Origin of the sequence: Pedobacter sp. Leaf176 (genome assembly GCF_001424305.1) — a bacterium.
In the GTDB taxonomy this organism is placed as follows: Bacteria; Bacteroidota; Bacteroidia; order Sphingobacteriales; family Sphingobacteriaceae; genus Pedobacter.
The window spans coordinates 519042-576712 of sequence record NZ_LMPD01000006.1 but is presented as its reverse complement, the minus strand read 5'-3'; the positions used below and the strand labels follow the sequence as shown (position 1 = coordinate 576712).

Below are 57671 nucleotides of genomic sequence, written 5' to 3'. Positions count from 1 at the left end.
ATTTTGAGGGAACGGAGAGGTGCCTGAGAGGCCGAAAGGAACAGTTTGCTAAACTGTCGTACTGGTAACGGTACCGCGGGTTCGAATCCCGCCCTCTCCGCAAAATAAATTGGCAAATTTAAATGGAAATATCATTTTAAATCCGTTACTTTGCCGACCTTGTAAAAGGAAAAAAGATACCAGTTCGGGGTGTAGCGTAGCCCGGTATCGCGCCTGCTTTGGGAGCAGGAGGTCGTAGGTTCGAATCCTGCCACCCCGACAAATTTGCAGGTTTAAGCAAATTATTTAAATAAAGATCGATGCCAGTTCGGGGTGTAGCGTAGCCCGGTATCGCGCCTGCTTTGGGAGCAGGAGGTCGTAGGTTCGAATCCTGCCACCCCGACTTAAGCCTGTTTCTTCACCGAAACGGGCTTTTTTTTTACATGACTTAATAGTTCTAACTAATTTTGAGCTATCTTAAAACTGATTTAAGAATAATAGATAAAGGCTAGATTTTAATATTGTAATTGAATCACTACATTTGCATTTTTAATTTCTGGCTTTTATGTAATTTACAAACAGAAATAAACTATTTTGGCCAGGCTAGTTAAAGTGTGTGTCAAATTTTTAAAAATGAATTAAGTAAAAGATATTAAGGTGCTTATCGTTAATTTGCCTGAGTACGATTAATGACATCTTGTTTCATAATAAAATAATTGTTAAAACTTTTTCTTGACTTATTTAAAAGGAACAAGTTTAATTGTATATTTATGCGTTTTATATTGTCACCTATTAAAAAAATACTATAAATAACCCTAATTATTAATGAAAACTCTACTGAAAATCACTTTAGCAGCCTTAATGTTTTTAAGTGTAAAAGCTTACTCTCAAGAAACCATTATTCCGGAAATTAAATATGCTGATTTAGAAAAGTATATTGAATTGGCAAAACAAAATTTTCCTCGTTCAAAATCTTATCAACTTCGTTCTGACGGTTTGAAAATTGCAATTACGACCGCTAGCTTATCTTATTTAGATATTTTTAACGCTTCATACTTCTACAGACCAGGCGATAGGGCTGTATTGGATCCGGTGAATCCTTATAATGTTAATGGCGTTCAATTTGGTGTAGGTGTCAATTTAGGTAATTTGCTTACTAAGCCTTTTCTTGTTAAAAAAGCTAAAATCGATTATGAAGTTGCGAAATTAGAGCAAAAGGACTTTGAATTGTTATTAATAAACGATGTAAAAATTAGATATTATGACTACATCCAACAATTAAGTTTGTTAAAAATCAGTTCCCAGATGGCTCAGGATAATAAAGGTGTAGCCGAAAGTTTGAGATTGAGATTTGAAAAAGGAGAGATTACCTTAGATGCGTACAATCAATCTCGTATAAATCAATTCGCTTCTTTCCAACAAAAAATACAAGCAGAATCTTTGTATTTGAAATCGAGAGATTTGTTAGAGCAGATTATTGGTATGAAGTTAAGTGAAGTTAAATAAGAGAAATTAAAATTGATTAAATGGATATAAAATCACTTTTAAAACTGATTAATAAATATAAATGGGTGCTAATTCTAGTACCCATTGTTGCTGTAATAATTACTTACTTCTTGGTTCAAAATTTACCCAAGCAGTATAGTTCTGAAGTTCAAATATCAACAGGGCTTTTAGATCCTTCTAAAAAAGTTATCTCAAACGAAAACGTTGACTTTTTTCAGGTGAGTCAGCAGTTTAATCAAATTATGGAGAAATTCAAGACGAAAAAAATCATGAATATTCTTGCTTATAATTTGATGATTCACGATTTAGAAAATCCTAAAAAGTCTTTTAGAAAGTATAGTGAAAAACTTGATTCATTAAATGCCCAAGACAGAGGTGAATTAATTCAAATATTTAAAGAAAAACTTGCTACAAAATCAATATTAACATTATCTGATAATAATGGCAAGTACAAACTTTACAATTTGGTAGGGTCGATGGGGTATGGCGAAGAAACATTAAGAAAACAAATCGAAGTTAATCATGCAGATAATAGTGATTTAATAACTATAGAATATGTTTCTGAAAATCCAGAGCTTTCAGCTTATTTGGTTAATACGTTAGCTGCTGATTTTATTACCAATTATAGTAGTGAAATAAGTTTTAACCAAAATAATTCAATTGTTCTTTTAGATTCTTTGCTTAAACGAAAGGAAGCTACCATGAACGAGAAAAACAATTCTCTTGCTGCTTTCAAGAAAAACAAAGGATTTTTAAATCTTGATGAGCAATCCGGATCGGTTTATGGACAAATCACGCAATATGAAGCTCAGCGTGCCGAAGCTCTAAGAGTGATACAGTCTAATCAGGGAGCACTGTCTGTTATTAGAAATAAATTGAATGGAGGCGATTCCTATACTGCAGGAAGCACGCAAACAGATAACCGTGAACTTGTAAGACTAAAGCGGGAATTACAGGCAGCGAATGCAAGATACGTTGATAATGGATTTAAGGTGTCTGACCAGTTAAAGATTGATTCTATAAATAAAATTATCATTACAAAAAGCAATCAGAATGCCGATGAAAATGTTGTAGATCCACGTGCATCTAAACAAACGCTAATCGCACAGAAAACAAATCTTGAGATTTCATTAGAAGAGCAGAAAAGAAGCCTGAACATAATTAATCAGCAGTTGGGCATTTTAAGAGCTAAGTACAGCAGTATGGTTCCTTATGACGCCGATATTCAAAACTATCAAAGGGAAGCGGATTTAGCTACTAAAGAGTATATGACTGCTTTAGATCAGGTAAATACAAACAGAGCAGGGCAAAGTTTGGGTTTAAGATTACAAATTGAACAAATGGGTTTGCCTGGTAATCCTGAACCCTCAAAAAAGATTTTTTACTTGTTAGGTGCCGGAGCGGGAAGTTGTATTGCCAGTTTTGGGTTCGTATTATTAGTGTTCTTTCTCGATAATAAGATTATCAACGCTCAGCAGTTAGCCAACGCGACAAAATCGAAAACCATTGGCGTGTTGAACAAGATTACAAGCAACGAAAGAAACATCAGGGATATCTGGAACGATAAAAATGGAAATCAAAACTTTGAACTTTACCGGGATATGCTCAGGTCATTACGTTTCGAAATCAATAGCCAGATGGATGCAGATGGAAGTAAGATTTTGGGTGTTACTAGTTTGGTAGCTGGAGAAGGGAAGACGTTTTTATGCTATAGCTTAGCCTATGCCTTTGCAATGACTGGTAAGAAGGTGCTGTTGATTGCTGATGAACTTCCTGTGGTTAAATCCGATAGTAAGGCACTTGCTACTACTCAAAATTTCCAAACTTTTTTGGTCAAGAAAGAGATTCACACTGAAGATCTGATAACCATAATGAACAAAAGCAATGCGCGGGAATCACTTTTAGAAATTCAGAGTATAAAAAGTCTTCAGGCTGGCTTTGACATATTAAAAGATGAATTTGATACTATTATTGTTGATGTAAATGCGCTTCAGGATATAAACATCGCGAAAGAGTGGCTTCTTTTTACTGAGAAAAATATTTCAGTCTTCGAAGCTGGAAACACCATTAAAGATTCTAATAAAGAATTTGTAGATTATATTAAAAAACTACCTGGATTTTTAGGATGGGTACTAAATAAAACTCAGATACAGAGCTAATTAAAATAATATAACTGCGTTAAGTATTTATGGTTGCTAAAGTTGTTGTTTATATATTATTAATTTATTGCTTCGTTTACTGGCTTATTTCTAGGGAATTAGGAATAATGTTTCCTATTGGTATCCTCATTGAAGTAATCATGTTGATTGCTTTTATATGTGCAATCTTTTCGGTTCCTAAAGAAAATTGGAAAAACTTAAATAATGACTTGTTTTATCTTTTCTTATTTTGGTTTTTTTTAAGTGTGCTCGAGGTTGCTAATCCAGCTGGTGCGAGTACAATAGGATGGCTTAAAGAAATTAGGTCTGCCGCAGAGTATCCATTACTGATTGTCACGCTGTATTTTTTAGTTTTTAAAACCAACAAAGATTTAGATTATTTCTTAATAATTGTCATTGCGTTATCAACTCTTGCGGCTTTAGACGGCATAAAGCAATTGCATTTAGGCTTGTCAAAGGGGGATAGGATATTTTTAGACAATGGAGGTGCGGTAACACATGTATTATGGGGTAGGTTAAGGGTATTCTCATTTTATTCTGAAGCGGCACAATTTGGTGCTTCGCAGGCCCATATTGGTTTACTTACTTTAATATTGGCTTTAGGACCAGTTAAAAGGAATGTAAGAATTATATTATTGACATGTTCGGCCCTGATGTTATATGGAATGTTAATTTCTGGTACGAGAGGTGCAATGTTTGCTTTAGTACCCGGAGCCTTTGTTGCCATTTTACTTAGTAAAAAATTCAAAGTATTAATTTTAGGTGGTGCGTTAGCTATATTATTTCTATGCTTCCTTAAGTTCACTAATATTGGTAATGGAAATTATAACATCTACAGGTTTAGAAGTTCTCTAAATCCAGATGATCCTTCCCTAAATGTAAGGTTAGCCTCCCAAAGGGTTTTAAAAGAGTATATGAGCGGTATTCCATTTGGGGGTGGCTTAGGTGTTGTTGGTTCAAATGGAATGGCTTATAACGCCGATAAATTTTTATCGAAGGTACAGCCAGATAGCTATTGGGTAAAGGTTTGGGCCATGTATGGCATTGTTGGTTTTACCATTTGGATTTGCATGATGGTGTACATACTGGGACGATGTTGTGGCATTGTTTGGGATATAGAAGATGAAGGATTAAAAGTTAAGGCCATTGCATTAACATCTGGTTTTGCAGGAATTCTTTTTTGTAGTTACGGTAATGAGGTAATTAACACCATGCCCACAACCATTATAGTATATGCTTCAATAGTGTTTGTATACATGATGCCCAAGTTGGATAGAGAATTAAAAGAAAAAAAATTAATTAAAATAGCCTGATATGCCTTGGGAAATATTTAGTGTACCTGCTATAATTTTCTTTATAATCGGTTTTTTCAGAGGAAGAAAAAAATCAGATACAGAAGATTTTAACGAATAATATAATGGCCTCAATCATTTCCAAAATAAAATCGAATCCCAAATTAAAAAGCTTAGCGTTGAGTATGCTAATGCCTGCCAATGATAATAAGCCTCGTTTATGGGTAAGATTGTTTTTAAATCCTTTTAAACATAAAAGAGGTAAAGGGGCAATTGTCAGGTACAATACCAGGTTGGATGTTTTTCCATTTAATAATTTTCATCTTGGTAATAAGTCGGTTATTGAAGATTTCGCAACAGTAAATAATGGCGTTGGCGATGTAATCATAGGTGATAAAACAATTGTTGGTATGGGCAATGTAATCATTGGACCAGTTACAATTGGCAACCACGTTATGATGGCTCAAAATATTGTAATATCTGGTTTAAACCATGGTTACGAAGATGTAGACATTCCGCCCTCGCTTCAAAAAGTTTCTTGCAAACCCATTTTAATTGCTGATAATGTATGGATTGGAGCAAATAGTGTAATTACCGCAGGGGTGGCACTCGGAAAACATTGTATAATTGGTGCAGGAAGTGTCGTAACCAAAAATATTCCTGAATTCTCTGTTGCAGTTGGCAATCCTGCTAAAGTGATCAAGCAATATAATAAACAAACTTCCTCATGGGAAAAGATATCTTTATAACTAGAGCGAATGGAAACTACAACGAAAGTTGAATATTTTGATGACATAACCTTAATGATTACACACTACAACCGTAGTAAATCTTTAGAGCGTTTGCTTTTGGAGTTGAAGAAAGCGAATTGTATGTTTAAGGAAATTATCATTTCAGACGACAGCAGTTCGACGGAACACATCAGTTATATTAATAGTTTAAGCAATCAATACGATTTTAAGTTAATTACCACACCTGTTAACAAAGGCTTAGGAAATAATTTAAACAAAGGTTTGGATGCCGTCAGAACACCATTCACTTTATATATACAGGAAGATTTTATTCCATTAGAAAACTTCGCACAAAATTTAAAAAATGGTCACTCTCTGTTGATGGAGCGGGAAGATTTTGATGTGGTTCGTTTTTATGCTTACGAAAAATATCCTTATCTAAAGAGTTACAAACATGGCTTCTCTGAAATGCTTTTTAAATGGTGGTATCCTGGATTAAATAAATTTGCTTTATATAGCGACCACCCACACTTAAAAAGAAGCTCTTATTTTAAAAAATTCGGTCGATATATTGAGGGTACATCCGGTGATAAAACAGAATTTGGCATGATGATGTCGTTTATCAAACATGGCGGTAAGGCGTTCTTTTTTGATGAGCACAAATCTGTGTTAGAACAGGTTAATTCTTCTTCTGAGCCAAGTACTATGCACAGAAATATGTGGCGCAATAGTGACAATTTTTTTGTTAGGCATTTAAGAACTGCTTACAGATATGTCAACTGCTATTCAGGTCTTTATTTAAGAAAATTTTAATCAACCAAAATTGGAAGGACAAGATTTTGTAATTGTTGGTCAGCAACCATGGGATACTGAAATTGGAAGTAATTGCAAAAATATTGCAATTGAAATTAGTAAAACAAATAGAGTTCTATACATCAATTCTCCTTTAGATAGAATAACACTTTACAGGGATAAAAAAAATCCTAAAACTAAGCTTAGATTAGATGTTATTAAAGGTAAAGCTAATGGCTTGATTGAAGTTCAAGATAACTTATGGAATTTGTACCCAGATTGTATGGTAGAATCTATAAATTGGATTCCAGTTACAGCCATATTCAATCTGGTAAATCATTTTAACAACAAAAAGCTATCCCAATCAATATTAAAGGCAATTAAGAAATTGGGTTTTAAAAATTTCATCCTTTTTAATGATAATGAAATGTTTAAAGGTTATTTCTTGAATGATTTTCTAAAACCGAAGGCCAGCGTTTATTATTCAAGAGATTACATGATTGGGGTTGACTATTGGAAAAAGCATGGAGAAATTCTAGAACCTAAGTTAATTGCCAAAAATACCCTTTGCGTGGCAAATTCTACTTTCCTAGCTGATTACTGTAGAAAATATAACCCAAATTCTTTTTACATAGGGCAAGGCTGTGACTTAGAAATATTTTTTAGGAAAAAAATTCAGCTCGAAATTTTAGGTCTGGAAAGCATTAAACGGCCAATTATAGGTTATGTTGGTGCACTTCAAAGCATCCGTTTAGACAAAGATATTATTGCTCATATAGCCCTCACAAAACCAGAATGGACTATTGTTCTGGTAGGGCAGGAGGATGATATTTTTAAAGCTAGTGAGCTACATGATTTTAACAACATAATATTTACTGGAAATAAGCCAATTAACATTTTACCTGACTTTATAAATGCGTTTGATGTTTGTATAAATCCTCAACTTGTTAATATGGTTACAATCGGCAATTATCCACGAAAAATTGATGAGTATTTAGCAATTGGGAAACCTGTTGTAGCAACCGCTACTAAAGCTATGGAAACCTTTTCTGATTTCGTTTACCTTGCCGAAAATAAGCAGCAATATGTCACAATGATTGAGCAGGCGCTAGATGAGAATAGCGACCAACTGGAAGATAACAGAAGAAATTTTGCGCTAAAACATACATGGGAAAATAGTGTGAAAGACTTATACATCGCTATTGAGCATACTTTATCAGACAATACCTAATATGGAAGCTTTGATTACAATTTTTATTATTTTTCAGGTAATCGTTGGCTTTAATTTACTGCTTCCGGTGTTATTATATATTTTTCATTTTTTTAGAAATGAAAGTAAGACCATAATAGTATCGAATAAAGGTGAATATGATTATGGTATAATCGTCACGGCTTATCAACAAACTACCTTATTGCCAGGTGTTGTTAAATCAATCTTGAACCTGAACTATGATAATTATATGGTTTATGTGGTTGCCGATGATTGCGATATCACCGGTCTTGACTTCAATAGTGATAAAGTTATATTGCTAAGACCAGAAGAAAAACTAGCCAGTAACACTAAATCTCACTTTTTTGCTGTAAACAGATTTATCAGACCTCATAAACTTTTAACCATAATTGATAGTGATAATTTAGTCGATCCAGAGTATCTTAATGAGCTGAATAAATTTTTTGATTTAGACTATCTTGCTGTTCAGGGCGTACGGAAAGCCAAAAATTTAAATACCGATTATGCCTGTCTTGACGAGGCTGGTGATATTTATTATCGGTTTATTGATAGGAAGCTTTTGTTTGACAATGGTTCATCAGCTTCGTTAGCTGGCTCTGGTATGGCTTTTACAACTTCTTTTTATAAAGAATGTTTAGAAAAGTTATCAATTGAAGGTGCTGGTTTTGATAAGGTTTTACAAATGGAGATTTTAAATCGTGGTAAACGAATAGCCTTCGCAGAAAAGGCAATCGTTTATGATGAAAAAACATCGAAATCTCAACAATTAGTAAATCAACGTGCCAGGTGGATAAATACCTGGTTTAAATACGCAGGCAAAGGTGTAAAACTCATCTTTACAGGTTTGTTCCGATTCAATAGAAATCAATTCCTTTGTGGGCTTATTTTTTCGAGACCCCCTTTATTTATTATTGCAGGGCTATCAGTATGTTGCATTTTCATAGATTTATTCTTCCTAAGTAATATGTTAATTTTTTGGCTCATAGCCATTTCAAGTTTCTTCGCAATTTTCTTTGTTGCTTTAAACTATTTTAATGCACCCAAAGCCGTTTATAATGCCCTGGTGAAAGTGCCGGTTTTTATGTTTTTGCAAGTACTTTCATTATTTAAGGCTAGAAAAGCGAATGAAATATCTACCGCAACAGTTCATTACAATGAAGGAATTGTAGAGGAATTAGAGCAAAAAAAATCTAGTGCCAAATGATGACAACTGCAAGAAAAAAAATCTTACATGCTATTAGGCAAGGCCAGGTTGGTGGTGGTGAAACCCATGTATTGGATTTGGTGAATAGCTTGGATAAAGTTAAATACGAATCTGTAATTTTATCTTTTACAGAAGGGCCAATGGTTGAAAAACTAAAACTTGCCGGATTTAAAACTTATGTTGTAAGCACTGAAAAGCCATTCAATGTTAGTGTTTGGAAAGAAGTAAAACAGATTATATCAACGGAGCAGATCGATTTAATTCATGCACATGGTACCAGAGCCAATTCAAACACTTTTTACAGTGCTAAGATGCTTAAAATTCCATTAATTTATACGGTTCATGGTTGGTCATTCCATCCTGACCAGAGTAAAATTGTGAAGTTTATCAGAAGCATGAGTGAAAGGTTTCTCGTTGCTGTGGCCAATAAAACGATTTGTGTTTCAAAAAGTAATCTCATAGAAGGAAAAAATAAATTTCCAATGTCAAATGCAACCGTAATTGCCAATGGAATAAACCGTTTCAAGTTTAATCCGGATAAGGAATTTAAAAATATACGGTCGGAATTTGGCATCGATCAGCATTCAATTTTGGTTGGATACATTGCTAGGATTACAAATCAAAAATCTCCTTTAAAGTTTATTAAAGCAATAGCGGTTCTTCCTAAAAAAGAGAACGTTCGTTTTTTAATTGTTGGAGACGGAGATTTAAAGATTCAGATGCTTGCATTGTCGAAAGATTTAGGTCTTGATAAATACATTACTTTTGTAGATTTTAGGAGTGATATACCTGATATTTTAAGCGCAATTGACGTTTTCTGTTTACCATCGCTATGGGAAGGTTTGCCGATTGCATTATTAGAGGCAATGTCTATGCGAAAAGCAATATTGGCATCAAAAATTGATGGCATCACAGATTTGATAGAAGATGGTGTAAATGGTTTGCTCGTTCCTCCTGCTGATGTAGAAAGTTTGGCAACTGCGCTTCAAAGTCTAATTCTGGATAAACAATTAATTCAGAATCTAGGGGCTGAAGCAGAAAAAACAGTTCAGGAAAAATTTAATATTTCTACTATGACTAAAAGTATTGAAGCGGTTTATCAGGAATTTATTTAATAGATTAATTTTTTTTTATATGTTTAAAGTTGAAATATTTTATAAATCTATCGTAAGTAGATTTATAAATTCCACCATCAACAATTATTCTCCTGTCACCGGTCCATACAATACTTTCGCTATTTGTAACCCAATGTAGTTTACCAAAGCCAGCTTTTCGTAATTTCATTGCTAGCCAACCATCCTCGTTCGTTCCCGGAGGATGAACAAATCCCTCAACATTTAAGCATTGTTCTCTGCGACACGCTGAATTAAACCCATAAACATTTAGTGCTTCTTCTTTAAACAGCCTGTTTATATGCCTGTTAAAATCAGATAAATACTCATAAAAAAAGTATAAAACTCTTGACGTTTCTTCGGGAATGAAAGAAAATCTTCCATAGGTTAATGCAATTTTATTACTTTCGTTAAGCGGGTCTACCATGCTGTCAATCCACGATTCAGGATAAATCGTATCTGCATCGGCGTTAATAATATATGTTCCTCTTGCTGCAGCTAAACCAGCATTTCTCGCATTAGTAATACCCTGTTTCATCTCGTTGACACAGATAACTCCACAGGCATTAATCAGTTCTTCAGTTTTATCTTTCGAATTGTTGTTTACAACTATAACTTCAATAGTATATTTTGTTTTCGTATTGGATAAGGAAAATAAAGTTTTTAAGATGTTTTCTTCTTCATTATATGCTGGTATAACAATTGAAATGTCAGGTGTATCACTGTAAAGTTTTTTGAAATTTTCATTTATTAACTTTATTTCAGACCTTAAAAAACTTGAACTCTTGTTGTACTTTTGGATACTAACCGGGATGAAAATAGGCCTCATTAAGTTATAGATTGTGGATAATTGATAAATATATATCAAAAACTTTAAATGTTGAATAAAAAAAAATAATACCGCTAATTATCAAAGAATTGTTCGATTAATATTTACCTTTACTTTTTATAACTATCCCCGCTCATTTTGAACAGACGAACATCTATAAGAGGTATTTTAGCTTTAAGCGCCTTAGGTATTTCTTCATTTTCTGCTTACAAATGGTTCGACTTACATAAAAAGATCAGTTTAAGTCAGTTTACTGATTTTAAAGTGCTTATAGCTGAACTTGCAGAAACGATTATTCCGGAAACGGATACGCCAGGGGCTAAGAGTTCCGGTGTTCAAAATTACATCATAAACGTACTGCATAATTGCACAGCTAAAGTAGAGCAAAATAAATTTTTAAATGGTCTTGAAAGTGTTCAGGGATACGCATATGATCTATTTAATAAATCGTTTGAGCGTTGCACCTTATTGCAGCGTACTGAAATATTAAAACATTTCGAAGAGAGTGATACATACCGATATCAGATCTTAAACAAAATAAATAATAAACTAGTGGGTCGTCCTTTTTTTACCTTGTTAAAACAACTTACAGTTGAGGGATATTGCAGTTCAGAACTTGGTGCATCTCAGGGCTTATCTTATGATTACATACCTGGAAATTTTATTGCTTGTACACCTTTGAAACCGAATCAAAAATCGTGGGCAACGAAATAATTATGGATACAACTGCTAATACAGAACAAGTTTACGATGCCATTGTAATTGGTTCTGGTATAAGTGGTGGTTGGGCTGCAATGGAATTGTGTAAGAAAGGGTTAAAAACATTATTGCTGGAAAGAGGAAGAGACGTGAGGCACATTATTGATTATCCTACAGCCAACTTAAAACCCTGGGAATTTAAAAATGGATTACACAACACGCTTCAGGATATACAAGAAGATCCAATTCATAGTAATGTTTACAGTCCGGCAGATAAACATTTCTTTGTAAGCGACAAAGTTCATCCATATATACAAGAAAAGCCATTTAATTGGTTAAGAGGCTATCAGGTTGGTGGTAAATCCTTAACTTGGGGAAGACAGTGTTACCGTTTTAGTGATCTAGATTTCGAGGCAAATAAGAAAGATGGGGTTGGCGTAGATTGGCCGATTAGATACAGAGATTTAGAAAAGTGGTATGATTATGTTGAGCAGTTCATTGGGGTAAGTGGACAAGCAGAAAATTTGCCGCATCTACCCGATGGACAATTTCTACCACCAATGGAACTAAATTGTGTAGAAAGTCACTTAAAAACATCGATAAAAAATAAAGAAAATAAAGTATTAACTATAGCAAGAGTTGCAAACCTTTCTCGTGGTTGGGATGACCGGGGACCCTGTCAAAATAGAAATTTATGCAACAGGGGATGCCCTTTTGGAGGTTATTTCAGTAGCAACAGTTCAACTATTCCCGCTGCAGAAAAAACAGGCAATTTGAAATTGCGGCCGTTTTCTATTGTTGCCGAAATTTTATATGACGAAGAAACACAAAAGGCTTCTGGCGTTAAAGTAATAGATGCAAATACGAATGAAACTCTTATTTACAAATCCAAAATTATATTTGTTAATGCTTCAACGATTGCTACAACTTCTATATTGCTAAATTCAAAGTCGAAAAGGTTTCCTTCTGGATTAGGTAATGACAGCGGCCAACTTGGACACAATTTAATGGATCATCATTCATCTGCAGGTGCTTATGGTGTTTTTAAAGGATTCGAAGATAAATATTATAAAGGTAGAAGACCATGTGGTTTTCTAATCCCAAGGTACCGAAACTTAAAAGAAAGTGAAGGTTTAGATTTTAAAAGAGGTTATAATATTCAAGGTGATGGAGAACGTAAAGAATGGGAAGATAGGCAAGGTGAGCTGGGGTTTGGAGTTGATTTTAAATCTAAATTAACAACGCCAGGTCCTTGGACGATCTGGATGGCAGGTTGGGGTGAATGTTTGCCTTATTTCGAAAATCAAATCTCATTAGATGAAACGCAAAAAGATAAATGGGGATTGCCTTTAGTCAAAATAGATTTTTCATTTAAAGAGAATGAAAAAAATATGATGAAAGACATTCAGGAAACTTGTGCCACTATGTTAAAAGATGCAGGTTTTTCTGATGTAAGTATGTTTAATTATAATAAGCCTGGAGGTTCGACTATACATGAAATGGGAACCGCTCGTATGGGAACTGACCCTGCTACATCTGTTCTTAATTCTAATAATCAAATCCACTCAGCAAAAAATGTATTTATAACTGACGGAAGTTGTATGACATCCTCTGCTTGTCAAAATCCATCATTAACATATATGGCACTTACTGCCAGAGCTGTTGATTTCGCAGTAAATGAAATAAGAAATGGTAATTTATAACAACGATGCAATTACGCTAGATAAATGATAAAGATTATAAAAAAGGCGTTTGCAATTTTTAAAAATATGCATTTTCAATCCCTGCTCGCGAATGGAATGATGGCTGTTTTTGGAATGATTACCTTATCTATTTTATATAGGAATCTCACCGTAGTTGATATAGGTATTTATATTTTCTTTTTAGCTATTGTGGGTTTAGTAGATAATCTCCGGGCTGGGTTTTTGACGATAACAATTGTTAAGTTTTTTTCGGGTACAACAGAAGAGCGGGGAAACGAAGTGGCCGGTTCGTCCTGGTTATTAGCTTTAGTAATTTCAGTGCTATTTTTAATAATTAATATACCAACCTATTTTATTTCCTTGTATGTAACCGACCAAGGTTTAGCATTATTTTTAAAATATTTTTCGATTATATCCCTTATTACATTACCCTGTTTTATGGCCGATTGTATCGTTCAGGCAAATAAGCGATTTGATAGATTGTTGTGGTTAAGAATATTTAATCAAGGCTCTTATACATTAATCATATTTACTTTGGCTTATTTAGGTAAACTAAATCTGACGACGGTAATGTACACTTTTATAGGCTCAAATTTATTTGCCAGTTGCATAGTTTTGGTATTAAGGTGGACTATGATTTCATCAGTTTTTAAGGCCAAGATCGCTACAGCATGGGAACTTTTTCATTTTGGAAAATATAGCATGGGCACGAATATCAGCTCAAATTTATTTGGAGTAACAAATACTTTCGTAATTAATTTTTTAATAGGACCTGCTGCATTGGCGATGTACAATTTGGGAGGAAAATTATTACAAATAGTAGAAATACCATTATTAAGTTTTGTTACCAGTGGTATGCCGTTGCTGTCTGCTCATTATAACAAGGGTGAAAAAATTGAGATGGTTTACACATTAAAAAAGCTGATAGGCATGTTAACTATTGTACTAATTCCAGTAGTAATTGTCGCTTTAATTTTTGCCCAACCCATTATTCATTTGCTGGGTGGTAAAGGATATGTAGCTAATGAGGCACCAAACCTTTTTAGAATTTTTATGGTTATTGCCTTGTTATATCCTGCCGATAGGTTCTTTGCAATTGGAGTAGATATCATACACCAGCCTAAAATTAATTTTTATAAAATTATTATAATGTCGTTAGTCAATCTTGCCGCTGTATTTGCATTCGTTGGCATTTATCATTCTGTTTATTCCATCGCTTTTGCATCCGTGACACCAATAATTGTTGCAATTTATATGACTTACAAACCATTGAATAATTATTCGAAGTTCAGCTTTCTAAGCATCTACCAGGTTGGATTTAAAGAATTAATTCTTCTCATAAAACAGTTAAATGAAACCTTTTTTAAAAGTTCAGATAAAATAATCAATGAAAAAAAATAACATTTCTGTTGTGTTGGCTTGCGATAACAACTATGTCGTTTTATTAGCAGCATTGTTGAAATCAATAGAGATTAACCACACTGATAGTTCAATTGTTGATGTCTATATCGTTGATGACAACATTTCAAGGACAAACAAGTCTAAATTAGAGCAATCGCTAAGTTTAGTTAAGATGAAATTGATATGGTTAAAAATGACGGAAATTATTCCGAAAGATATTAACCTTCCAATTGTAAATAATGCATATCCTATAAATACGTACATCAGACTACTTATACCCTATATTGTACCTAAAGATGTTGAGCGGGCAATTTTTATGGACGTGGATATGATAATGCTGGACGATATCGCAAACTTATGGGCTATTGATACCGGAAAATTTGTAATAGGAGCAGCAAGCGATACCATAGGCCCGATCGTTAAAACAATTGGGAATGGAATAGAAAATTACAAAGAATTGGGATTAAACCCCGATGAAAAGTATTTTAACGCTGGTTTGCAAATCATTAATATTGAAAAATGGCTTGAGCAAGATATTACCAGAAAAACAATAAATGCCATCAATGAGAATAAAAAATATGCGTCGTTAGGCGATCAGTATGGATTAAATATCGCATTAATTGCCAATTGGTTTGAAATCGACAGGCTATGGAATTGTTTTTCTGTAAATGAAGACCCAAATCCAAAATTAATTCACTATTTTCATAGAAAGCCTATTTATAAAACTTATGCATATAATTATAGAGATGAGTTTTACCATTACTTAAATCAAACCAAATGGATAAACTTTAAACCGATAGGTGCCTCAAGCAGATATTTAAAAAAAATAAATAATATCATTCAAAAACTGAAATTCAAATTTTTGAAATAATAATCAGATAATTTATATAACTCTTATAGCGTGAAAGTGAATAATAATATATCGATAATTGTAGCTAGTGATAATCACTACGCAATATTAATTGTTGCATTGCTTAAATCAATTGATTTAAATCACAAAACAAACGAACATATTGATTTCCATATAATCGACGATGGAATTGCAAAATCTTTCAGGAAGAAATTAGAATCAACTGTAGATCCATCAAGGATAACAATTAAATGGTTTAACAGCAAAGAAATCGTTCCAGCTCATATAACGATTCCTGTTGATAGCTCAGCGTTTCCATTAACTGCTTATATGAGGGTTTTTTCACCTTATGTGGTTGACGAAAATGTAGAAAAACTGATATATCTGGATGTGGATACCATAGTTCAGGATGATATTTCCAAATTGTGGAACCTATCACTGGGAGAATACACAGTTGCTGCAGCACAAGACGTGGGTAAAACTGTCGATTGCAAATGGGGTGGTATAGCAAATTACGCCGAGCTAGGACTTACGGCTGACACAAAATATTTCAATTCAGGTGTCTTGGTTGTTAATCCTAAGAAATGGAAAACAGAAGGTATTTCTGAAAAAGTAATTGATGCTTTAAGAATTCATAAAAAATATGTTCAATTGGCAGATCAATATGGTTTGAACGTTGTTTTGGCTAATAGATGGTTACAATTAGATCCAAAATGGAACTGGTTTGCTTTTAATGAAAATGATAATCCATCATTGGTTCATTTTCTTGATATTAAGCCTATATTTAAAACGTACAATTCGAAAGAAGTATATAAAGATGAATTTTACAGGTATTTATCACTAACACCTTGGAAAAACTTTAAACCAATTAGCGGAAATCAAAGACACATCAGAAAGATTTTTAACAAGATCAAAAAGGCCTTTATAAAATTATAGAAGAAGAAATCTCCTTCTATAATTTTAAGCTATCTGAAGGTAAAACTTCATTGTTCGCCAGTTTGTTGAATATTTCATTTTTGCTCTGGCTCTTTTGGGATATCATATTAAGTAGTAAAATACCCATCACGAAGAAACCAATACAGATTAAGGCTGTTGTAAATAAGCTTACTGTCATAGTACTGGCCCAACCTAAAATAGCTTCATCTGTGAAGAATTTTTTGTATAGAACAATGCCGATAAAACCCATAAAAGAAACAATTATCAGCATAAAAATTCTTAAAAAAACCATTAATAATTCTTCCGCGTACTCTACAAAAGATTTAAATGCATGATGAACCAAGCTGGTTAAGTTCATTTTTGATTTCCCATCTATTCTTTTTAACCTATTGTAAACGATACTAGTTGATGAAACTTTTTGTTTAGAAAGATGAGCAGCAAAATGTATAAATCCGGTATAGCAGGAGGTTTTTAAAACTTTCTTTTTTATCATGCAGAAATTGCCAAAATTTAAGATTTTTCCGGTAATGACTTTAAATATAAACCTATAGATATAATACGATGCCTGAAAAGAAAAGCTTTCTTTTCTTCTACCTCGTGCCACGTTAACGATATCAAAATCTTTAAACTTGACCAAGTCAGCAATGGCTTCCGGGTCATCTTCGCCATCAGAATCCATTATGATAAATTTATCCGATGATAAACTATTAGAATATAACAAGCCTTGGTAAATAGCAGCCTGATGGCCAACATTAAACTTTAATTCTAATACGGTTAAATTGGCATTTGTTGATGAGAATTTAAATTCCTTCAACAAAGAAAGGGTATGATCTGAAGAGCAGTCGTCAACTACAACGACCTCAAACCTTTGAGGAAGTTTTTCTATTACGCTTTCAACATTCTTTAGAAATGAAATTACGGTAGTATTTTCATTAAAACAGGGGGTAATAATTACTACTTTTTCTTCCATATGGTATTATTTAATTTTGTAAATTAAGTACCCTTCAATATTTAGTAACAATGTGTAATTTGATTTTTTGATTTCATTAAAATCCTTTACAACTTCATATTTAGAATTAGGGTTAGAATCAATTATGTATTCGATGTCGCCATTTTTAAATAATTTCTCAAATTCTTGATATCCAAAAACCTCTAGTTTGCTAGTAGAGTATTCTAGAATGTCTCTTTGGGGAATCAGGCAATTTTTAAAGTAAATATTATTTAAATATTGTCTGGATGGTGCGTATGTATCAGTGCCTAAGTTCGAATAAATATATTTCCCTTTAGTGCTTTTTAAGTCTGCATTTATTAATTTAACTATCTGGGCAGTAGCATGTTTTTGTAAAATTAATTTTGGGTCATTCTTAAAATTTGTTATTGATTTTAAGGTATAGAATCCAAATAGAACTATTATGAAAAAGCAGAATATTGAAACTAACGAATATTTATGCAGTAAAAATTGGCGCCTTTTTTGAAACGTATTAAATTCAAAGGTTTGATGTATAGCTACAATTAAAGCTAGATTCATAAAAACCACGTAATATTGAGTTGTTGCACCCATTTTTAACGCAGTTACTGAGGCGAAGATTAAGGTTCCTAATGAACTGATTGCCAATAATCTATTACTATTGTTTCCTTTAAAAATCAAATTTTTGGCAATCAAAAGATATAAAAAGTAGAATATTAACGGCCAGCCAATTAATATAAATATGCTTCTGGTAAGGATATATTTTACAAAGTTTGTTACATCAATTCCGTTTTTTACACCTCCAATAATATTCTCAAAGAAAGATGGATATACTAAATAGGTCGAGTAGAAAAGAGTTCCGTAAAGTAGGGCAGATAATACGATAAGTTTTACCATTGTTGCCCAATCCCGAATGAGGAAAGAGAAGCCTACAAATATTATAATGAACTGTATTCCACTTTGTTTTGAAAATAAAGCAAGGGCTGTTAATACCACGACAACAATTAATGTTATATTTCTTTTATTATATTTATAATAATATATAAATGTGTATAACGCTGCAATTCCTGCTAGATCGTGCAACGAATCAGGTCTTACAGCAAAATTGTGTGCAAAATTTAGAGCGAATGATGCAATGAAAAGTAATAATGCTTTTAGACCAATTACCTGAAAATGATCTTTTGCAATTCTATAAACAATGAATGAACTGGCCAGATTAAACAATAGATTCCACGACCTTCCAATGTAATATAAGGCATATACGTTGTTTTCTGTAAGTCCGAAAACTTTAGCAGTAAACGCATTTAAAATATAATAAATGGGAGTATATTGTGTGATGGAAAAAGGGGCTTTTGATGGGGATGTGTATAATTTCCCATCGTATATAAGCTGTTGAATGCTATAAATGACATTTTGTTCCATCCCTGCTATATCTGATACATTCAGGAAAATTACTATGATTCTAAAACTAACAAGTGTTATAAATAGTAACATTAATAGATATGGCAACGAGGGCCTCAACTTCTTTAGGATTGTCATTATTTTGGGATGATTGTTAAAACCAAAATCTGTTCAATATATTTTAGGAGTTTGTTTGACATTGAATAGAGCTTATTTAATTAGGTATTTGGGTTGCTGTGTCTTATTTCCTAAGGTGGTATTGGAAGAATTTGTAGTAAAGCTTTCTTTTATGATCAATATGGTCTTGAATGTCAAATTCATCTGAGGAGTGTTAGGCAATAGAGGTTTTGATGCTAAGATAGAAAACATTTTTCTGCATTCTGAATTTTATTCGCAAATCAAACATAAATTTAGAGCTTTGGTGAAGTTACTTTTCCTGATAAAAGTGATATTTCCCAAAACAAAAAAGGTTCGTAATTTATAACTTACGAACCTTTTTTGTTTAGAACAATATCTTTAATTACCAGGCGAACCAATACCTGCAAATAATGAATTAAATCTATTAATATCAGTTATAGCACTAGACTGCTGCGCAAAATATTTGTTGTTTGATATATTTGTTTTTGCAGCATTCCCATTATAGTTTATCATATCGGTAATAACACCTTGTACTTTATATAACTCAAATCCTAAATTATTATAATAATCTAAGGTTCCTCCGAAATTATATAAATCTAGTATCTGACCTTCCCAATCCTTTGATGTATTCATTTTTCCAACTGTATTATTATAAACTTTGGCATTTACAAATGTTGTTTTTCCAGCAATTATATTTCTATCAAACTGTTGAATCTCGAAGCCACCGTATTTTCTGGTATTATAGCAAATGTTATTATATATTTCAACAGTTGCAGGTGAACTTCCCCTTGAATATATCCACATTCGAATTGCGTTGCCTTGGTAATTTGTTAGTTTATTATCGTGAAAAATACCATTACCCTGCATATAAAAAACACCATTATGATTATTTGACGATTGATTAATATTATTAACAACATTGTGGTGGATGTTGTAATCTTGAACATTGGTGAAAGCACAAAGGCTACCTGCATCTGTATTCTGAAATGTATTATAGGCTATTTCTACATCTTTAAAAAGCCCTGTATCTTCGTTTTCGTTTAGGTTACCTCCAAATGAGATTTGACCGGCATTATCGAAAAAGCAATTTAAAATTTTAAAATTTTCAACACGTGTATTGCTATTTCCGTTATAAACTAAGTTACTGCCGTTTGTTTTCTCTCCAGCAATGCAATAATCATTTACATTTTTGAAACTCATATTTTTTAACGTAACGCCGTTCATAAGCCCATTCAATTTTACTGCTCTTAAAGCGATATTTTCAAAAGCGAATCCATAGGTTAAATTGCTGATTGCGTCTCCCGATATCGTCACGTAACTGACGTTATCTGTTTCCATTCCTTCAGAAATATATACTTGCCCATTGTTAACTATTTTTACTGGACTTGCAGGGCTAGCAATGATATTTTTAATATAAATTCCTTTATATGTACCACCTTTAACCTTTATGAGTTTTATTGAAGTTAGATCCAACGACTTGCCATCAATGGTTAAATAACCTGAGCCGGTACCAACCTCATAAGAAGGGATCACGGCGACCGGGTTTGTGGGTGCTACTGGGTTAGCCACCGGAGCTATAACAGATGTTTCAGATTTAATTTCTTCAGGAACCGTGTTTTTTTTGCAGGAAGCAAATAAAATAGCGATTAGAGCAATAAAAAGGGGCATTTTCAGATTTATTCTCATTAAAATTTATTAAGATAAATTATTTATTTGTTGCTTTTTAAAACGGAGGATAATTTGATTATTGTGTTTTAATTTTCTTTATAAAATCCAACTATAATTAGATTTAACTCATTAAAGTTGTTTGAAAGACGTTATTTCAAGTTTTTTAACGAAATTAAGGGAATAAATTAATTACAGAGTTCTAAATTTATGACATTTCTGTTACAATTTAATTTATTTGTTAATTATCATTTAAATGCTTGACAGTGTGTTGATTAGTAAAAGTGTTTGGTTTATTGGGCTTATCGTATTAAGAAAAATACAAAACATATTATTTTTGTTTGTGTTTAATATTTCGCGTTTTTTCATACCGCAATATAGTATAATTTTTGAAAAATTATAAAATATAGAAATTAAGTTTATATTATCTGATAGACTTGATTTCTTTATATGTTTTGATTTGCCAGCAATTATAGTATTACTGTTTCGACAAGTTATGATATCGGATGGCCTCTATGAAGATTTAAACACAATACTTACTATTTGTAATAAGAAAATTCGAAATACATCCACCTGACATAAGAAGTGAACAAACCAGTTCTAGTATTGAATATCATATGTGTTTATTTTATTAGTTATATATTTGCTTTGCAAAATCTGGTCATACACTTGTATATAAGCTTTATTTCATTGCTAAAAATCTTCTATGTTTAAAAATTTTGTGCTATTATCTTATGGAAGCGACGTGGAGTATAGGAGAGCAATCTTTTGTATTTTTAGCTTTCTTAGTTGGAAGCCAGATTTGAAAAATATTAGATTCGTTATTTATACGGATTATCCTGAAGCCTTTAAAATCCACCTTTCATCCTTAAATGTCCAATACATATTGTTAACCCCAGAATTGGAAGAACAACTTTTAAATGGCACAACATTTCATCATTTAATAAAGGTCGGTGTCATTGATTTGACTTTTAAAAAATACCCAGGTGAGCATTTATTTTTTGTTGATACTGACACATTTTTCATTGCCAACCCATCAAATATATTAAATTCATTTGCCAGAGGAAAAAGCTTTCTACATAAGCGCGAATACAGATTGGGTGATGCAGTATCTGAGTTTGCCGTATTTAATCAAGAACACTTTCCGCTATCGTTCATGAGATTTATTTCAGGAAGAGTTTTAAAAATAAACAACAAAACTGTGAAGTTCGATGAAAATGACTACAGCTGGAATACTGGGGTGTTGGCATTAAATAATGAATTTTCATCTTACATGGCAGACGTCAAAGACTTAACTTATCAGTTTTATGAAAATTCTAAATGGTTTGTTAGCGAGCAACTTGCATTTTCCTTAGTGCTGCAGAAAGTTACTCTAATACGACCAGCTGATGATGTGGTTTTTCATTATTGGGGTCGAAGGCAAAAGGTTTTTATGGATAATTATTTAGATGAATTGTTTAGGCTTAATTCTTCTAATAAACTGGATTTGGGCAACACAAAACTGGCCTTAAAACAGTTGCAGAAAATGCTATCGAACGATATTATCCTGGAACAAATTAATATTGCTATTCGGAAGAAGGATTATCCTTATTTAATAAAACAAAGCTTAAAAATTATTTTAAAAAATCCTTTTAGCTCTAATATATTTAAACAAATTTACAAAGAACTTAGCTAAGCAATTTTCTCTTCCGCAGGTAGCAATATGTATGAAAATGGATTGGCTATTGGGCTTTTGTACGGATCGAAAATTCCCAGATATTTAACTGTTTTTTCAACATCCATTTGATTTAAAAAGAAATCTGTTGATAAGAGGTAGTACCTCACCAGGTCGTTTATGTTATTGGAATTATTTGAATTACGCCGACCATAATACAATACTTTCCATTTTAAATTTGCCATAACATTATTTGCCCCATTTTTAAAATAATCGTTGATGTAGTTATCTACACCTGCTTTATCCAGTTTTAAATAGGATAGTTCTTTCTCAATTAACTTAGCTGCATACTTTTTTATGCCCGGCGAAACAAAATATAGTGACGGTGGAATTGCAACCATGCCAACCAATACGCCTGATAATAACAAAAAGCTTCTTCTTTCCATAATTAAAACATTTTATCGGCCGCAAATAACGACAATGCAGAAAGGGTTAAACTTGGGTTAGCAGCACTATAGGTTGTGAAAGCCCCGGCACCTAATACGAATACATTTCGATATTTATGATGAACCAAATATTTATCTACCACACCAGTATCTGCATTCGTCGACATTCTCGTACCACCGATTATATGACCTTCATTGGGGAAGGGGTCTAAGTATTTTAAGCGTTCAACAGGCAGGCAAGATAAAATTTTTGGCAATTCTATTTTTGCATTTTGGAAAGCCTTTTCCGCATAATCAGAACGACCATCGTAATGTACTTCGGGTTTTAATTTATTTGATGAGGTAGTAATGTAATTTTTATCATCTGGCAAGTCTTCAAAAACCAATCTAAAGCTTGCAATATTTAGCCACTTATTTTTTTCAAACCGGATAAATGGCGCGTTATTTACCTCAATTAAACAGGCTGCATGATCCTTTCGATGGGGGCCATCATATAACATATAGCCATTTGCATTTACCCACGTACTACCACCTGCATTACTTAAATTATCTAAATATATAAGCACCTGAATACCAAGTTGTTCACCGAAACCTTTGCCGGTAAATTGATTTTTATCGCCAGAATTTAGTAAAATATTAGTGTTGAAAAATGGATTTGTGCCAAGGGCTATAACTTCTCCTTCTGCAGTATGTTCTTTTGAATCTTTAATGTAGCAAACTTTTCTTGCTACATCATTTACAATTTCTAATTTATAAACTTCAGCCCCGTAAATAATTTCTACCTGCGGGTTTTGATAAACTGTCATCCCAGAGTTCTCGATACTAAATTTAGCATCAACGGGGCAAGTTCCGCATGTGCTTGATGCCATGCAGGCATTTCTATATGCAGTTGCCCTGCTAGCTCTTGCAGTAGGTTGACTTATATAGTGGTTGCCATATTTTTGGTTTAGAATTTCATCAACTTTACTAAATCTATGCGGTGGTAGCGGATACTTTCCTTTTTTTGGGAATGGAGTTTCATCTGGGCCGGAGATTTGCATAATTTCTTCAGCCTCATCATAATATGCTTCTAGATCGTCGTAGGTAATTGGCCAATCCTGCGCTACGCCGAACAGCGATTTCATTTTAAAATCTGATGGCATAAAGCGAGGTGTACAACCCCACCAGCAATTGGAACTGCCCCCAAATCCGGTTGTAAAATGCCAGTCTTTTTTTGGATTAAAATTTTCTACAAGCGAATCCCATTTCTGTTCATATTTAATATCAGGTAAGTTTTCTCCTTTTCTAACTTTTAATTTTTCGGCATGACTGTAAAAATAGCCCCGCTCCAAAACCAAAATTTTTTTATTTCCTTTATTTTTGGCTAAATATTTTTGTAAAAAGAATGACGAAGCAAAACCAGTTCCCACAACAATCAAATCGTATTTATCGTTTTTCATTTTATTTTTAGGAATCGTAATTGTAATTATTTGCGTTATTCAAAAACCAATGTAACCAAGGTATTTCTACAAACATTAAAACACACAGTAGTGCAGTAAAAAGCGCTAGGTAAAGCATAAACCATTTCCTGGTATATAGCTTTTCCGAGCCTTGCACCGGAGAATCATCCAATAAACCAATTTTAAGATACCATGAAAATAGTAAAGCAAAAAATGGGAAGCTTACCAGAAGCTCAATTCTATCTTTAATCAGGAATATACCCATAAAAAAAGCACATGTTATGGCATAAAAGAACATCGAAACCAACAAACTATTTTCAGTATATATCTTAAATGATTTTCGGTATAAGCCAGCCAATTTTGGGTTGTCGATTAGCCGGTATTCGGCGAATCTTTTTGTAGCCATTAGAAATGCCCCACCCATCCAATAAGCAATGATGATACTAATGGGAGGAAAGGTATTAATCCAATTTAAGTCCCATTTACTACTAGGAATTCCTAATGCCGGGCTAAATATGAACCATCCTGCAGCAAATCGAATTGGGTTATTTACCGATTCACTTAAAACATCAAGAAAAACACGATCTTTACTTCTAAACGGTTTTACATTATAAATAACCCCCATTATCAATAAAAATACCGCAACGGACATAAACTTTATAGATACGAACGAGGAAAGGGCGATGCCTATAACCGCCAAAACTGCGTATTCCGTATAAACAATGGTTGGATTAATCATGGTTACCACCGCCGATCTTCTTTTTTTTAAAGGGTGGAATTTATCAAAACCCGCATCTAAATATTCATTTATAACATAATTTGCAGATGCTATCAAGCACATACTTATAACACCTAAAACAATTTTGATGATGAGCGCGGAGTTGATCGGCGTGTGAAAAATAGATAATGCAAATAACATTCCAGGTACCATAAACAAGTTTTTTACCCAATTATCTGGCCTTGCTATGGTAACATATTCTTTCAAACTCGCCTGTCGGAGTTCAGTTTCTTTTGGTTCTTCTGACGATTCTGGATCTTGAGGGTAGGTAATTTTATCAATCATAATGTCTATTGCTTAACAACATTAAGCACTTGTTTTGAGAGGTTTTCGAATAGTGAATTTTTTAGGTTTTCTTCATTTACCAATAAAAATGGCATACTTGCTGCTTTTGCGCATTCACCGTCTAACTCCATCCGGTCGCCGATAAACAGACATTTATTTTTATCTGAAATGCTTAATTTAGTATATATAAACTCCAAACCATCTGGATTAGGTTTAAATGCGTCCATATTAGCATCCGTTGAACTAACGTATAAATCTGCTTTTAGTTCCATAGACTCCATTTTTTTTATCGAATCATAATCGGAATATATAGCAATTCGGATATTTCTTTCGGAAAGTGTTTTAAAAAGAAGATGTATGCCAGGATAGGTACAGGCTTTTAAAAATTGATTGGGATAAGTGAATATCCATTTATTTATTACTTCTTTAATTTTATTTATAGGTTGATTTGTTTTGTTGTGGCACCAGATATATTGCTGCTCGTTAAGATTTGCACCTCTAAAGCCCTTGTTTTTTTCTCTTTCTTTACGGAAATGGTATAAGATACGCAGTTCGTTAATCTTCCATGGTTGAAGAACGAAATACTTCATTAAGGAGAATAGCATTTTTTTTCGGAGAAGGCTTTGGTTGTATAATGTACCATCAACATCAAAAATTACTACCTCTAAGTTATTTAGAGAGATATTATGCACAGGTGGGTTATTATTTATGTAAAATTATTAAAAATTCCGATATTGCATAAAATCGAGACCGTCTATTTGCATGCCATTTCCAAAAAAGAGCGCTCTGAAGGATAAATTCAGTTATTATTTATTTTTATTAATTATAATTTTAGGTTTCTTTTTAAGATTATACCATTATTTCATCAACCGATCTTTATGGTTGGATGAAGGATATTTATCTTCGAGTTTATTGAGATTTAACTATCTGCAACTCATAACTGAACCTTTAGACTATCAGCAAAAAGCACCAGTCGGTTTTCTGCTTGTAGTAAAATTATTTTTAAATATTTTCGGCCATAATGAATATGGTTTAAGATTTGTTCCACTGGTATCAGGATTATTATCGATACTAATATTTATTCCTGTTACAAAATATTTTTTAAAAAGTATAGGCATCTTGGTTGCCCTGACAATTTTATGTATATCGCCAGCTTTTGTTTATCATTCAGTAGAAATTAAGCAATATTCTACAGAATTGCTTTGTTCGATTTTATCGTTTTACATGCTGATAAAATATAAAGCATTAAATCATATTAAAGCGATAATTATTTGGAGTTTGGGAGGAGCAGCAGTTCTATGGTTTTCATATTCTGCAATATTTATTACAGGTGGTATTGGTTTAGGCTTGTCTATTTATTATCTATTTAATAAGCAGTGGGGTATTTTCTTTAAGAGCCTCATACCCTTTATTACTTGGTTAATTAGTTTTATTTTACTTTTTGTTTTTTTTATTAATAAAACCCCAGATGCGGAATGGGTGGTCAATTGGTTTAGGTTTTATGGCGATTTTATGCCTTTACCTCCAAAATCTCTGTCGGATTTAAGTTGGTTTTTCACAAGCTTTTACCGGATGCTAGATTATCCACTAGGCTTGCTTTGGAATTTTATTGATTCCGGATCGAAAGTGTACTATTATGCTCCATTCATTAAAATGCCATTTCTGCCATTTATTTTATTGGCTGCAGGAATTTATTATTCTTTCAAATCATCACATCAGGATTTTAGTGTATTAATTGTACCAGTAATATTGGTGTTATTGGCATCTGGTTTAGAACTCTATCCGCTAACTGAAAGATTTTGGCTGTTTCTGACACCAATATTTTTAATTTTTATTGGTACTGGTTTAGAAGGTTTAATTAAGATAAAATCGTTGCAATCAATAAAAATTATTATTGTTTTTCTGTTATTAATCTCGCCATTGATTCAATCTTTCCAATCTATAACAAACAGTGCTACATTTTATAAACACAAAAAATCATATCAGAAAGAATCATTAGACATGATTAATCAAGGATATAAGGATGGAGATGCTGTTTATGTGTACTGGAATGAATTACCGGGCTTTAAAGTTTATGAAAAATTAAAAGCATACAAATTTAATGCTATTGAAGGTCAGGACTTTAGATGGAATTCTGCGAATCTCGTCGATTATAACACAAAATTAAGGTCAGATTTTAAAAAATTTAAGAATAATAAAAGAGTTTGGGTTATCTTTAACCACAAGTTTTTATCAAATGTTGGTGATCCCATTAGCATGCCAAAATGGTATTACGAAAATAAGGATTTGCCTGCAGCAAATTTGCAGACAGAGTTGTCTAAAATAGCTAAGGTTATAAAAACATCAACAACAGCCGATGTTAGCGTTTATCTTTTTCAAATTAACAAATCAACATTATAAAATTAATCCCAAATAATGCGTGTTGCTCATATTATAATGGTTCATAAAAATCCAACGCAATTACAGCGTTTGATTAATCGTTTAAAACACCCGGGTTTTGATATTTATATTCATCTAGATAAAAAGGTTGATGCTTCTGAGTTTAATTTTTTAGAGGATTTGCCACAAATATATTTTATCAAAAAAAGAATAAATTGTACTTGGGCTGGTTGGAGTTTTACAAGAGCAATTATTCAATCGCTTAAAGAAGTTATTGCTGCGCATAAGCATTATGACTTTATAAATTTAATTAGCGGACAGGATTACCCAATTCACTGTGCCGAAAAAACTTATAATTACTTTACCGATAAAATTGGTCAAAACTTTCTGCATCTAGAAAAAAAAGAATCAGTATGGTATAAGGATGCGTTGAATAGATTTGAAAAATTCCACTTTACTGATTCAGGCTTTAAAGGGAAATATCTGTTACAAACTGTAGTTAACTCCATTGTACAAAAAAGAAAGCTACCGGATGATATGCAGTTTTATGGGGGTAGCAAATCTTCTTGGTGGACGATCACTTATGATGCAGCGGCCTATGTTGTAAGTAAGCTCCATAGGAACTCGAAATTCCATAATTTTTTTAAATACACTTGGGGTTCCGATGAATTCGTTATCGCAACAGTCATCATGAATTCTGATCACAGTAAACATACCAATCCAGATAACCTTCGTTACATAGATTGGTCTGAAGGTAAGGCTAATCCTAAATTTTTAGACGTAAAAGACATATCTAAAATTGTAAGTTCTAAGATGATGTTCGCCAGAAAATTTGATATCGATTTAGATTCTGCTGTTTTGGACGAACTGGATAAACATTAATCTTTTTTCAGTTTCCAAAACGAACCTCGGTAGCGAAATGGTTTAAAATTGATATAATACTTTTGATATTCTGAGATAAAATCTAATTCCAACTCATAATTTTTCCTGAGTTGATTTTCTAATTTATTCTTTCCAAAAAAGGTACAAGGGTATGATGCCTCAATTCCATAGAATATTGGAGGAACTTTTTGAATAGTTATCCTATCATCCTCGGTATCGTTATATCCAACCAAATCAAGCATCAGGTAAGGTACATTAAACGTTTGTAGGTGATCCAAAAGTTGATAAGGTTCTTTTATATATTGTAAAGCGCTCGAAATCAATAATATATCTGGATTCTTCCCGTCTGAAATGCATTCTTCTATGTTGTAATAAAATTTAACGTGGTCGTTTTCAAAAGATTTTTTACCAGCTTCTACATAATTTTCTTGTTCAATAATGCACCAGCTTAGTTCTACAAGATGAGATAAATACTTAATGCACTGATAATAAGAAGTACCTAACGAACCGCCAAAATCTATCAGCGTTAGTTTGTTACCATTTCTTCCAGCTACCAATAGCAATATGCTTAATAAAGTATGGTTAACTTGCACTTCATCATAGAGAATACCGTCTCTTTCATAAACGGCATTGCCATCTCTTACTTTACCCGTTGTTTCTTTAATCCTATTTAAGATATGGTTTTCATCATAGCCGCTGCACTGCGCTTTGGCTTCATCAAAGGATTTAAAATCGCCTTTCCATCCGTATTTAAAACTGAACCAACGTAAAGTATTAAAAATCGGAGGAACAAGTTCTTTGATTAAATAATGCATTAGTTAAACTGATTTAAAATTTCAACTACTTTATATATGTCATCGGCAGTATGTGCAAATGAACATGGTAGGCTTAATGTGGTAGCATGTATTTCTTCTGAAATTGGATAACTCAAATTATTAAGCTGTTTAAGTGCTTTTTGCTTATGGGGCGCAACCGGGTAATGAATTTCCGTATCAATGTTGTTTTCTGATAAATAGATTTTTAATCGGTCTCTTTCTTTATGTCTTATATTATAAATGTGGTAAACATTATTAAAATTACTATCAATTACCGGCTTGATAAAATTATGGTTCAAATTACTTTGATAGATGGAGGCTAAAGCTTTTTTGTGGTTGTTAATATCGTTCAGATAAGGCAATTTGACACGTAAGAATGATGCTTGTACTTCATCCAAACGGGAGTTATAACCAATAATTCCATTATGGTATTTCTTTTCAGAACCATAATTTCGCAATTGTCTGAGCTTAACATAATCTTCTTCGGTTTTGCAAATAATGGCTCCGGCATCGCCTAAAGCACCTAGGTTTTTTGTAGGATAGAAGCTGAAACAACCATAGTCTCCAAACGTGCCAGTTGGTTTTCCTTTGTATTCCGCACCATGAGCCTGGGCACAATCCTCTACGATTTTTAAATCATGTTGCTGAGTTAGCTTGATAATTGGATCCATTTCACAACATTGGCCATATAAATGTACCACCATAATCGCAACAGTTTTCGAAGTTATCGCTTCCTCAATTTTTTTGGGATCAATGTTATATGTTTCCATATTTGGTTCTACGAATACAGGCACTAAATCACATTGCAAAATGGCTAGAATGCTGGCGATGTAGGTATTTGATGGTACTATAACTTCATCGCCTTTTTTAAAATTACAGCATTTTAACGAAAGAATTAGTGCATCTAAACCATTGGCAACGCCAACAACATACTGCTCATTATGATAATTGGCGAATTCTTTTTCAAATTCTGACACTTCATTTCCAAGTATGTACCAGCCGCTATTAAGAAAATCATTAAATTTCGACTTAAAAGCTTCTTCGAATGGTTTATTCAGGGCCTTTAAATTCTCATAAGGTATTCTCGTATGGCTCATAAATATAATCTTTGGGGTCAAATGCCGTTGAAGCAAGGACTAGTAAAATTGCATCTTCCGTGAAACTATGCATCACATGCCAATCATTGGGTTCCAGAATCAGGCACTTTTCGGGCGTATCTAAATTAAATATTTCAGTTTTTTGACCGTCATTATTTGTTATTTTACAAGCACCTTTTATACAAATTGCTGCCTGATAGGTGTTGTGATGCCTGTGACCGCCGCGATCTGAATCATCAACCGCATAGATGTAAAAAAGACGTTTAATTTCGAAATCGACAACCCTATCTAATACGGTTAAAATTCCGCGACTGTCTTTATATGTTGTTAGGTTTATTATATGACCCATGTAAATACACCCATTAAGGTTAAAAGTTGACTATCAATTAAATCCAATAATTTTTTGCTCCTAGTTTCATTTACTTTTCTCGCGAAAAGCATGTTAGAATTTTTTAAAGCTTCAAAGTCATTTTCATCTAATACTTTTGGATTTGCCCCTCCTAAAGACCAATCTATATATCTGTAGTTTTCATTTTTAATCTTATCCTTAAACCGAGAATTTAAAAGCATGGTTTGAAATACAAATTCATCACTACCCCAGCATAACGAAAAGAAATTTTTCAGTTTTTTATCACTTTCAACCTTTTCTACCACATACATCGCTGCTTTAGGGCTTAACATCCAAAACATGGATTTACCATAAGGATGCAAGTTATATGGAAGCTTTCTTTTAGGCATTACATAATTAATTACGTTTTCTAAAGAGGTTTTGCCTTTGAAATTGTAATTAGTTAAAAAGTATCTCTCCATTCTAATCAAACCCTCTTTCCAATCGTTCTTAATATCTTTATAGCTTAAAAACTCTTTATCACTTTTCTCAAAAAATTCTGCCAAAAAAGCCGCTGGTTTTAAAGGATAATCCTGACCACTTAGAAAATTGATGTATTTATAATCAATACCTTTATTTACAATTTCCTTTATACATTCGAATGTTGCAATAACAGTATTAAAACCGGCCCATTTTACATTAACACGGTTGTTAATGAAATATACATTTGGTATTTTTTTTAAGAAGAGGTGCGGGTTAATGTCGAATTTTTTATCAACATGAATATAAAAATCAAAATTTTCATGCATCATGTTATTAATCATTCTCTCTGTTTGGTGAGGGTCGGTATACGTTAAAATAAGATGGGCTATGCGCATTTTTTCAATTAAGGTGGTGTATTATTTAATATTATTCAGCTATTCTAACTGATTTGAATAGCTTTTGTATGCTTTTAATTACAATAACAGGGCAACACCCAAATTTAGAAATATAAATTAAAATTGAGTCCTGATTATTGGATAATTATTATTCTTTTCTGTATAATTTCAGATACTGATATTGAATATTTGCTCAAGTCTTACATAACAATAAACTACAGATTTAGTTTCATTTTATATTATTTAGTTGGTGTTATTTCGTTATTTTTACCCAATAATGAAGTCAGTATCAATCATCACAGTTAATTTTAATCAGCATCAGGTTAATTTGGATTTTTTAAATTCGTTGAAACAAAACTCCTCTAATTATAATGTGGAAGTAGTTTTTGTTGATAATGGGAGTATTGAAGAATATGAGCATGCATATAGAACTATTTGTCCTCACTTAGTTTATGTCCGTTCTAATCAAAACTTAGGATTTGCTGGTGGAAATAACCTGGGTATCAAAATCGCAACTGGTGATTACCTGTTGCTATTAAATAACGATACGGAGATTACCTCCAACACAATAGACGTTATGGTTAGTGAGATGGAATGTAATTCCGAGATAGGTTTGTTATCGCCTTTGATTTTATATTACGACGAACCCGAAACCATTCAATACGCCGGCTTTACAGACATGAACTATTTAACTTGCAGGAATAGTGGTATTGGTAGTATGCAGCAAAATATTGGTCAATTTGATGACGACAGTCGAGCTACAGGTTATTGCCACGGTGCAGCAATGATGTGTAGAAGAGCTGATTTAGACGATGTAGGGCTAATGGCTGATGAATTTTTTCTTTACTACGAAGAGCTGGATTGGTGTGAAAGGTTTAGGAAAGCTGGTAAAAAAATATGGTTTACAGGTAAAACTAAAATTTACCATAAAGAGTCCATGAGTGTAGGGAAGGAGAGTGCAATCAAAACTTACTTCATGACCCGTAATCGCATGCTTTTCATAAGAAGAAATACAGGTTTCCTGAACACGGTATTATTCACTATTTATTATATTTTTATAGCCTGTACAAAGCAGGCGGGTAAATACCTGTTAAACGGTCGTAAAGACTTAGCAAAATGGGTTTTTCGTGGCATTCTTTGGAATTTCACCAATGCTAAAAACAGTAAAAACTTAGGTTTTAAAATTTAAACATCCCAAATGATCATAGCTTTCTGGATTTCCCTTTTTCTTATAATTTACACATTTGTAGGTTATGGTTTTTTATTGTTGCTGCTGGTTAAAATAAAAAGACTTTTTTCAAAACCATTTTCTTTCAATGTTGATGCCGAAGTACCCACGGTAACAATTTTAGTTGCTGCATGGAATGAGCAAGATATTATTGATGAGAAAATTCTAAACACACTCGATTTAGATTATCCAGAAAGCAAAATGCAGATTATTTTTATAACGGATGGTTCTACTGATGAAACTGCAAAAAGGGTAAGTAAATACAGCCAAATAGAATTATTGCACGAAAATATTAGGACAGGCAAAATGGCTGCTATAAAAAGAGCTATGCCTTATGTAAAGAATGAAATTTTAGTATTTACCGATGCAAATACCTTTTTGAATAAAGCAGCTATAAATGAACTCGTAAAGCATTACCAAAATCCTAAGGTGGGTGCTGTAGCAGGCGAAAAAAGAATATTAGTAGAAGAGCTTGCTGATGCAAGTTCTGCGGGTGAAGGATTTTATTGGAAATACGAGTCGAAATTAAAAAAATGGGATTATGAGCTCTATTCCAATGTAGGTGCAGCCGGAGAGCTCTTTAGTATTAGAACTTCTCTTTATCAACCTGTTGAATCGGATACGATTATTGATGACCACATGATCGCCATGCGAATTGCAGAAAAGGGATTTATTATTGCGTATGAACCAGGAGCGTATGCGTCAGAAACATCATCGGCAAATGTAAAAGAGGAGTTGAAAAGAAAGATAAGAATGGCTGCGGGTGGTATTCAATCTATTTTAAGGCTAAAGAAAGCAGCCAACCCATTTCATTACCCCGTACTTACGTTTCAGTACATATCTCACCGGGTTTTAAGGTGGACTATCACTCCGTTTTTATTGATTTTGCTGGTGATTATTAACTTGTTAATTGTACTTAAAACCGACCTGATATTATATCAGATTATTTTTACTGCTCAGGTTTTATTCTACATATTAAGTGCATTGGGTTGGTTTTTTGAACAAAAAAACATTAAGATAAAAGCTTTTTTTATTCCTTATTACTTTTGCATAATGAATTACGCTGTATTAGCAGGAATGATTCGCTATTACAAAAAAAACCAAAGTGCTGCATGGGAACGTTCGCTGCGAAAAACTTAGAGAGACAACTATTCTTTGGATTTTAATAAATCATAAACATCTTTACGTACAAAAGTTCTTTTCATCATATAGGTAGAATGAACCATAACGTAACCCGCTTTCATAAGTTTTTTAGATGATTTTCTTATTCTGAGTTTATGTGCTAAATCTTTTTTATGGTAAACTTCATCAAATTCTATGCAAATTATCTTGATGTCGAGGTTGTCGTTTAAAATGCTATCAATAACAGTATATTCAGCCCCTTCAATTTCGATTTTAACCAAATCAACTGAGGTATGGCCAAACTCCTGCATAAAATTCTTTAGCCTATCTACAGGTGCTTCGATGTAATCGTCAGAGTCTTGGAAAAGATAAACAGAGTGAGAAACATAATTTTCTAATTGTGGTGCATAAAACTTTAGGGTCGTTTTTTCATCCCAAACACCTTTGTTTACGTACACTATTTCATTTATCTGTTCACTATTTAAGCGATAAAGAAAATTTTTATCATCAAATACTCCAAATGTCTCACCATTAGCTAAAGTCTCTTTTAATTTTTGGAAATAGTTTATGCCCTCAGGCATTGGGTCAAAAATGAAAATTTTCGAATCGAATAAAACTTTCAATTCTGTATCAAAAGATATATCCTCACCTGCACCTATACAATAGCATATTGAATTTTTATCTAAGTAATGGTTTGGGATGGTATAACCATGGTGTTCTGAACCTACATGAATTAAACTTTTAAGTGGTTTAACATGCGAGTATGGGTGAAATTTTATTATTTTCTTTAAAGTTTCTTTAAGAGCAGCCATGATTTGGTTTGTTTAGATATAGAAGTTAATCAATTTTTATTAAAAATCTGAAAAAGTAAAAACACTTATCGTTTATTTTAAGCTATTTCCAATTTTACAACCAAGCCAGGCATAACTATGCATTGTTAGTGCTTTAACAATTCCCTGGCGTCTTTTAAAATTCCAAACATCTTTCAAAAATGGCTTATAGTTTTTTTCATTCAACTGATCAAAAGCCACAGAAATGGTCGTTGTTAGCGAATAAGCCGAGTGCCATGTACCAAATGGTATAAATAAGGTTTCGCCTGGACCAACCGTAAAATGTATTGGGGTAGCATCTTTATATTTAGGGAATTTATCGTAATCAGGTTCAAAAATATTTACTTCAGAACGCCATGGGTCATCAGCTTTAGGATAAAGAAGGTCTTCTTGTCCTCTTGGGAAAACCGTAAATTGCTTCTCTCCATATAATTGCGTAATCCACGCATTTAAATGGTAATAATCTAAATGTAGGTACGGAAATTTACCACCTGGGCCGCCGATAAATAGTTCCGTTGCACTCCCCCAATAGCCTTTTTTAAACCACTGACTCTCCAGCCAATTTGGTAAAGCATAGTTTAAATTTAATGGTTGAATGAGTGGCAACAGCTCAGGTATATCGGTTGTAATATTATATTTTAATGGATATGGTGCTGGATTTTCGACAGTGCTGTTTTCCACTAAATTAAAAACCTCACTCATGGTATAAGTTTTACCTTCCTTATTTAAAATTCTTTCACCATAGTTATTTTTAAACCACTCTGGAGAGAATAATCCTTTAGCTTTCCAAACGCTGGATGCATTTTTAAAAACAACCGGGATACCTGGTTCGTAGAAATTTTTTAAAAATTCCTGGTGCGTAATGTTATCAACTCTTTGAATTTCCATGGATGAAAATGAAATTTAGTATACAATTATAATTATAATTTTTTAGCTTAAGCGTATGCTGTGGTCAAGATATTCGGTCGGCTTAAACATTGTTTTAAGAAAAATTTACGATATAACTTATTATTTTAAGTGCCAATTTTTATAAACGCTGTTATGCTCTGATGATGCCGTACTTAAAAAATAGCCTTCATCTAATTTAAAACTTCTCAGTTCATACTGAATACCAAATCGCTCTTCAAACCTTGTTGTGCAATTAATGGCGGGGAGGTTATCCGTTAAGCCTTCTCCAGTTGCTTTTAATAAGGCTTCTTTTCTGGTCCAGAAAAGATAAAAACTATCCATATCCTTTATTACTTTAATTTCGTCATCTCCAAAGCATTGATATATAAGTTCTTCATAATTAAAATTCGGATTGATGAGCTCAATATCAATTCCTATAGCATTCTTACTTATCGCTATTACAACAAAATCACCACTGTGGCTTATATTAAAATGTATATTATTAACGTAAGGCTTTTTATATTGATTAAATTCAAAACCTATATCTGCAGGATTTTCGTTCAGTATTTTTGCTAATAGCATTTTGCTGTAAAATTTTCCAATAATATACCTGATTCTATCAGGTTCTTGAGTAAATCTAGCTGCCTTACTCAGCTCATCAGCAGTTAAAATAAACTCGTAACTTTTTTTAATTACTTGGTAACTATCAAGGGAAATTTTAAAAATGTGAATATGAGATTTATCTAGATTAAAATTTTCGTTAAAATCTTCCCATAGTAGTGAATCGCTTATAAGATTATTCAAGTAATTAATTAATGATTGATTTTTTTTAAAACTGCGTTTAACTGATCTGATAAAGTCTGTACATAATTAGGTTTAAAAAATTGAAGGTGCTCAAGCGGAACGTCGACAACAGTTAGCTTACCGTTAATGTAAGGTTTCCATCCATTTGTTTCTGAATGGGGGATGTAACTCAATAAAATATCGTTTGATTTAAACAAGTGAACGTCTACGTTATATTTCTTAATACTGTATTTGCTAAAAGCTTTTGCATGTGCAGCTTGAATATTACCTAGAACATATTTAGGATCTGATAAATCGCGTTTAGTTGGCTTTATCTTTTTATAAATATTATACATGGTGCCCAGGCTAAAATTCACTTTATGGCGCAGGAATTCTTTTGGGTGTCTAAATAGATACACAAAACCAAATCCAATAAATTTAAACGTTCGTTCCAGAATCTCTTTGTGTTTATGACCAGTTGCCAGCTGAGTATAACTTTCTCCATCAAAGTAGGTGTCTAAAAGACCCATAAAAGATATTTTTTTACCCATTTTTTCCATTTGATGAGACATTTCTAACGCGATGGTTCCACCAGATGAGTAGCCCATAATTAAATAAGGACCGGAAGGGTTATTAGCTAATATTTCACTAACATAATCGGCTGCAATTTCTTCAATGGTAGTAAATGGCTCAATTTCAGGATTTAAACCCTTAGGTTGCAAGCCATAAATTGGTCTTTCGGGATCTATTTCTTTAGCAAGGGGTTTAAACACTATAATATTCATACCCTGACCATGAACAATATATATTGGAGCTTTCGTGCCCGATAATTTAATTGGTATTAGAGAGTCCCAGTTGATATCCTGCTTTGATTTATTCAATTGCGAAGCGAATTTTTCTACTGTAGAATTGTCGAATAAAATTGAAAGTGGCAATCTAAGGTTTGTTTGCTTTTCGATTTCGACCATAACTTTGATGGCGATCATTGAATGTCCGCCAAGCTCGAAAAAGTCATCCTTAATGCTGATTTTTTCTAGGTTTAAGTTTTTAGCCCAAATACCAGCAACAATTTTTTGCATCTCATTTTGAGGCTCAAAAAAATCGTCTTTATCTAACTGAGTTCCTAAATTAAAATCGGGTAAGGCTTTTCTATCAACTTTACCGTTTGATGTCAGAGGAATTTTATCCAATTCAACGAATATTTTAGGAACCATATATTCAGGCAGTTGTTTTCTAAGAAACTGCACTACCTCATCCTTTTTAAAATTGGTTTCCGGTACTAAGTACGCAACCAATTCCTTTTCCCTTTGTTCAACTTCCACTGCAAAAACAGCGGATTGCTTTACGTTTTGATGCTTTTGTAAAGCATTTTGAATTTCACCAAGTTCTATGCGGTTACCTCTTATTTTAATCTGGTCGTCAATCCTTCCAAGATATTCAATATCTCCGTTAGCCAGCCATTTGACTAAATCGCCGGTTTTGTAAATTTTTTCTTTTTTACTACTGTTTGGGTTATCTATAAATACACTTTCGGTGAGTTTAACGTTATTTAAATATCCTTTTGCTAAACCTAAACCTCCAATATAAAGTTCACCTGGAACACCGACCGGGCAATTTTTTAAATTTTTATTCAATACGTATATAGAGGTATTGGAAAATGGTTTACCAATTGGAATAATTACTGGATAGTTATAATTTTTATCAACTATATGAATCAGTTTGCCTATTGTTGTTTCTGTTGGGCCGTAATGATTAACGATTTTACACGATGCATTTGAAGCATTTATTAAATTGATGTATTCTGCAGGTAAAGCTTCGCCACCAAACATTAAAATCTTTTTAGGCGTTAATAATTGCTTCTGATTCATTAAAAACTTCCATTGTGATGGAACAATTTTTAAGAAGTCAATTGTATTGTTAGTAAAATACTGGTGAATGTAATCAGCATTATTAAACCTGTCTTTTGCGAAAATATGTAGTTGAGCGCCTAAGGTTAATGCGCTAAATAGGGTGGTGTTGCCCAAATCTGTAGAAATTGCAGAGCCCAATGCAAAACTTTCACAATTTTTTAATTCACTAATTTTGTTGCGTAATCCAAAAAGATAATCGCTTAGTGCAATATGTTGAATCATAACACCTTTAGGGATTCCGGTGGAACCGGAAGTGTATATGATATAAGCTAAAGAATATGGGTCAGAATTTAGCGGTGGTTTTGATGATTTTTCTTGCCAAACAAGTGATTTTACATCGTCTAATCTTATTATTTCAAGATCAGATAACTCTTCAAGTTTTTTAGCGCTTATGGTATCGCTAATAATGATTTCAGATTTTATATCATCGGTAATGGTTTTAATTCGGGAAATTGGGTATTCAGGATCTATTGGAACATACGCATATCCTGCTTTTAGAATTCCTAATATACCTACAATTGTTTCCAAAGCGGGATGAAAGCATATTGGTATTAATATGTTATTATTTAAGTATCTGCTTTTTAGGAAATTAGCTAATTGGTTGGCTTTAAGGTTTAACTCTTTATAAGATATTGATTTACCCTCGCAGACCACAGCAGTATGATTGGCTTTGGTTGCGGCAGCATTTTCGAATAGATCTAGAACAGTAAGATTTTGAGGAAAATCCAAAAGTGATGGTGTGACGTTTGGAAACGGATTTACATTAGAAGCTGTATCCGCTATTAACGTATCAGGATTTTCACAAATAACTGCAAGCAATGAAACAAAATCATCCATCATTCTATTTATCGTTTCCGAAGTAAATAGTTGTGTATTGTATGCCCATTCAAAAATCATCGAATCTTTTGATCCATTAACATTTAATGAAATTTCGAAGGTTTGCGAAACTCTTGGATTTGATATAATTTGATGTGTTAAGCCAGAAAAATTGACTGCATCATCCATTCCTCTATCAACATTAAAAACTACAGGAACCAATGGAATATTAGCTTTGTTTCTTTTAATGTTTAAGTTTTTTAATAATTCGCTAAAGGTCAGTCGCTGATGATCATAAGCATCTAAAATTTCATTTTTTCGCTTCAGCAAATAATCAATAAATGAAATGCTTGGCTCTATCTTACTTCTTAGCGGCAATAAGTTCACACAATGCCCAATTAAGTTCAAATTTTCTGAAGCCAACTGTCCGGCTGCTGGTAAACCTAATACAATATTTTCTTGTCCGGTTTGGTTGTATAAAAAAACTTCAAATGCTGCGATTAATGTAGATACAACACTACTTTTTGATTTTATCGAAAGGCCCTTAACCGATTCATAAAGTTCTTTATCAACAACATAATCGTTTCGTTTACCTTTGTAAGTTCTAGTTGTTGGTCGGCTAAAATCCAGCGGCATATCCAATACCGGAACATCGTCTTTATATTGATTCAGCCAATACTCCTGAGTTTGGGCGTATTCTTTTGTACGATTAAATGCTACTTGTTCTAACGCATATTTGCTTATTTGATCTGGAGATTGAAGTGTAGATTTGATTCCGCTTAGGCAAGCATTGTAGCAATTGCTTAAATCTTCCAGAATAATTCCAAGCGACCAACCATCTCCGATAATATGATGAATGATGATTGTGAAATAATGTGTTCTATCATCAAGTTTATGAATAAATAATTTAAACAACGGGCCATCGTAAAGATGGAATGGAACACTAATTTTGGTGTTTACAAATGCTTTCAGTTTTTCCTTTGCAAGTATTAAATCTATTTGACTAAAATCATAATAAGCTACCTTATTTTCCACCTGATTGTAAACAATTAAGTTCTCTCCGTCTTTAGAAATTGTCGATCTTAAAGCTTCGTGGCGAGAAGTAACCATAATTACAGCTTCTTGGAAAACTTCAAAATTGAATCGTCCATTAAGATTTAATGAAACAGACTCGTTATATGCTAAGCTGGCTTCGTCGCCGCCAATGACACAGGATAGCCAAATCTCTTTTTGAGATTCATTTAAAATAATAACTTTCTCAATTTCCTTCCCGTCTTCAAAAGGGTTGTAATCTACTTCTATAAAATTAGCCTCTGCCATATTCCTTAGCTAAGTTTAACCTGAAGGTATTTTCCTTCTTGATTTGAATCCTGAACAAACCATGCTGGATTTCCATCTCTATCTTTTCCCAATTTGGCACCTTTAACCGGAGGATTATTTTTATCGACAACCACTTCATCAACTTGAAAATCGCTATTAATTTCGTTTATTGATGGGAAAAACCCCGCTTCAATCATCTCATCCATGCTTTCTACGAAGCAACTAATTATCTCATCTATATTTTGATAAGTTAACGTTTCTGTAATAAAACAAGGAAACCCATCCAGGATATGAATTCCTTTCTCCCTCATCAATGCGAACATTAGTTCACTGTATGGAATTTCTTCATGGTACTTAACTTTCCATAATGATCCATAATTTGCAACATAAATTGGCAGTCGTCTTTTATCAAATTCTGCATTAACTGCATTGGCTAAATAAGCTCCCTTATCGTTTAATTCTGCCTGTAAGGAAGGCCCTTTTTCTTTCATATAATTTAAAGAAGCCTTTGCAGATGCGAGCGCTAATGGATGCCTTACAAATGTTCCTGCAAAATAAGTTACACCTATTTCCGGGTATGAATCATCGCCATATTCCCAGCTGCCACCATCCAAAGCATCCATCAAATTACTGTTACCTGCAATTACCCCAATTGGCACACCCGCTCCGATGACTTTACCATATGATGCAAGATCCGCCTTAATGCCAAATAGGGCTTGTGCACCTCCCGGATGCATCCTGAAGCCAGTAATTACTTCATCGAAAATCAATGGTATATCTTGATCTGAAGTAATCTGTCTAACCTTCTTCAAAAATTCTATTGGAACAAACTCCGGCCTTCTGCTTTGAACCGGTTCAACGAGTACTGCAGCAATTTCAGAGGCTCTTTGTCTGATAATTTCCAGTGATTCATCGGTTCCATAATCAAGAACTAATATGTTATGTACGGCTTCGGGCATAATTCCGGCGGCGGCAGGGAAAGACTTTAATTTTCTAGTTCCTCTAACCAAAACTTCATCAATAATGCCATGGTAAGAGCCTGTAAATGCAACAATTAGCGAACGGGCTGTTACTGTTCTGGCGATACGAATACAACCTAATACCGCTTCAGAACCTGTACTGCAAAGTGCGGCCCTGTCAAATCCTGTAAATTCGCAAATTAGCTTACTAACTTCTGCTGCCAATTCGTGCTGTGGACCTACTTCGTAACCTTTTTCGATCTGCTCATGCATCGCATTCTTAATCACCTCTGGCTGATAGCCCAACATACTTGATCCGAATCCATTTAAAGCGTCAATATATTCGTTTCCATCAATGTCCCATAGCTTACTTCCACTCGATTTATTGACCACGATGGGGTAAATAAGTTCCTTAGTTGCAGGCCTGAAACCCGATACAACCCTTGGATCGGCCATATATGACCTGCTATTCTTAGTGTATTCTTTACTTTTGATGGTTTTTTTATTGTACCGATCTATTAATCTTGAAATAAAATCTATCTGTTTTTGATTTAAATCATTTGACTGGCGTTCAATTTTTGGTGTTGCTCCAAATGGTTTTTGAATCTCTGCTTTTTCATCGGCCGATAAATCAACATCTAAAGCTTTCGGTATAATCTTATTATTGCTTATTACAGTTTGTTGAGCAGGAATATTATTCACAGGTGTATGTCCCTGCATTAAAAGTACCTGTTTGGAAAGTATCTCTAACTGTTGTGCAATTAAACTCAAGGCACTATCACCAGCGGTCACATTAGCATTGTTTTGTTGAGAATAACTTACAGGTGGATTGTTGTATGCCTTGGAAGGCTGGTCATTTTGATTGTTAACAACTATTGATTCATCCTGTAAAGTATTTTCGGTTAAATATTTAACAAGTGATTCTACTGATGAATATTCTTCATTCAATTTCCTAAAGGTAATTGGCAGGTTAAATTCACGCTTTAAAGAAATTGCAACTTGGGTTAACAAGAGAGAGTCTAATCCCAGTTCCAGGAAATTTCTTCCGGTATCACGTTCATTAATTTCAATACCTGAAGCATCTTCTAATATTTGTTTTACTTTATTTGTCAGGTTGTTAGTTCTCATCTCAGTCGTATTTAGAGGAATAATTTCAGACGATTCTTTGCGCTCAATTGTTTGTTCTGTTGCATTTGTATGAATAGCCAATGGTTCAACCCAATACCTTTTTTTATCAAACTGATAGGTTGGAATGTTGATTATTTTTCTTGATTGCTCTGCGTAAAAACCATCCCAATCTGGATTAACGCCACTAAGCCAAAGTTGCCCCAACGCATTTACAAGCGAAGCATATTCGTTTTCCTTATCGGATAGGCTAGATATTACTTGAGCACTAATAGATTTTACAGCAGCAATTTGTTTGGTTAGCGCGCTGGTTACCGTTCCCGGGCCAACTTCTATAAATATGGCATTATCGTTATTAAGTATAGTTTCTATTGCTTTAGAAAATTGAACCGTTTCCCTTAGATGGTTTGTCCAATAATCAACACTTAATGCTTCTTTTTCGGTCAACTTATTACCCGTTACTGTTGATATAATTTCCTTTTTGGGAATAGATAATGTTACCTGAGAAACGATTTTCCTAAAATCATTCAATATCGGATTCATCATTGATGAATGAAATGCATGACTTGTTAGCAAAGGTTTATTGGCGATTTCGGCCTGATCTAAAATTTTGGTTAACTCGGCAATTTGCTCAAATGAACCTGCAACTACACAAACTTTTGGGCTATTTATGGCAGCAATCGATAGTTCGCCAAATAGTAAACCTGAAACCACGTCACTACTTTCTCTAACAGAAAGCATCGCGCCTGCTGGCAATTGGCTTATCAATTGACCGCGGTTTGCAACCAATCGTAAACCATCTTCCAAAGAAAAGATGCCCGCCAAATGTGCGGCAACATATTCACCAACGCTATGTCCACATAATTTGGTGGGTTTAATCCCCCAGCTTATCCAAAGTTTTGCCAATGCATATTCGGTAACAAAAAGGGCTGGTTGAGTGTATTTTGTATTTTTTAAATTTGCAACCGACAGATCATTTACTTCTTCAGGATATATGATGGATTTTATGTCTATACCAATATATCTTTTCAAAATCCCTGCACATTCGTCAATTGCTGCTTTGTAAACGGGTTCTTGATTATAAATTGATAAACCCATATTTAAATGCTGTGCACCCTGACCAGGAAAAGTAAATACAATTTCTTCAGGTATTTCGGTTAGAGAGTTGCTATTGTAAATATTATGCTTCGCTAATAATTCTTTTGACTGGTCAACGGAATTTGCTACTATAAAACTGCGATATTTAAAGTCATTTCTTGTTTTTTGAAGGCTGTAAGAAACATCAGCAAGTATCTGGTCTGGTTTATCAGTCAACCAATTGTTTAATGCCTTGGCATAATTTTCTCTACTCCATTCAGAATTTGCAGACCATGTGATTAATTCTGCTGGCTTTAATTTCGAAACTTGCTGTTCAGCAGTTTTAAATTCTTCTACGATCACATGTACATTTGTACCACCAACGCCAAAAGAACTCACACCAGCAATGCGGTTTTTATTTTGCCAGTCCGTAAGTTGAGTATTTACAAAGAAAGGACTGTTGGTGAAATCGATATTTTGGTTTGGTGTTCTGTATCCAAGTGATGCCGGAATTTTTTTATGCGTAAGCGCCAAAGATGTTTTGATTAATCCTGCGACGCCCGCAGCGTGCGTTAAATGACCAAAATTGCTTTTAACAGATCCAATAGCGCAATATTGCTTTTCCGCTTGTAAACCGAAAGCATCAACCAAACCTTCAAATTCTATTGGGTCGCCAATTGGCGTGGCTGTTCCATGTGCTTCTACATAACTTATTTCGGATGCAGAAATACCGGCATCTGCAATTGCAGCGCTTATTGCTCCTGCCTGACCTTCGCTGCTGGGTGCAGAAAAACTGCTCTTAGCAAAGCCATCGTTATTAACACCAATACCTTTTATTACTGCATAAATAGTATCACCATCTTTTATTGCCGAATCTAATTTTTTTAATAAAACTGCGCCAACGCCATCGCTAAAAACGGTGCCTGTAGCGTTATTATCAAAAGGTGTACAATGTCCATCTGCACTTAACATGCTGCCTTCCTGATAGATATGCCCACTGTTAATAGGTGCAGTAATGCTTGAACCTCCAGCAATTGCAACTTCGCATTGGTTTGCTCTTAAACTATTAACAGCAGTTGCCACTGCAAGTAATGATGTAGAACAAGCTGAATTAACACTTACCGCAGGGCCTTTTAAATTTAAGTGATAGGCCGTTCGAGATGCGAGATAATCTTTGTCGTTTACAGATAAAACCTGTGTTTTGCCTTGATTTTCAATTAAATCACGGTGGCTTAAAACATTATTTTCATAATATGTATTGTTACCATTGCCGGCAAAAACACCGATTATGGCATTTTTTTTGGCCGGCAAATAACCCGTCGATTCCAATACTTCATTTGCTATTTCGAGGAATATTCTTTGTTGAGGATCCATCAACTCTGCCAGCTTTGGATTTATTCCAAAAAAGGCAGCATCAAATGTGTCCGCATCCGCAATTATTCCTCTGGCTTTAACATAAGAAGAATTCTGCTTCAAATACTGTGGTATACTTTTGTCTAGCTCTATGTCAGAAAAAAAATTGGTTGTTTCTTTTCCTTCTGCTAGTAAGTTCCAAAATTCTTCGATGGTATTTGCACCTGGAAATTTTGCAGCCATTCCAATAATTGCAATATCTCTTGAGTTATCTCCAAGATTATTTTCCTGTTTTATCTGACTTATGCTTAAATTTTTATCTAAAAATTTAGCGATTTCTGCTACAGTAGGGTACTGATAGAGCTTAGTTACAGGCAAGATATAATTAAACTTCGATTTCAACCCAGCCACTGTTTTTTGAGCCAGCAAAGAGTTTCCACCAAGTTCGAAAAAGTTATCGTTTACACCAATTCTATCATAGCCAAAAAGCTGTTTAAAAACATCTGCAAGTTCTATTTCTTTTTGTGAAGATGGTTTTTTAAAAATTACATTTGAATCTGGTCTTTCGTTAGTTGGTATCGGAAGTAATTTTCTATCAACTTTACCGCTGGTGGTTTTAGGAAATTCCGAAAGCCATACAAATGCCGATGGAATCATGTAATCTGGCAAATGTTGTGCAATCAGCTCCTTTAACTTATTTTGTCCATAATTTGCTTGGTTGCCAATTAAATAGGCTACCAACATTTGCCGCCCAGGTATATCTTCTCTTAAAACTACAGCAACCTGGCTAATGTCTTTCTGATGCGCAATCGCTACTTCTATTTCTCCGAGTTCAACTCTGTAACCTCTTATTTTAATTTGCAGATCCCTTCTTCCTAAAAATTCGATATTGCCATCATCAAGTTTTAACGCTAAATCTCCGGTTCTGTATATTCTGGTAGGGGATGACGGAAGTGTAACAAATTTTTCATTAGTTAGTGCTGGCAAATTCAAGTAGCCTTTTGCAAGGCATAATCCAGCAATGCACAATTCTCCTGTTTCACCATCGGGTAGTTCATTTAAATTCTCATCAAGAATTAAAATTTCTGTATTGTAAATAGGTTTACCAATGTTAGGTAAGGCAGGCCAATCATTAGGGTTTCCTGTTAACTTCAATTCAGTTACAACATGAGCTTCTGTCGGGCCGTATTGATTATATAATATTGAATCTGATATTTTTGAAAAGAAGTTTACAACCTGAGGCGTAACTTTAAGCTGTTCTCCAGCTGTCATCACTTCTTTTAACGATTGTGGATAAATATTATTCACCAATGCACTTTCTGTTATAGATTGTAGTGCAACGAAGGGTAAAAATATCCTATTAATTTCTTGTTCGGAAATTAAGTTGAGAAGCATAAAAGCATCTAATCTTACATCCTCAGAAATTAAAATCAAATTTCCACCCGTAATTAGTGTTGCAAAAATCTCCTGAAAGGAAACATCAAAACTTAAAGGAGAGAACTGTAATGTTTTAGTTTTTGATTTTGCTAAAGACATTTCCTTTTGCCACAGAAGTAAATTAACCAAAGCAATTTGCGCCATACAGACACCTTTTGGGTTCCCTGTCGTGCCAGATGTATGGAGTATATAGATCAGGCTGTCTTTATCCGTTTCAATTTGCACATTCTCAAATGATAGATTTATGCTTTTTTCCACACAATCTTCTACAAAAAGAATTTTGGTATCTACATCTGAATAATTACTGTCATACTTTTTAGAGATAAGAAAAAGTTCGGCTTCGGAATTGGCTAAAACGAAACCTGCTCTCTCTTTCGGATAACTAACATCAACAGGGACATAGGCACTTCCTGTCTTAATGATGGCAAGCAAGCACAAAATTATATCGATAGAACGTTCAGTAGATATCGCAATTCTGGAACCATGTTTAATGTTGTTTGCGATAAGAAAACGAGCTATTTGATTGGCTTTTTTATTTATATCAGAATAAGATAAGTTTGTATCTTCAAAAGTAAGCGCTATTTCATCCCGATGGTTTTTTACGGCATCGTTAATCAGCTCATTTAGTGTAAATGTTATATTGTCGGAAGAATTGATTAGGGATGAAAACATAATTTTAAATTGTACCGCAAAGTTTTATCCAGGTTAGATTTTAAATCTTTCTATCTAAAATTTAATATTTAAAGATAAATTATCAGACTTAACCATTACAACATGTGCTTCCGAAAATATTCGGATAATTTGCATCAAAATAACAGTTTTAAACGAAAATACTTTTGAAGCAAAAGAGCGGTAAAGATAATTAAAAAATCTTTCTGTAAATCTTAGTACGATTGTTTGGTATTTGGTCATGATTGAGAGTTATTGACTTAAATTCACACTGCGAAGCCATAATTAATACAATCGCTTCATTAAATAGGTTAGAAAATACAAAGCCGATATACGTTAGTTTATTAATTTGTATTCATAAATCGGCATACTATTGGAACCAATTATTTGATAACAAATATAACAAAAACAGGTATAACTACGCATTAAATATTAAAATATTATGCAATTTAATTATCTCTAATCCCATTTTAATGTATCGAAAGTCAACCAGTTAACGTAAAGGCTAATTTAAAAATGAAAGAATTTATTTTCGCTTTCTTTCATCTTATAAACAATGAAATTTATTTTGAGTTTATATATTTTGAAAAGAGAAAGGGGCTTAAATCCATAAGCCCCAATAAACCAAACAAACTATTTATGAAGTACCTATATAACCACCAAATAATTTATTTTGTTTTAAAAAAGGATTAAATTATTTAAATCTTTTTTGCGTTAATTCATTGTTGCGTAAATTTTATCAGCGCAGCAAATCTCTTTAAATAATGGGCTAAAAAAAATACCAGTTAGTTGGTATTTTTGATAAAAAACGCGATTAAAATAAATTTAACTGAGCAGGCTGATAGGTGAAAGGATTAAAATTGTAAAGGTCCCTTTCGGTAGCTTGATTGTGTATGTAGTAAACCTCACTTTCCTGATGTCTGGATGCGACGCTTACAAAAGTATCACCTGCCGCTGATTTAAATAAATTTTCCACTAATACGGGGTCATTGTTATCCTTTGATAAATGGCTTAGTAGAATATGGCTCATGTAATCAGGCTTGTGATCTTGAAAGAGTGATAATGCTTCGTTATTTGATAAATGACCTTTGCCACTGGTAATTCTTCTTTTTAAGTGGTAAGGATAATTTCCATTTTGAAGCATTTCGACATCATAGTTTGCCTCTAAAAATGCAGCATGACATGTCTTGAATTGCTTAACCAACCTGTCGCATACCGTACCAATATCTGTAAAAACGCCGACACGAACATCGTTACATTCAATCGTAAAGCTATATGGATCTACAGCATCATGAAATTTGGAGAATGCAGACACTGTTAAACTTCCAATCCGAATGGTATCCAAGTTATTGAATGAAAAAACATTTTTTTCGTTCAATAACAAACGACTATTCTTTAAAGTGCTATTTGTAATGTAAACCGTAAGATTATATTTTTTGGATAAAACGGCAAGGCCTTTTATATGATCGCTGTGTTCATGTGATATAAAAATAGCCTTTATTCTGTCTATCGATAAGCAGAGCCTGGCCATTCTTTTTTCAATTTCCCTGCAAGAAATGCCTACATCAATTAATACAGCCTCGTTGCTGTTACCAATGTAATAACAGTTACCGTTGCTACCCGAATTTATTGACGCAAAATGTAATGCCATAATAGCGGAAAGTTAAGGCTAATTAGTTTTAACGACAAAAATAAATATTAACATTATTAATCGTTATGAACGATGAGCTTACAATCGACCATAACTTTCTGGTAACTTTCCATATCAATTTCTTTATTGATCAATTTCAGCAATAAATTAATTGCATTTTCTCCCACGGATTCAGGATTTTCTTCTACTGAGGCTATAGGTGGTGTATCTAGGTAATTGATAAAGGAATTGTTGCCAAAACCAATGCATTCTATTTTGTTGAATTGGGGATGTTTAATGTGCCGCAGATATTTAATTGCATCGAAAAGAATGTGCTCTTTGAAGGCTACGATTGCAGTTGGTGTATTATCATCTGCTGAAAACAGGTTTTGAATGGCAGATATGGTGTTTTCTCTGTCGAAATCTGTATACGCAACCAAGTTTGCGTCAAAAGAAAGGTGATTATCTTTCAATGCATTTATGTAACCATTAAAACGATCGTGTGTAAAGTTGATCATTTTTGGCCCGCCGATGTAGGCAATTTTTTTATGACCTCTGTCGATTAAAAATTTTGTCGCCTGGTAACATCCTTGAAAGGTGTTGCCTAAAACTTTATGGCAGTTCAGGTTAAAACTCGGATTTCTCGTGTAATATACTACAGGTATGCCGAGGTTTTCAAATTGGTTGAGGTGAGCAAAGTCTTGTGTGTTTTTTGAAATAGCAATAATTAATCCATCTACGCGGCTCCTTAAAAGCATATCGGCGGATTGAATTTCTTTTTGCAGATCATCGTGCGATTGGCTTATGATAATGTTGTATCCATTTTTTGTTGCAAATTGCTCTACGCCATAAATGCTCCTGGTAAAAAAATGGTCAAGCAGGTTAGGTAAGATTATGCCGATAATTCTTGATTTCCTTTCCTTTAAATTAATTGCCGATTTATTTGGTGTAAAATGCAAATCCCGGGCCATTTCCTGAACACGATTTTTCGTGTATTCGTTAATGGTAGGGTAGTTATTCAGAGCCTTTGATACTGTTGAAACTGACATCTTTAACTTTTCAGCTAAGAATTTTAGTGTAACAGGCGTATTATTCATCTTCTTTTCCAATCTCAATGCATAGATAAGAAAAAAAATCAAATTATTTCAAACGTTTGAAAATGTATTAGAACCGAATTATAGGGGTTTTCACATATTTAAAAACGATTTACTCTCTAACCTTTTTTAAATTCGTTACCATTATAAGCAACTAACCAAATTAAACAATGAAATTACTTTCCTTTAATTCTATTTCAATAGCACTACCTATTGATTTAGGTATTTTTCCTGACATTTCAAGTCCAGGCATGCATCCGAAATGTTACATTTTTAGTGTAAAACCACATAATCTTTTAACGCTTCCAATTTCTTGATCAAGGTTTATTCTTAACTACAATAAGCAAAAAACGGGTGTTTAAATAACAAGCTTTTGTATATCTGGAGCTTTAGCAGCTTAAATAATTTAAGGCACACTCAAACAACGCACAAATATTTACTAAACAGATTTATTACAACAATTATGGATAGACTTCACTTTCAGAAGAGGATTTTTTCGCTTGCGATATTCGAAAGAGTTGAACGGTTAAAAATTCTGTATTTATTGATTTTCTTTTTACTAAGCCTCTGTTCAATTCCCGCTTTTGCACAATCGCTGATAACAGGAACTGTAAAAGATAATAAAGGGGTAACCATGCCGGGGGTCAGCGTCAGGATTAAAGGAACACCTGGTGGTGTTGTTACCGATAATGATGGTAAATTTTCCATTCGGGCCACTGATAACGCGGTATTAACTTTTGCGTTTATCGGCTACATAAATAAGGAGGTTGCCTTAAATGGCAAGACAACCGTTACTGTGGTTTTGGAAGACAATTCACAGGGTCTTGATGAAGTTGTGGTTGTTGGTTATGGTGCTCAGAAGAAATCCACTTTGACGGGAGCGATTGCGCAAATCGGAACAGAGGAGATTATGAAATCACCGACACCAAATCCAACAAATAGTTTAGTCGGCCGCCTTCCGGGTTTATTGGCGGTACAAACAAGCGGGCAACCTGGTGCAGATGGTGCACAACTTAAAGTAAGGGGGGTAGCAACTTATGGGGTTAATAACGGTGCAATTGTGGTGGTAGATGGCGTGGAAAGACCAAGTTTTTCTGACGTGGATGCCAACGAAATTGAAACAATTACCGTTTTGAAAGATGCAGCTTCTACAGCAATTTACGGTATCCGAGGTGCCAACGGCATCATCGTAGTGACAACCAAACAAGGCAAAATCGGAAAGCCGAAAGTAACCTATACCGGTAACTATGCTTTGCAAACTTATACCGGTTTGGCAGTTGGTTTGCCTGCTTTGGAAAATGCGCTTTTGCTTAATCAATCCTACGTAAATGATGGAAAAACGCCATATTTTTCTGATTCAGATATACAAAAGTTCCGCGATAAATCAGATCCCATCGGTTTTCCGGATGTGCAGTGGTTTGATTATCTGACCAAAAAATATTATTCTCAAACACAGCACAACGTTAATATAAATGGAGGAACCAAGATTGCCAAATATTTTGTTTCAGCAGGTTACGCCTTTCAGGATGGTATTTTCAAAAAATTCGATTCGCCTTATGGCATCAACACCGTTCCAAATTATAACCGTTACAATTTTCGATCGAACGTAGATTTGACCCTTAATAAAGATTTTACCGTTGGAATAAAACTGGGCGGAAGATTTGCAGACCGTTATCAGCCTGCTGGTTTACGGTCTTCTTCCGCGTTTTCTTACGATACCATCGAAGGTATGATTTCACGTATACTGCAGGTACCGGCATATGCTTATCCGGTTACTTTACCTGATGGAAGAATAACTGCCAATCCTAACATTGGAACCAACATCTGGAATCCTTATGCAGTTCTAACCAGGTTTGGAACACGTAATGATGAGAATAATACAATTGAAAGCACTTTCAATCTAAATTATAAGCTCGATTTTATAACCAAGGGTTTAGGCTTTAAAACTGTTTTTGGTTATGATTCTTATTATAACAACATCGAGCGACGAAATGCAAACTGGGCCGCATACGTTTATAATCCTGCAACAGGTCAGGCTACCTTATCAACTGATACGAGAAACCGTGATGAGCCTTTAGGTGCCGTTCAGGATGGTGGCGTAACAGAGGGCAGCACCAATATGAACCTCCAGTCTGGTTTCGATTACAACCGTAATTTCGGTAAACACAGTGTAGGTGCGTTGTTATTAGGTACCAGGCAATTAATTAAATCGACAGGAACGACGGCATTTACCGCTCCGCCAAGAGCATCACAAGGTGTTGCGAGTCGTGTAACCTATAATTATGATGAGCGCTATTTTGCAGAATTTAATGCCTCATATAATGGTTCTGAAAACTTTGCTCAAGGTTTACGGTACGGTTTCTTCCCTGCTGTTTCTGCAGGCTGGACATTAACTAACGAGCCATTCTGGAAAAAGAACAATATTTTAACTTATTTCAAAGTTAGAGGAAGTTATGGTTTGGTTGGTAATGATAGGATTTCGAATGATCGTTTCTTATTTTTAACTAATTATTCTACAAACGCAGCCGGAAGTGCCCAGGCAGCACCGTTCGGAAACCCAAATTCAATAACAAGTTATCCAACATTATGGATTAGTGATCCACAGTTCTTTGGTGCATCTATAAATGCTTTAGGTAATCAGGCCGTAACCTGGGAAACAGGTACCAAGCGTAACATTGGTTTCGAAGCCCGCTTGTTAAAAGATAATTTAAGGGTAACAGTTGACTTATTTGATGAAACCCGTCGCGATATTTTAACAACACCACTTAGCGGATTGGCTTTATTTGGCCATAGCTATCCGAACTTAAATAAGGGAATAGTTTACAATAAGGGATATGAGGTTGAATTAGATTATCAGAAACAAATCGGCGACATAACTGTCGGACTGAATGCTCAGGTAAGTTATGCGAAAAATAAGATTGTTGAAAACGATGAGCCAGATGGTTTGCCTTTTTCTGCAGCCAGAAAAGGTACAAGTGTGGGACAGTTTTTTGGTTATAAAACCGATGGTTTCTTTCAGTCTGCAGCAGATATTGCCGCTTCGCCAAAATTACAGGGTTACAGCCCAATTCCCGGAGATTTGAAATTTAAGGATTTGGATGGAGATGGTGCGATAACCAGTTTGGATCAGGATAAAATTGGTTATACAAATACACCCGAGTATGTTTATAGTTTTAGCCCGAGAATAATTTACAAAGGCTTTACCCTTTCTGCACTGTTTCAAGGCGTAGCACATGTAAGCTCTAACGTAATCCTTAATGAACAGAACAATGGTCAGCAGATGTACGATTTTATGCTTAACGCCTGGACACCTGCTAACGCGAATACAGCGGACTGGCCCGCGCTTCATGCGAGAGGTACAGCATCGTTGAACTATGCTCTGAATGATTTTACCTTACAAAATTCTGCCTATTTGAAAATCAGAAATATTGAATTCGCCTGGAACCTCCCAAAACAATGGTCTTCAGCCTTAAAATTAGCGAACATCAGGCTTTTTGTACAGGGACAAAATCTGTATACCTGGACTAAATACCGGTTTTACGTGGATCCTGAAAATGTTAATACGATTAATACTGCATTTCCGCTTCAGGCGCTTTATCCAACATCGAAGATTTACAATTTTGGTTTAAATGTTCAATTCTAAAACAATGAAAAACTATAAAATACTTACGGCAATTGTTCTGTTTACCCTTTTTTCAATTTCTTGTAAAAAAGATTACCTGGAAAGAACGCCGGGTGTGGCCATTAGTGAGGACGAGATTTTTGCCGACCCTGCTTTAGCTGCCAGGTTTGCAGATAATGCTTATAACTATGTGATCACGAAATATGTGCGCTTTAACGACCACCGCGGCACTACTTCTCAGGCTTCTGATGAAGCGGTTTCCGGTAATTCGGAAGGTTCTGTAACCTCTTTAAACAGGGGGCTATATCATGATCATTCTAACGGACCATCTTTAAATGATATTTATGGTGTTTGGAAACTGATGTACGCTGGTATTGCCATCCACAATAAAATGTTAGCGAGGATCAGTGAGGTGCCGCCATCTCCGAATGCTTCTGTTCCTATTTTTAATCCAACACGTGTTGAAGGTGAAATGCGTTTTTTACGTGCTTTATCTTACTTCGAACTAACGAAAAGATTTGGAGGTGTGCCAATAGTCGATAAAGTTTACGATGTTAATGATGACATCAATTTGCCAAGAAAAACTTATGCAGAAGTAACTCAGTTTATCTTAAACGACTTAAATATTGCCATTACTAAACTTGGTGATGACGCGGCTTATGGACCATCAAACTACGGACGGCCAACAATTGGCGCGGCGCAGGCACTCAGAGCCAGGGTATTGTTATATGCTGCAAGTCCGCTAAACAATTCATCAAATGATAAAACCAAATGGCAGGCTGCTGCAGATGCTGCTAAAGTTTTGATGGACGGTCGCTATGAGTTACAAGCATCCTACGGCGATTTGCTTAACTTACCTTCTTCTCCTGAATACATCATGATTAGAATTAAAGGCAATACGCCTTTATCTGGGGAAATGATGCAGGATTTCTCCATGTCTCCGGGTTCCGGGGGGGCGCAAGGACAAATGAACCCGACACAAAACCATGTCGATATGTACGATATGGCCAATGGCAAACCAATTACTGATCCTACATCTGGTTATAACCCACAAAAACCCTATGAAAACAGAGAGCCTCGTTTTTATGATAACATAATTTACAATGACAGACCATGGCAGGGCGGAAAAATCGAAATGTGGTCTACTACTGATGCGCAGGGAAGGGTTAGTTATGGAAAAGATTATAACCCGACCATTACTTATACTGCAACCCGCTACTATTGCAAAAAATACTGGCCCGAAGTTTACAGAACGGTAGGCGGGAGTACAACTTTGTTAAATTACATCTATTTCCGCTATGCTGAAATGATGCTTAACTATGCCGAAGCCCAAAATGAAGCTGTTGGTCCTGATCAATCTGTTTACGAACAGCTTATAAAAATCAGAAGCCGTGCGGGTATTCAGGCAGGGACTAACAACTTATACGGATTAAAAGCCGGAATGACTCAGGATGAGATGCGTACAGCAATCAGACATGAACGTTCTATAGAACTTGCTTTTGAAGATCATCGATGGTACGATATTATGCGTTGGAAAGCCGGTGCGCAAACTATTGCCGTTCCAATGAAAGGTATGAATGTGGTTAAGAATTCTAACGGAACATTTACCTATACGCCATTTGTATTAACCTCAACCTTTCAAAAAACATGGTCTGAAATCCAGAACCTTTATCCAATACCAAGGGCAGAGATATATAAAAGTAAAGGCGTGCTCTTACAGAATCCAGGTTGGGAATAGTTATTCAGTATAATGCTAAAAGATTTTTCAATATGAAATTTATAAAATCAAAATATATTATTTGTGTCTTGTTCATTTTGGCCGGAATGCTGCATGTTTATGGGCAAAAGCCTGATGAAGGTTTAACGGTTACGGGCAGAGTTATCGATCAGGATAAAAAACCTGTTCCTGGAGTTGTAATTACCATACAAGAAGATAAAACCAATAAATCAGTCTCTACTGATGCCAATGGTAATTTTTCGATAGAAACCACTACGAGTGATGTTTTGGTATTCAAATTTTTAGGTTACAGAACTGTAATGAAACCTGCAGGCGAAGTAGATAAGGCAGATATCGTTATCACAAAAGCATTAATTGATGCTGGTGATGATGACAATGTTTACATCCCTTTCGGGGTGAGAAAAAGAAGGGAAGTAACTGCAACAATCAGCACGATTATGACCGACAACTTACCTCAGATTCCATCATCATCATTAACGAATGTATTTACAGGAAGACTTCCGGGATTAGCGGTTTATCCAAGCGGTTCTCAACAACCCGGTTACGATGCTTCGAGTTTTCTTATCCGCGGACGATCTTCATACAACAGTAACCAGGAACCGCTGGTATTGGTTGACGGTATTGAAAGAGATTTCAATTCTATGGACCTGGGTGAAATTGAAAGTGTAAGTGTATTAAAAGATGCAGCAACTTTGGCCTGGTATGGCATGTACGGCGCGAATGGTGTTATTTATGTTAAAACAAAAAGAGGGAGTGCTACAAGCACAAAAGTTACTTTTGATGCCCAGGCCGGATTACAGGCACCATTACAAATTGCGCAGCCATTAGACGCCTATACATATGCAACACTTTATAACGAGGCGTCTGTAAACAGTGGCGGCACTACGATTTACGATCAAACCGCGTTACAAGCTTATCAAAATGGTTCTGACCCTATTAAATACCCAAACAATAATTTTGTCAGGGATTTTACAAAAAAAGTTGCGCCAACCCAGCGTTATGTAGCGTCGGTTACCGGTGGTAATGCCTTTATTAAATATTACACTTTACTGAGTGCTTACATGCAGGGCGGGATTTACAAGGGCGGAAACAATGAAGCTTACGATGCGAACACTGATTTCAACCGCTACAACCTGCGTACCAACATAGATTTGCATGTAAATAAAAACCTGGATGTTGCTTTGGATATTGGCGGACGGATTACAAATCTTACCTTCCCAAATGCCGGTACAGGTACTTTTTTAAATACGGTATATTCTACACCAGCAAATGCTTTCCCTATTTTAAACCCAAATGGTTCATACGGTGGAACATCAATTTTATCACAGAATAATCCTTTAGCCATGTTACAGGCCAGAGGCGCGAGTACCGATTTAATGCGTAATATGATAGCAACCATAAGCGCGCGCCAGAAAATGGACGGTATTTTAAAAGGCTTATCGGCAGAAGTATTTTATGCCTATGATATTGCAGGTTTGTACCGCTCGGGATTTTCTGAAACCTATTCAACGTCTGAGTTGGGTGCAAATGGTATATATACTAATTATGGCACCGCCACCAAGGTGAATTATCAGGGAAACGTTTTTTCAGGAAACCTAAAGAAAAGCGAATTTTGGGCAGGCTTCGATTACAACAGAACGTTTGGCGGACATGATATTAAATTTTCAACGAGAGTGTCAAGAGCTAATCTCGCTTCATTCGGAAATCTTGATGTGAGGAGAGAAGGCTGGTCCAACAGGCTATCATATGGTTTTTTGCAGCGCTATCTTGTTGATTTAACTGCAAGTTATTCCGGATCAGAAAACTTTGCTCCTGGCAGGAGATATGGTTTTTTTCCGGCGGCCTCTGCCGGGTGGATTGTATCTGATGAAGATTTCATGAAAAGTTCAGCTACATGGCTCGATTTCTTAAAAATAAGGGGTTCGTATGGTTTAGTTGGAAACGATGCTATTGGTTCTGCGCGGAGATTTGCCTTTAACGATTTCTTTAGCAGAAGCACGACGGGTTATAATTTTGGTACTTCATTCACAGGCGTAGGCGGTACAGCACAATTGGCTTTGGCAAATCCTGATTTAACCTGGGAAAAAGCTTATAAAACAAGTGTTGGCTTTGATGCCAAATTGTTTAAACAATCACTAGCAATCAGTGCGGATTACTTTTACGAGGACAGAAAAAATCTGACAACAGGTTCATTACTACCTAGTACTTTAGGCCAGAGTTTAATTTTCGTTAACGAAGGTGAGGCCGAATACAGGGGCTTTGAAACAGGTATCAATTACAATAAGAGACTCGGTGATGTTAATTTGAATATTTTTGGAAACTTTACTTACAACGTAAGCAAAATTTTAGCCATTAACGAAGCGGCCAATTTACCGGCTTATCAAAAAGCTTTAGGTCATCCGATCTCCAGCGTTATAGCCCCATCTGCTACGGCTTCAACCACTGCAGGTTACATCAGTTCAATGCTTATATCCGATGGTATTTTCCAGAATCA

Annotated in this window: 40 protein-coding genes and 3 tRNA genes (1 of these 43 only partly in view); 24 read left to right on the top strand and 19 right to left on the bottom strand. The window is 34.4% G+C overall.

From position 1 onward, the window contains the following. The first annotated feature begins 13 nt into the window (after window positions 1-13). The 11 genes from ASF92_RS18445 (at window position 14) to ASF92_RS18395 (ending at window position 10009) form a co-directional block, all read left to right on the top strand. Window positions 14-100 (top strand) — tRNA-Ser (locus tag ASF92_RS18445). Window positions 101-185: 85 nt separating this feature from the next. Next, a tRNA-Pro gene (locus ASF92_RS18440) sits at window positions 186-259 on the top strand. 49 nt (window positions 260-308) lie between these two features. Beyond that, a tRNA-Pro gene (locus ASF92_RS18435) sits at window positions 309-382 on the top strand. Window positions 383-804: 422 nt separating this feature from the next. Then, window positions 805-1485 carry a TolC family protein gene (locus ASF92_RS18430; RefSeq protein ID WP_056096766.1) on the top strand — a complete coding sequence of 227 codons (681 nt, stop codon included), beginning with the start codon at window positions 805-807 and terminating at the stop codon, window positions 1483-1485. A gap of 20 nt (window positions 1486-1505) precedes the next feature. Beyond that, window positions 1506-3644 (top strand): DEAD/DEAH box helicase family protein, encoded by a 2139-nt coding sequence (locus ASF92_RS18425; protein WP_056096761.1) that lies wholly within the window; start codon window positions 1506-1508, stop codon window positions 3642-3644. Window positions 3645-3673: 29 nt separating this feature from the next. Beyond that, window positions 3674-4957, top strand: coding sequence for an O-antigen ligase (locus tag ASF92_RS18420; protein ID WP_056096758.1), 1284 nt, complete (start codon window positions 3674-3676; stop codon window positions 4955-4957). Window positions 4958-5061: 104 nt separating this feature from the next. Continuing rightward, window positions 5062-5685, top strand: a complete 624-nt coding sequence (locus ASF92_RS18415; RefSeq protein WP_056096755.1) for a DapH/DapD/GlmU-related protein — start codon at window positions 5062-5064, stop codon at window positions 5683-5685. A 9-nt stretch (window positions 5686-5694) separates the two neighbouring features. Next, the gene (locus ASF92_RS18410; RefSeq protein ID WP_056096752.1) at window positions 5695-6480 is read left to right on the top strand and encodes a glycosyltransferase family 2 protein; all 786 of its coding nucleotides are present in this window, start codon (window positions 5695-5697) and stop codon (window positions 6478-6480) included. 10 nt (window positions 6481-6490) lie between these two features. After that, entirely contained in the window at window positions 6491-7690 is a 1200-nt protein-coding gene (locus tag ASF92_RS18405; protein ID WP_056096749.1) for a glycosyltransferase, read from the top strand. Between the two features lies 1 nt (window position 7691). Continuing rightward, on the top strand, window positions 7692-8894 hold the full coding sequence (locus tag ASF92_RS18400; RefSeq protein ID WP_056096746.1) for a glycosyltransferase: 1203 nt from the start codon (window positions 7692-7694) through the stop codon (window positions 8892-8894). Continuing rightward, window positions 8891-10009 carry a glycosyltransferase family 4 protein gene (locus ASF92_RS18395; RefSeq protein ID WP_056096741.1) on the top strand — a complete coding sequence of 373 codons (1119 nt, stop codon included), beginning with the start codon at window positions 8891-8893 and terminating at the stop codon, window positions 10007-10009. Before ASF92_RS18400 ends, ASF92_RS18395 begins: the two co-directional genes overlap by 4 nt. A gap of 4 nt (window positions 10010-10013) precedes the next feature. Here ASF92_RS18395 and ASF92_RS18390 read toward each other — a convergent pair whose 3' ends face one another. Further along, complete coding sequence (locus ASF92_RS18390) at window positions 10014-10874, bottom strand: glycosyltransferase family 2 protein (protein WP_157263974.1); 861 nt, start codon at window positions 10872-10874, stop codon at window positions 10014-10016. A gap of 99 nt (window positions 10875-10973) precedes the next feature. Here ASF92_RS18390 and ASF92_RS18385 point away from each other — a divergent pair, with 99 nt between their 5' ends. The 5 genes from ASF92_RS18385 (at window position 10974) to ASF92_RS18365 (ending at window position 16424) form a co-directional block, all read left to right on the top strand. After that, entirely contained in the window at window positions 10974-11549 is a 576-nt protein-coding gene (locus ASF92_RS18385) for a gluconate 2-dehydrogenase subunit 3 family protein (protein ID WP_056096735.1), read from the top strand. Window positions 11550-11551: 2 nt separating this feature from the next. After that, window positions 11552-13237, top strand: coding sequence for a GMC oxidoreductase (locus ASF92_RS18380; protein ID WP_056096732.1), 1686 nt, complete (start codon window positions 11552-11554; stop codon window positions 13235-13237). A gap of 66 nt (window positions 13238-13303) precedes the next feature. Next, entirely contained in the window at window positions 13304-14638 is a 1335-nt protein-coding gene (locus tag ASF92_RS18375) for a lipopolysaccharide biosynthesis protein (RefSeq protein ID WP_197413329.1), read from the top strand. Continuing rightward, window positions 14625-15509 carry a glycosyltransferase family 8 protein gene (locus ASF92_RS18370; protein ID WP_056096726.1) on the top strand — a complete coding sequence of 295 codons (885 nt, stop codon included), beginning with the start codon at window positions 14625-14627 and terminating at the stop codon, window positions 15507-15509. The genes ASF92_RS18375 and ASF92_RS18370 overlap by 14 nt, the downstream gene beginning before the upstream one ends. Window positions 15510-15545: 36 nt before the next feature. Next, window positions 15546-16424 carry a glycosyltransferase family 8 protein gene (locus ASF92_RS18365; RefSeq protein ID WP_197413328.1) on the top strand — a complete coding sequence of 293 codons (879 nt, stop codon included), beginning with the start codon at window positions 15546-15548 and terminating at the stop codon, window positions 16422-16424. A 16-nt stretch (window positions 16425-16440) separates the two neighbouring features. Here ASF92_RS18365 and ASF92_RS18360 read toward each other — a convergent pair whose 3' ends face one another. The 3 genes from ASF92_RS18360 to ASF92_RS18350 all read right to left on the bottom strand — a co-directional run bounded on the left by ASF92_RS18360 (window position 16441) and on the right by ASF92_RS18350 (window position 20616). Then, on the bottom strand, window positions 16441-17394 hold the full coding sequence (locus ASF92_RS18360; RefSeq protein WP_056096723.1) for a glycosyltransferase: 954 nt from the start codon (window positions 17392-17394) through the stop codon (window positions 16441-16443). A 6-nt stretch (window positions 17395-17400) separates the two neighbouring features. Further along, on the bottom strand, window positions 17401-18930 hold the full coding sequence (locus ASF92_RS18355) for a hypothetical protein (protein WP_157263972.1): 1530 nt from the start codon (window positions 18928-18930) through the stop codon (window positions 17401-17403). Window positions 18931-19308: 378 nt separating this feature from the next. Further along, window positions 19309-20616 carry a hypothetical protein gene (locus ASF92_RS18350; RefSeq protein WP_056096717.1) on the bottom strand — a complete coding sequence of 436 codons (1308 nt, stop codon included), beginning with the start codon at window positions 20614-20616 and terminating at the stop codon, window positions 19309-19311. A gap of 685 nt (window positions 20617-21301) precedes the next feature. Here ASF92_RS18350 and ASF92_RS18345 point away from each other — a divergent pair. Beyond that, entirely contained in the window at window positions 21302-22270 is a 969-nt protein-coding gene (locus tag ASF92_RS18345) for a hypothetical protein (protein WP_056096715.1), read from the top strand. Here the strand turns inward: ASF92_RS18345 and ASF92_RS18340 are convergent. From ASF92_RS18340 to ASF92_RS18325, 4 genes are read right to left on the bottom strand one after another with little or no spacing between them, the layout of a single operon-like run. Further along, window positions 22267-22695 carry a hypothetical protein gene (locus tag ASF92_RS18340; RefSeq protein WP_056096712.1) on the bottom strand — a complete coding sequence of 143 codons (429 nt, stop codon included), beginning with the start codon at window positions 22693-22695 and terminating at the stop codon, window positions 22267-22269. The two genes, ASF92_RS18345 and ASF92_RS18340, sit on opposite strands and share 4 nt — an antisense overlap. 2 nt (window positions 22696-22697) lie before the next feature. Further along, on the bottom strand, window positions 22698-24134 hold the full coding sequence (locus ASF92_RS18335; protein ID WP_056096709.1) for a GMC oxidoreductase: 1437 nt from the start codon (window positions 24132-24134) through the stop codon (window positions 22698-22700). 7 nt (window positions 24135-24141) lie between these two features. After that, the gene (locus ASF92_RS18330) at window positions 24142-25197 is read right to left on the bottom strand and encodes a UbiA prenyltransferase family protein (RefSeq protein ID WP_082489617.1); all 1056 of its coding nucleotides are present in this window, start codon (window positions 25195-25197) and stop codon (window positions 24142-24144) included. A gap of 5 nt (window positions 25198-25202) precedes the next feature. After that, window positions 25203-25889 (bottom strand): HAD family hydrolase, encoded by a 687-nt coding sequence (locus tag ASF92_RS18325; protein ID WP_056096705.1) that lies wholly within the window; start codon window positions 25887-25889, stop codon window positions 25203-25205. Window positions 25890-26109: 220 nt separating this feature from the next. Here ASF92_RS18325 and ASF92_RS18320 point away from each other — a divergent pair, with 220 nt between their 5' ends. Next, window positions 26110-27597: a glycosyltransferase family 39 protein gene (locus ASF92_RS18320; RefSeq protein ID WP_197413327.1), complete on the top strand. Its 1488-nt coding sequence runs from the start codon at window positions 26110-26112 to the stop codon at window positions 27595-27597. A 15-nt stretch (window positions 27598-27612) separates the two neighbouring features. Then, window positions 27613-28458: a beta-1,6-N-acetylglucosaminyltransferase gene (locus ASF92_RS18315; RefSeq protein ID WP_082489615.1), complete on the top strand. Its 846-nt coding sequence runs from the start codon at window positions 27613-27615 to the stop codon at window positions 28456-28458. Here ASF92_RS18315 and ASF92_RS18310 read toward each other — a convergent pair. The 4 genes from ASF92_RS18310 to ASF92_RS18295 are packed head-to-tail and all read right to left on the bottom strand — an operon-like array spanning window position 28455 to window position 31576. Then, window positions 28455-29273, bottom strand: coding sequence for a methyltransferase, TIGR04325 family (locus ASF92_RS18310; protein WP_056096697.1), 819 nt, complete (start codon window positions 29271-29273; stop codon window positions 28455-28457). The genes ASF92_RS18315 and ASF92_RS18310 overlap by 4 nt on opposite strands. Then, entirely contained in the window at window positions 29273-30370 is a 1098-nt protein-coding gene (locus ASF92_RS18305) for a DegT/DnrJ/EryC1/StrS aminotransferase family protein (protein WP_056096694.1), read from the bottom strand. The genes ASF92_RS18310 and ASF92_RS18305 overlap by 1 nt, the downstream gene beginning before the upstream one ends. Then, entirely contained in the window at window positions 30345-30719 is a 375-nt protein-coding gene (locus ASF92_RS18300; RefSeq protein WP_056096690.1) for an FdtA/QdtA family cupin domain-containing protein, read from the bottom strand. The genes ASF92_RS18305 and ASF92_RS18300 overlap by 26 nt, the downstream gene beginning before the upstream one ends. Next, window positions 30707-31576: a beta-1,6-N-acetylglucosaminyltransferase gene (locus ASF92_RS18295; RefSeq protein WP_082489614.1), complete on the bottom strand. Its 870-nt coding sequence runs from the start codon at window positions 31574-31576 to the stop codon at window positions 30707-30709. Before ASF92_RS18295 ends, ASF92_RS18300 begins: the two co-directional genes overlap by 13 nt. 277 nt (window positions 31577-31853) lie before the next feature. Between ASF92_RS18295 and ASF92_RS18290 the strand changes: the two genes are divergently transcribed. After that, entirely contained in the window at window positions 31854-32765 is a 912-nt protein-coding gene (locus ASF92_RS18290) for a glycosyltransferase family 2 protein (RefSeq protein WP_056096684.1), read from the top strand. Window positions 32766-32774: 9 nt separating this feature from the next. Then, complete coding sequence (locus ASF92_RS18285; protein WP_056096681.1) at window positions 32775-33944, top strand: glycosyltransferase family 2 protein; 1170 nt, start codon at window positions 32775-32777, stop codon at window positions 33942-33944. 8 nt (window positions 33945-33952) lie between these two features. On the opposite strand, the gene ASF92_RS18280 is transcribed toward ASF92_RS18285, so the two are convergent. The 7 genes from ASF92_RS18280 to ASF92_RS18245 all read right to left on the bottom strand — a co-directional run bounded on the left by ASF92_RS18280 (window position 33953) and on the right by ASF92_RS18245 (window position 49820). Then, window positions 33953-34738, bottom strand: a complete 786-nt coding sequence (locus ASF92_RS18280; protein WP_056096679.1) for an FkbM family methyltransferase — start codon at window positions 34736-34738, stop codon at window positions 33953-33955. 72 nt (window positions 34739-34810) lie between these two features. Next, a complete protein-coding gene (locus ASF92_RS18275; RefSeq protein ID WP_056096676.1) occupies window positions 34811-35644 on the bottom strand; it encodes a cupin-like domain-containing protein in 834 nt (277 codons plus the stop codon). Window positions 35645-35764: 120 nt separating this feature from the next. Next, a complete protein-coding gene (locus ASF92_RS18270) occupies window positions 35765-36448 on the bottom strand; it encodes a 4'-phosphopantetheinyl transferase superfamily protein (protein ID WP_056096672.1) in 684 nt (227 codons plus the stop codon). Between the two features lie 8 nt (window positions 36449-36456). Further along, window positions 36457-40473, bottom strand: coding sequence for a non-ribosomal peptide synthetase (locus tag ASF92_RS18265; protein ID WP_056096668.1), 4017 nt, complete (start codon window positions 40471-40473; stop codon window positions 36457-36459). 5 nt (window positions 40474-40478) lie between these two features. Next, complete coding sequence (locus ASF92_RS18260; RefSeq protein ID WP_056096665.1) at window positions 40479-47096, bottom strand: type I polyketide synthase; 6618 nt, start codon at window positions 47094-47096, stop codon at window positions 40479-40481. 811 nt (window positions 47097-47907) lie between these two features. Then, window positions 47908-48744: an MBL fold metallo-hydrolase gene (locus ASF92_RS18250; RefSeq protein ID WP_056096658.1), complete on the bottom strand. Its 837-nt coding sequence runs from the start codon at window positions 48742-48744 to the stop codon at window positions 47908-47910. Between the two features lie 56 nt (window positions 48745-48800). Beyond that, complete coding sequence (locus ASF92_RS18245; protein WP_056096654.1) at window positions 48801-49820, bottom strand: LacI family DNA-binding transcriptional regulator; 1020 nt, start codon at window positions 49818-49820, stop codon at window positions 48801-48803. A gap of 460 nt (window positions 49821-50280) precedes the next feature. Here ASF92_RS18245 and ASF92_RS18240 point away from each other — a divergent pair, with 460 nt between their 5' ends. The 3 genes in view from ASF92_RS18240 to ASF92_RS18230 are tightly spaced (at most 32 nt apart) and all read left to right on the top strand, a layout consistent with a single transcriptional unit that may run on beyond the window. Next, window positions 50281-53460 (top strand): TonB-dependent receptor, encoded by a 3180-nt coding sequence (locus ASF92_RS18240; RefSeq protein ID WP_056096651.1) that lies wholly within the window; start codon window positions 50281-50283, stop codon window positions 53458-53460. A 4-nt stretch (window positions 53461-53464) separates the two neighbouring features. Next, window positions 53465-55177 carry a RagB/SusD family nutrient uptake outer membrane protein gene (locus tag ASF92_RS18235; RefSeq protein ID WP_082489634.1) on the top strand — a complete coding sequence of 571 codons (1713 nt, stop codon included), beginning with the start codon at window positions 53465-53467 and terminating at the stop codon, window positions 55175-55177. A gap of 32 nt (window positions 55178-55209) precedes the next feature. Beyond that, on the top strand, window positions 55210-57671 hold the 5' portion of the coding sequence (locus ASF92_RS18230) for a TonB-dependent receptor (protein ID WP_056096646.1). It continues 637 nt past the right edge of the window; 2462 of the gene's 3099 nt are visible here — the first part of the coding sequence; its start codon is at window positions 55210-55212; the stop codon falls past the right edge of the window.

Excerpts from the sequence above, each read along its gene's own strand:
- ASF92_RS18250 (WP_056096658.1), bottom strand. The coding sequence starts at position 48,744 with ATGGCATTACATTTTGCGTCAATAAATTCGGGTAGCAACGGTAACTGT.
- ASF92_RS18240 (WP_056096651.1), top strand. The coding sequence starts at position 50,281 with ATGGATAGACTTCACTTTCAGAAGAGGATTTTTTCGCTTGCGATATTC.
- ASF92_RS18310 (WP_056096697.1), bottom strand. The coding sequence starts at position 29,273 with ATGCATTATTTAATCAAAGAACTTGTTCCTCCGATTTTTAATACTTTA.
- ASF92_RS18380 (WP_056096732.1), top strand. The coding sequence starts at position 11,552 with ATGGATACAACTGCTAATACAGAACAAGTTTACGATGCCATTGTAATT.
- ASF92_RS18395 (WP_056096741.1), top strand. The coding sequence starts at position 8,891 with ATGATGACAACTGCAAGAAAAAAAATCTTACATGCTATTAGGCAAGGC.
- ASF92_RS18425 (WP_056096761.1), top strand. The coding sequence starts at position 1,506 with ATGGATATAAAATCACTTTTAAAACTGATTAATAAATATAAATGGGTG.
- ASF92_RS18375 (WP_197413329.1), top strand. The coding sequence starts at position 13,304 with ATGCATTTTCAATCCCTGCTCGCGAATGGAATGATGGCTGTTTTTGGA.
- ASF92_RS18290 (WP_056096684.1), top strand. The coding sequence starts at position 31,854 with ATGAAGTCAGTATCAATCATCACAGTTAATTTTAATCAGCATCAGGTT.
- ASF92_RS18260 (WP_056096665.1), bottom strand. The coding sequence starts at position 47,096 with ATGTTTTCATCCCTAATCAATTCTTCCGACAATATAACATTTACACTA.
- ASF92_RS18370 (WP_056096726.1), top strand. The coding sequence starts at position 14,625 with ATGAAAAAAAATAACATTTCTGTTGTGTTGGCTTGCGATAACAACTAT.
- ASF92_RS18285 (WP_056096681.1), top strand. The coding sequence starts at position 32,775 with ATGATCATAGCTTTCTGGATTTCCCTTTTTCTTATAATTTACACATTT.
- ASF92_RS18350 (WP_056096717.1), bottom strand. The coding sequence starts at position 20,616 with ATGAGAATAAATCTGAAAATGCCCCTTTTTATTGCTCTAATCGCTATT.
- ASF92_RS18330 (WP_082489617.1), bottom strand. The coding sequence starts at position 25,197 with ATGATTGATAAAATTACCTACCCTCAAGATCCAGAATCGTCAGAAGAA.
- ASF92_RS18300 (WP_056096690.1), bottom strand. The coding sequence starts at position 30,719 with ATGGGTCATATAATAAACCTAACAACATATAAAGACAGTCGCGGAATT.
- ASF92_RS18295 (WP_082489614.1), bottom strand. The coding sequence starts at position 31,576 with ATGCGCATAGCCCATCTTATTTTAACGTATACCGACCCTCACCAAACA.
- ASF92_RS18415 (WP_056096755.1), top strand. The coding sequence starts at position 5,062 with ATGGCCTCAATCATTTCCAAAATAAAATCGAATCCCAAATTAAAAAGC.
- ASF92_RS18430 (WP_056096766.1), top strand. The coding sequence starts at position 805 with ATGAAAACTCTACTGAAAATCACTTTAGCAGCCTTAATGTTTTTAAGT.
- ASF92_RS18315 (WP_082489615.1), top strand. The coding sequence starts at position 27,613 with ATGCGTGTTGCTCATATTATAATGGTTCATAAAAATCCAACGCAATTA.
- ASF92_RS18275 (WP_056096676.1), bottom strand. The coding sequence starts at position 35,644 with ATGGAAATTCAAAGAGTTGATAACATTACGCACCAGGAATTTTTAAAA.
- ASF92_RS18265 (WP_056096668.1), bottom strand. The coding sequence starts at position 40,473 with ATGGCAGAGGCTAATTTTATAGAAGTAGATTACAACCCTTTTGAAGAC.
- ASF92_RS18305 (WP_056096694.1), bottom strand. The coding sequence starts at position 30,370 with ATGAGCCATACGAGAATACCTTATGAGAATTTAAAGGCCCTGAATAAA.
- ASF92_RS18280 (WP_056096679.1), bottom strand. The coding sequence starts at position 34,738 with ATGGCTGCTCTTAAAGAAACTTTAAAGAAAATAATAAAATTTCACCCA.
- ASF92_RS18355 (WP_157263972.1), bottom strand. The coding sequence starts at position 18,930 with ATGACAATCCTAAAGAAGTTGAGGCCCTCGTTGCCATATCTATTAATG.
- ASF92_RS18420 (WP_056096758.1), top strand. The coding sequence starts at position 3,674 with ATGGTTGCTAAAGTTGTTGTTTATATATTATTAATTTATTGCTTCGTT.
- ASF92_RS18410 (WP_056096752.1), top strand. The coding sequence starts at position 5,695 with ATGGAAACTACAACGAAAGTTGAATATTTTGATGACATAACCTTAATG.
- ASF92_RS18360 (WP_056096723.1), bottom strand. The coding sequence starts at position 17,394 with ATGGAAGAAAAAGTAGTAATTATTACCCCCTGTTTTAATGAAAATACT.
- ASF92_RS18400 (WP_056096746.1), top strand. The coding sequence starts at position 7,692 with ATGGAAGCTTTGATTACAATTTTTATTATTTTTCAGGTAATCGTTGGC.
- ASF92_RS18345 (WP_056096715.1), top strand. The coding sequence starts at position 21,302 with ATGTTTAAAAATTTTGTGCTATTATCTTATGGAAGCGACGTGGAGTAT.
- ASF92_RS18235 (WP_082489634.1), top strand. The coding sequence starts at position 53,465 with ATGAAAAACTATAAAATACTTACGGCAATTGTTCTGTTTACCCTTTTT.
- ASF92_RS18340 (WP_056096712.1), bottom strand. The coding sequence starts at position 22,695 with ATGGAAAGAAGAAGCTTTTTGTTATTATCAGGCGTATTGGTTGGCATG.
- ASF92_RS18335 (WP_056096709.1), bottom strand. The coding sequence starts at position 24,134 with ATGAAAAACGATAAATACGATTTGATTGTTGTGGGAACTGGTTTTGCT.
- ASF92_RS18245 (WP_056096654.1), bottom strand. The coding sequence starts at position 49,820 with ATGAATAATACGCCTGTTACACTAAAATTCTTAGCTGAAAAGTTAAAG.